Source organism: Mycolicibacter kumamotonensis, from assembly GCF_002086285.1.
Taxonomy (GTDB): domain Bacteria; phylum Actinomycetota; class Actinomycetes; order Mycobacteriales; family Mycobacteriaceae; genus Mycobacterium; species Mycobacterium kumamotonense.
The window spans coordinates 1-43,576 of the sequence record NZ_MVHU01000037.1; the positions used below are offsets into that span (position 1 = coordinate 1).

Consider the following 43,576-nt stretch of genomic DNA (forward strand, 5'->3'; position numbering starts at 1 on the left):
AAACACCACCTAATCAAGACGTTCCACGGCTGGCGCGACCGGCAACACGCCGACGGGACCATCGACTGGCTCAGTCCGACCGGCCAGACCTACACCACCCACCCCGGCAGTCGGCTGTTGTTCCCCGCCCTCTGCGAGCCGACCGGCCGCCTACCCGTACCGACTGGCCGACAATCGGATTCGGCTGGCCGAACCCTGATGATGCCCACCCGACGACGAACCCGGGCCCAGAACCGCGCCCGGGCCATCGCCGCCGAACGGGCTCTCAACACCAGGCCCCCGCCATCCTGAGCCGCCGAGCAATGTTGCCCTCAACCCAGGAACCGTGCGCGCACTTCCGGCGCCGGCACCGGACAAGTGTCATGCTTGCCGCCGATTCGATAGCGGACGGCGGCGAAGCGGTCGTAGAGACGGTCACGGATTCCAGCGGGAATAATGCAGGCCGCCAGCAGTAGCCGGAACGGCCCGCCCAGATAGCGCACCACCTTCAGGGCCCCCGCCGATCGAACGCTGACCTGCTCGCCGGGTTGACCGGGGTCGTCGACGAAGACCATGGAGTCGATGCCTTGCAGGTCCGGATGGCGCTCGATGACCGCGCGGGCGAAGTCGCTGTCCAGGGCGGCGAATCGCAGGGTGCCGCGCCGGTCGTGGCGAAGGATGGTCTGGACCGAGCGGTTGCAGACTCCGCAGACGCCGTCGTAGAGCAGCACCGGCGCAGCGTGGGAGTTCGTCATCGATGCACCGCCACGTCGCTCACACCACGCCGCTGACGTAGCGCCGTTCGCGTACCGCCTCAAGCACCTCGCGCAGGCCGTCGGCGCTTTGCCGCCAAGAGAATTCGGCGCTGCGGTCCTGTGCCTTGCCGCCGAGCTGTTCGCGCAGCACCGCGTCCGCCAGCAACCGATGGAGCTGTTCGACCAGCTCGTCACGATCGTCGACCAGCAGCCCGGTCACGCCGTCTACGATCGAATCGGACAGGCCTCCGGAAGCTCGATAGCCGATGGTGGGCACCCCGTGCTGGCCGGCCTCGACGACGGCCAGCCCCCAGCCCTCCTTGCGGGACGGCAGCACGTGCACCCAAGCCTGTTGCACCAGCCGGTGTTTGGTGTGCTCGTCGACGTGGCCGTGGAAGGTGACCGCGTCGGTGATCCCCAGGGCCGTGGCGTGCTGCACCAGTCGATCGCCCCACCAGCCGCCGCCGATGACGTCCAGACGCAGGCCGGGCACCCGGCTGCGCAGTGCGGCGACCGCCTCCAGGGCGTCCTCGATCTGCTTGTGCGGCACCAGCCGGGACAGCACCACCACCCGGGGTGTCTCGGCTCGCGGGCCGGACAGCGTCGCCGGCGGCGCCTCGTCGAGGCCGTTGCGCACCACCGCGATGCGTTCGGCGCCCACGCCCAGTTCGATCAGGTCGCGCGCCGAGGGCAGCGACACCGTCAGGTACTGGTTGCGCCGGTTCAGCCACGGCGACAGTCTCGACTCCACCAGCCAGCCGATCCGGCTCAACACCGGTCCGGCCACCGGCCATTGCTCACGGTGGCAGTGGTGCACCAGCATCGCGACCCGGCGTCCGTAGATCAGCCGCGCCAAAAACGGCAGCCCGTTCTGGGTGTCGATCACCGCGTCCGGCCGCACCCGCCGCAGCGGGCCGAGCCCGACGCGCGCCGCCGCCATCACCGCCAGTGCCCAGAGGTACACCGTGTAGCGGCCACCGCGGCGACTTATCCGCACCCCGTCGATGACTTCGTGTTTGGGCGCACCCGGGTAGCGGGCGGTGCGCAGCGTGACCGCGACTCCGGCGGAAGCCAACTCCGCCCCGATGCGCTGCAGGTAGGTCTCACTGCCGCCGCCCTGCGGATGCCCGGTATCGCGCCAGCACAGCAGCAGGACGGAGCGCACACCAGACACAGGACAACAGGGTAGTCCCGCGGGCTGGGCCTAGGCTTGGCCCGGTGGCCGCCACCGACCTGTTCGCCCGACGCGCGACGCTGGCCCGCTCGGTGTACCTGCTGCGCCAGTTCCGCTACGAACAGACCGATCCGGCGCGGTTCTACGGCGCCCTGGCCCTCGACACCGCGGCCCTGGTCACCGACCTGTGGAAGGGCGTGCACGGGGACGATCCGACCGGCGGCACCGTGCTCGACGTCGGCGGGGGGCCGGGTTACTTCGCGACCGCATTCGCCGAGGCAGGCCTGCGCTACATCGGTGTGGAACCCGACCCCGGGGAAGTGCACGCAATGCATGCGGCCGGCTCCGCATCGTCGCCGGGCAACTTCGTGCGGGCGTCGGGGATGGCGTTGCCGTTCGCCGACGACAGCGTGGACATCTGCTTGTCGTCCAACGTGGCCGAACACGTGCGGCGGCCCTGGCGGCTCGGCAACGAGATGCTGCGGGTCACCAGGCCGGGCGGGCTGGTGGTGCTGTCCTACACGGTGTGGCTGGGCCCGTTCGGTGGCCATGAGATGGGCCTTACCCACTATCTGGGCGGGCGCCGGGCCGCGGCGCGCTACACGCGCAGGCACGGCCACCCGCCCAAGAACAACTACGGTTCGTCACTGTTCGCGGTATCGGCGGCCGAGGGGCTGGACTGGGCCCGTCACACCGGTGCGCTCGTCGCGGCTTTCCCCCGCTATCACCCGCGATGGGCGTGGCGGATGACCTCGGCACCGGGCCTTCGCGAGTTCCTGGTGAGCAATCTGGTGCTGGTTCTGCAACCCGACTGAGTCCATTGACTGCAACGTGTTCTAATCCGCGCGTCGGCTAGGTAGGGTTGCGCCATGACCGTGAGCACCGCGACCGAATACGACACCCTTTTCATCGGCGGCAAGTGGACCGCCCCGTCCACCGACCAGGTGATCGAAGTCCGCTCACCGGCCACCGGCGAGTATGTCGGCAAGGTCCCGCTGGCGACCAAGGCAGATGTGGATGCGGCGGTGGCGGCCGCGCGCGCCGCTTTCGACTCCGGGCCGTGGCCGTCGACCCCGCCGGCCGAGCGGGCCGCCGTCATCGCCGCCGCGATCACGCTGATGGAGGAGCGCAAGGAGCTGTTCACCTCGCTGCTGGCCGCCGAGACTGGCCAGCCGCCGATGGGCGTCGAGACCATGCACTGGCTGAGCTCGATCGGCGCCCTGAACTTCTTCGCCGGCCCCGCCGTCGACGAGGTCAGTTGGGAAGAGGTCCGCTCCGGCGCCTACGGGCAGACGCTCGTGCGGCGCGAACCGCTGGGTGTGGTCGGCGCGATCGTGGCGTGGAACGTGCCGCTGTTCCTGGCGGTCAATAAGCTGGGCCCGGCGCTGCTGGCCGGCTGCACGGTGGTGCTCAAGCCGGCCGCCGAGACCCCGTTGACCGCCAACGCCCTGGCGCAGGTGTTCGCCGACGCCGGTCTGCCCGAGGGCGTGCTGTCAGTGGTGCCCGGAGGTGCGGAGACCGGTCAGGCGCTGACCTCCAACGCCGACGTGGACGTCTTCTCCTTCACCGGCAGCTCGGCCGTGGGCAAGGAGATCGGCAAGCGCGCCGCGGAGTTGCTCAAGCCGTGCACCCTGGAGCTCGGCGGCAAGTCGGCGGCCATCGTGCTCGAGGACGTCGACCTGGCGTCGGCCGTTCCGATGCTGGTGTTCACCGGGATCATGAACACCGGGCAGGCCTGTGTGGCCCAGACCCGCATCCTGGCGCCGCGCTCGCGTTACGAGGAGATCGTGGAAGCGATCAAGAACTTCGTCACCGCGATGCCGGTCGGCGTGCCCAGTGACCCGGCCGCCCAAGTCGGCTCGCTGATCAGCGAGAAGCAGCGCGAGCGGGTCGAGGGCTACATCAAAAAGGGCATCGAGGAGGGCGCCCGCCTGGTGTGCGGCGGCGGCCGTCCCGAGGGTCTGGACGGCGGCTTCTTCGTGGAGCCGACGGTCTTCGCCGACGTGGACAACTCCATGACCATCGCCCAGGAGGAGATCTTCGGGCCGGTGGTGTCCATCATCGCCTACGACACCGAGGACGACGCGATCAAGATCGCCAACGACTCGGTGTACGGACTGGCCGGCAGCGTCTGGACCAGCGACGTCCCGCGCGGCATCGAGATCTCCAAGAAGATCCGGACCGGCACCTACGCGATCAACTGGTATGCCTTCGACCCGTGCTGCCCGTTCGGCGGCTACAAGAACTCCGGCATCGGCCGGGAGAACGGCAAGGAAGGCGTCGAGCACTTCACCCAGCAGAAGAGCGTGCTGATGCCGATGGGCTACACGCTGGACGCCTGAGCGCGTTGCCGTTGCCGCAACGGTAAGCCCATATACTTCCGTCCGTGGGCGTGCTGCTGTGGTTTGCACCGTGGGCGGTGTACTGGGTGCTGGTGGGACATGCGCCGCTGCTGATCGCGGCGACGGTGGCGCTGGCCGTCGCGGTCGCCGTCCTGCTCAGCAGCCGTGAACCCGCGGCCCGGATCCCGGCGATCGGTGCGGTCGCGACGTTCGCGGTGCTGGCGCTGGCACCGACGATCGGTGGCGCGCAGCGGTGGGTGCTGCCGCTGAGTTTCGCCGGACTGTTCGCGGTGGTGCTGATCAGCCGGCTGCTCGGCAATCCCGTGGCGGCGGCCGTCGCCCGGGCGGATCTGCCCGCGGCAGTGGAGCAAAGCGCGCTGTTCGCGCCCGTCGTCGACCGGCTGACATGGCTGTGGCTGGGTGCGCTGGCGGCGATGTCCGCGTCGGCGCTGATCCCGCCGATCGCCTTGCCCGACGCCACCCTGCACGACACCGGCTCGGCGCTGACCTACCTGTGCAACTGGGTGATTCCGTTCGCCATCCTGACCGCGGTGGCGATCGGGGCGCGTCTTGTGACCTCCCGGATGACCGCCGGCTTCGGCGATGCGGTGCGCAAGACCAGCTTCGTCGCGTTCGTCGACATGGAGATCGATCAGCTTTATTACCTGGCGCAAGAACACGCCAACCGCGAAGTCGGCCCGGGCCAGGAGGCCTACAACGTCACCGTCGGCGCCAAAGGGACAGCCTTGGTGGGCGACGACACCCGGGTCTCGTGGCCGTCCACCTACAAGGTTCGGCAACGGCGCGGCTGAGGCCGGCGGGCTTCAGCCCTTGAGGTGACGCCGGCGGCGGTGTTCGATGCAGCGGCCCACCTCGGCGCGGTAGTAGTCCTCGTCGAACCCGCCGGCGTTGTACAGCCGCGCCCCCAGCCGGTCCCGCAGCTCGCCGATATTCACCTCGGCGGTGGCGTTCGCGAGCACCCAGTCGACGGCGGCTTCGCTGCCCTGCTCCCGGCAGATCCGGTCGACCCGCCGGGCCGCGGCCAATCGGTGGAAACGGGCGAAGCCGGTTTTGCTCCAGGACCGGATCTCTCGGGCCTCCAGATCGAGCAGTTCGCGCAGCACCGCCGCCGGACCATCGGCCACCGTTTTGAACGGTGCGGCGTCGACGAAAGCCAGTGCGCCGTCGGGGCGCCGGATGCCCTCGACGTCGGGCTCCACCGCCACCGCCCCGCGCCCCTTGGCCAGCTCGTGCGCCCACCGGACGATCGTGTAGCCGTGGTCGGGTAGTCGGTATTTCCGGGTGTGGGTGTCCACAACGGTGAGCGTAGCGGCCGACGAACAACGACCCCGGTGGGTGCACCGGGATGATTCTGGCGCCGAGCGCCCGGGTCGCCCAAAGAGTGACGGCGTATCGCGCCGGGTCAGCCTCGGGCGCACGCTCGCGGCTGCCGAAGCCTAGAAGGCGTCCTCGCTCAGCTCCATCACCGCCAGGTCGTCGTTTTCGACGATTCGTCGCTCTGCGCCGAGCCGCGGCAACACGACGCCGGCGAAGAACGTCGCCGCGGTGACCTTTCCAGCGTAGAAATCCCGGTCGGCGTCGGACGGGTCGCGGTCCAGGGAGCCCAGCGCGATCTCGGCCTGCCGCAACAGCAACCAGCCGATCACCAGGTCACCCGCGGCCAGCAGAAACCTCACCGACTCCAGGCCCACCCGGTAGAGCTCGCGGGCATCCTGTTGCGAGCCGAGCAGGTATCCGGTCATCGTGGTGGCCATCGCCCGCACATCGTCGAGAGCGGTGGCCAGCAGTTTGCGGGAGTCCGCCAGCTCGGAACGCGCGTCGCCGCTGTCGAGGAACTCTTCGATTTGGGCGACCAGATGCCCCAATGCCACGCCGCGGTCGCGGGCGATCTTGCGGAAGAAGAAGTCCTGCGCCTGAATGGCGGTGGTGCCCTCGTAGAGGCTGTCGATCTTGGCGTCGCGGATGTACTGCTCGATCGGATAGTCCTGCAGGAACCCGGACCCGCCGAACGTCTGCAGCGATTCGGTCAGGTATTGATACGCACGTTCCGACCCGACCCCTTTGACGATGGGCAGCAGCAAGTCGTTGACCCGCTCGGCGAGCTCGGCGTCGGCACCGGAGACCAGCATGGCCACCTGCGGGTTCTGGTGGGCCGCGGTGTAGAGGTACAGCGCCCGCATCCCCTCGGCGTAGACCTTCTGCATCATCAGGGCACGACGCACGTCCGGATGGTGGATGATCGTCACCCGCGGCGCGGTCTTGTCGGTCATCTGGGTCATGTCGGCGCCCTGAATACGGGTCTTGGCGTATTCCAGCGCATTGAGATATCCGGTCGACAGGGTGGCGATCGCCTTGGTGCCCACCATCATTCGGGCGTACTCGATGACGTGGAACATCTGCGCGATGCCGTTGCGGGAGTCGCCGACAAGCCAGCCCTTCGCCGGGGTGCCGTGCTGGCCGAAGGTCAGCTCGCAGGTGGTCGAAACCTTCAGCCCCATCTTGTGTTCCAGCCCGGTGACGAACACCCCGTTGCGCTCACCGGGCTCGCCGGTCTCGGGATCCGGCAGATACTTGGGCACCAGAAACAGGCTGAGCCCCTTGGTTCCCGGCCCGGCGCCCTCGGGACGAGCCAGGGTCATGTGCATGATGTTCTCGAACAGGTCGTCACTGTCGCCGTTGGTGATGAACCGCTTGACGCCGTCGATGTGCCAGCTGCCGTCGGGCTGCTCGATCGCCTTGGTCCGGCCGGCGCCGACGTCGGAACCCGCATCGGGTTCGGTGAGGACCATGGTGGCGCCCCAGTTCCGTTCGATCGCCATGGCCGCCCAGTGCTTCTGTTGTTCGTTGCCCAGGTCGTAGAGGATGTTGGCGAAAACCGGCCCGGCCATGAACATGAACACCGCGGGATTGGCGCCCAGCACGAGTTCGTTGATCGCCCAGGAGACCATCGCCGGCGCGGGTACGCCACCGACGTCCTCGGTCAGGCCGATGCGGAACCACTCTCCCTCCTGCCACGCCCGCAGCGACGCCTTGAACGGCTCGGGCAGGGACACGGTATGGGTGGCCGGGTCGAACACCGGCGGATGGCGGTCGCTCTCGGCGAACGACTCGGCCACCGGCCCCTCGGCGAGCCGGGCTGCTTCGGCCAGCATCTGGCGCACGGTGTCGCCGTCGAGATCGCCGAAGGCGCCGTCAGCCAGGCACTGTTCCAACCCCAGCAGCTCGAACAGATTGAATTCCAGGTCGCGGACATTGCTCTTGTAATGACCCATGGGTCAAGCATGCGCCGGACCCGCGGCGGCTACCCGGGGTTTCGGCACATCCCCCAGCCGTGAGAGCCGGGCGCGCTCCGCTGCTCAGGCCCGGATCGTGGAAGCTCATCTCGCCGATGCTGTCGGCCACCCCCGTCGTACCGGTAGCATGGACAAAACTAGAACACGTTTCAATTGGAGGGGCCGCGGTGGACACGCCGGACAACGACTGGTCAGACGACGTGGCCAGGCCCATCACCAAGTGGGATCCGGGCCTGACCGAGCGGGTGATGGGCTTGCTGCGTCCGCTGATCAAGGGCTATCACCGGGCCGAGGTGCGCGGTTTGGATTCGTTCCCCAACGGCGGCGCCCTGGTGGTGTCCAACCATTCCGGCGGCCTGTTCGCGATGGACGTCCCGGTGTTCGCCACCGGCTTCTACGACACGTTCGGCTACCAGCGTCCGGTTTACACGCTCAGCCACGACCTGATCTTCACCGGCTTCACCGCCGACTTCTTCCGCAAGACCGGGTTCATCCCGGCCAACCACGCCAACGCCGACGAGGCGCTGCGCTCCGGCGGCGTGGTGGTGGTTTTTCCCGGCGGAGACTACGACGTTTACCGACCGACCCTGCAGGAGAACAAGATCGACTTCGGCGGTCGCAAGGGCTACATCCGCGCCGCGATCAACGCTGGTGTGCCGTTGGTCCCGACGGTCGCCATCGGCGGTCAGGAAAGCCAGCTCTACCTGTCGCGTGGCACCGGGCTGGCCAAGGCGCTGCGGTTGGACAAGCTGCTGCGCGCCAAGATCTTGCCGATCTCCTTCGGCTTCCCTTTCGGCCTGTCCGCGGTGCTGCCGGTCAACCTGCCGCTGCCCACCAAGATCGTCATGCAGGTGTGCGAGCCGATCGACATCGCCGCCGAATTCGGTGAGGATCCCGATATCGACCTCGTCGACGCACACGTGCGGGCCGTGATGCAGGAAGCGCTGGACAAGCTGGCGCGCGAGCGCCGTCTGCCGATCCTGGGCTGAGCGGAATGGACCCCGGACCGTTCGACCGGCTGACCCGGATCGGATCGATGCTGCAAACCTTCACCCGTGCCGGACTGCTGGCGCCGATGCGGCCCGACAGATACCTGCGGATCGCTGCCGCCGCGGCCCGGGAGGGCGGCACCACCACCACCGGTATCGCCATGGCGGCGCAGCGTTGCGGGGAGCGGACGGCGATCATCGATGAACGCGGCACATGCAGCTACGCGCAGCTCGACCGGCGCTGCGATGCGCTGGCCGCCGCCCTGCAATGGCTGCCGGGCCGGACGCCACGCGCCGTGGCACTGATGTGCCGCAATCACCGCGGCTTCATCGAGGCGCTGGCCGCCGCGAACCGGATCGGCGCCGACGTACTGTTGCTCAACACCAGCTTCGCCGGGCCGGCGCTGGCCGAGGTCGTGGCCCGCGAAGGTGTCGACCTGATCTTCTACGACGAGGAGTTCACCGCGGCGGTGGATCTGGCCGTACCGGCCGAGTCCCGGTGCATCCGGGTGGTGAGCTGGGCCGACTCCGAGTGCCCCGGGCTGACGGTGGACGACCTGATCGACGCCAACACCGGGCGGCGCCCGGCCAAACCGACCCGCACCGGCAGCCTGGTCATGCTCACCTCCGGAACCACCGGCACCCCGAAGGGCGCACGCCGGTCGGGCCGCGGCGGCGGCGGCGTCGCCGATCTTGCGGCTATCTTCGACCGAATCCCTTGGCACACCGAGGAAACCGTCGTCATCGCCGCACCGATGTTTCACGCCTGGGGGTTCTCCCAGCTGGCACTGGCCTTGACGATGGCCTGCACCATCGCCACCCGGCGCAAGTTCGACCCGGAGGCCACCCTGGCGCTGGTGGAGGACAACGACGCGACCGGATTGTGCGTGGTACCGGTCATGTTCGACCGGATCATGGGTTTGCCCGATGAAATCCGGGCCCACTACCCGTGCCGCTCACTGCGGTTCGCAACTGCATCCGGCTCGAGGATGCGCCCGGACGTGGTGACGGCGTTCATGGACGCCTACGGTGATGTGGTCTACAACAACTACAACGCGACCGAGGCCGGCATGATCGCGCTGGCCACACCGGAGGACCTGCGCTACTCCCCCGATACGGCCGGGCGTCCGGCCCCGGGAACCGAGATCCGGATCCTCGACGCCGATTGCGCCGAGGTGCCGCCCGGGCAGACCGGGCAGATCTTCGTGCGGAACTCGTCCCAGTTCGACGGCTACACCGGCGGCGACTCCAAGCGGTTCCACGACGGCTTCATGGCGTCCGGTGATCTGGGCTACTTCGATGGCACCGGAAGGCTTTTCGTGGTCGGCCGCGACGACGAGATGATCGTTTCCGGCGGCGAGAACGTCTACCCGATCGAGACGGAGAAGGCGCTGACCAAACATGCCGCCGTCGCCGAGGCCGCCGTGATCGGCGTCGACGACGCCGACTACGGGCAGCGCCTGGTGGCCTTCGTCGTATTGGAGCCGGGAACCACAGCGACCCCCGAGGAACTCAAGCAGCACGTCCGGGACAACCTGGCCGGCTACAAGGTACCCCGTCAGATCACCATCCTGGACTCCTTGCCGCGCAACAACACCGGCAAGGTGCTGCGCCGTGAACTTCAGGCGCTGGCAGCGGCCGACTGAAACCTAGGCGGGCGCCATCGCGGTCTCGACCGGCGTCAGCTTCTCGGAAAGCCCCGCGGCACGGCGGATCTCGACGAACTCGTTCACCAATGCGGTGGTCACCTCGTGCGGATCGTCAACGGTGGCGCCGTCGGTCAGCACCGAGATGTTGAGCTGGTCGACGTAACTCCACACGGTGATGTTCAATCCGCTGCCGGCGGTCAACGGTCCCACCGAGTAGATCTCGGTGACCAACGCGCCCCCGACCCGGCCCCGCTCCCGCGGGCCGGGCACGTTGGAGATGTTGAGGTTGAGCACCTTGTTCTGCCCGTCCCGGCTGGACAGCCACCGGAACAGTGACTCCGCCGGCGCCTGCGGGAGGTACGCCGACCATCTGCTGACCAGCTCCGGCCCCACCAGGTGATGGGCCTCCTTAGCCAGAGTGGCTGCCTCCCTAGCTTTTTCGACCCGTTCTGGCACATCTTCGACGTCGACGGGCAACGCCACCAACACCCCGGAGAACCGGTTGCCGGAGATCCGGTCCGGGGAGAAGTCGAAGCTCATCGGCACCGACGCCAAAAGCGGATGGTCCGCCGTTCCGTCGTAGCGCAGCAGCAGCGTGCGTAAAGCACCTGCCGAGATGGCCAGAACCAGATCGTTGATGGTGGCACCCAAACACTTGCTGGTCGCCTTGATGTCGGCCAGCGCGAGGGTGGCGGTGGCGAACCGGCGCTCGGGGGTGAGCATATGGTTGATGAAGCTCGGTGGCGGAGTGAACGGCCGGGTCAGTTCGGCGGACAGTTTCCGGGTGCTGCGCCGGACCCGCCCGACGCCGGCCGCGGTATAGCGGATCGTCGCCGGGATTCTGCCCATCTGCCGGAAGTGGTCGCGGAACGCCGAGCGCACCAACTGCCCGCTGGTGGGGGCGGGATCGGTTTCGTAGGAATCCCGTTCGAACTGCGGCCCGGTCAGCAGATCCATGCCGCGGGCCATCAGATTCGCCGAGGCTATCCCGTCGGCGAGGGCGTGGTGGATCTTGCCGACCACCGCGATCCGGTTGTTCGCCAGGCCGTCGATGAAGTACATCTCCCACAGCGGGCGGCTACGGTCCAGTGGTGTGCTGGCGATCTGACCGATGGCCTCGTCGAGCTCGCGCCGGCCGCCCGGAGCGGGTAGCGACCACGGCCGGATGTGATAGGCCAGGTCGACTTCGCAATTCTCCCGCCACATCGGATGGTGGAACTTGCCGGGGATGTCCACCAGTTGGTAGCGGAACGGGTCCAGCTTGTAGAGCCGGCTGTGGATCACCCGGCGGAAGGCCTCTACGTCGAAGCCGCGCCGGTCGGGGTCCAGCTCGATCACCGCGACCTTGAGGGTGTGCATGTGCACGTTCGGCGTCTCGCTGTAAAGCAGCACCGCGTCCCAGCCGCTGAGCCGCTTCACCGTCGAACCATCCCCATGCAGGGACCTTACCGCGGCCGGCGGTGTTCAGATGACCTGTTTACTGCCGATCGTGGTGTGGTCCCGGTGAATCTGATTGAGGAACAACCCGATTGCCGTGCTCACCGCACCGGTGCGGGCTCCGTCGGTCATGTCGAAGCCATGTCCTGCCCCCGGTAGCTCCAGGTACCCGACCTTGGAGTGCGACACGGCCCGTAACCGGTCGGCGAAGTCCCTGGCCTGCGCGACCGGGATGACGGTGTCGGCACTGCCGTGCACCACCAGGAACGGGGGCGCCCCGGAATGCACCCGCGCGATCGGCGAGGCCTTGCGGTAGAGGTCCCGGTGCCGCCGGATCGACCTGCCCACCACCACCCGTTCCAGGAAGTCGACGAACGCGACCCGCTCCGGAGTGGACCGGTCCTGCCAGTCGTAGCGTCCGTAGATGCCGACGACGGCGTCCACCGAGGTGTCGGCGCCGTCGGGGAGTTGGTCGGCGTAGTCCCGATCGCCCCGGTCGCTTCCGGTCAGTCCGGCCAGTGCCGCCAGATGCCCGCCGGCCGAGGCGCCCGCCACGGCGACGAAGTTGCGGTCGCCGCCGAACTTGTCGACGTTGGCGTGCGCCCAGGCGATCGCGGTCTTGACGTCGACGATGTGGCGCGGCCAGCGGTTGTGCGGCGCGACCCGGTAGTCGATGGACAGGCAGACCCAGCCCCGCTCGGCCAGGTGCGACAGCAGCGCATAGCCCTGCAGCGTCCGGCTGCCGTGCACCCAGGCGCCGCCGGGGACATAGATCAGCACCGGAGCCGGCGTCGTCGGCAGCTCACGGGGGGCCCACACGTCGAGCACCTGGGCGGGGTCGTGGCCGTACCGCACGCCGGAACGGTGGATGTGGCGCCGGTGCTGCCATGCCTTCCACACCGGCGGTGCCTGCTCCGGTTGGGGCCAGTCGATGTCCAGGTCGGCGGCGGCGACGACGCCACGCAAGGCGGCCTCGGAGACCGCCCGGGTCTGCTCGCGCTCCCGCTTGCGGACGGTCGCGGCCCCGGGCGTCAGCCAGGACTTGGCCGCGCTGGACACGAACTCCGGCATGTGGCGGGTGCCCCACACCCCCATCGCGGTCATTCCGCCCAGGGGTTCCAGCCGCTTGCCGACCACCGGCAGGGAAGCTGAAGCGACGCTGAACGCCAGCAGGTAGTCCGCAGGTCGGGCGCGCCTCAGCCAGCGCAGGCGGCCGGTCAGGTTCCAGCCGGTCTCCCGGGTCTGCGGTGCTGCGGTCATGGGGGGAGAGTACCGCGCTGACGCGAGAGTAAACGGCAATCGGGTGGGTAGTCGGCAGTGGCCATCCGCGCACCGGCAATACTGAGCCGATGGTAAGCAGCGCGTTCCATCCAGATCTGCGCCGAGCCGCCCGATTCCTGCCGCGCGGCGGCATCGGGCCCCGGACATTGCCGGTGCTGCGGGCGCTCGCGGGCCTGCAGGGCCGTCGCAAACCCAGCGGCATCGACGTGCTGCCGCTGCCGTCGGGCGGCAACGTCCGGGTTTTTCGGCCGCGCCACGGTTCCACCGAGCCCGCTCCGGCCCTGCTGTGGATCCACGGTGGCGGCTATGTGCTCGGCCAGGCCGCCCAGGATGACCGGCTGTGCCGGCGCTTCAGCGACGAACTCGGTATCACCGTTGCGTCGGTGGATTACCGGCTGGCGCCCCAGCACCCCCACCCCGCCGGGCTGGAGGACTGCTGGGAAGGGCTGACGCTGCTGGCCGGGCTGCCCGGAGTAGATCCGGCGCGGGTGGCGATCGGCGGGGCCAGCGCGGGTGGCGGGCTGGCTGCCGCGCTGGCGCAACTGGCCGTCGACCGTGGTGGAATTCAGCCGGTGCTGCAGCTACTGGTCTACCCGATGCTCGACGACCGCAGCGCGCAGTTGCCGGCCGATCCGGGCTACCGGCTGTGGAGCCCGCGGAGCAATCGTTTCGGCTGGACGTCGTATCTGGGCGATGCGGATCCGCAGGTCGCGGTCCCGGCCCGGCGTGCCGATCTGAGCGGGCTGGCACCGGCCTGGATCGGGGTGGGCACCCTGGACCTGTTCCACGACGAGGATCTGGCCTATGCGGACCGGCTTCGGCAGGCCGGCGTGCCGTGCGAGGTCGAAACCATCCCGGGTGCCTTCCATGGTTTCGATCTGCTGCTGGCCAAGGCGCCGGTTTCGCGGGCGTTCTTCGCCAGCCAGTGCGCAAGCCTGCGAAACGCCTTCACACGGGAGAACTGAGCAGATGGCGGGTTTCGAGGAGCTGCGTGCGCTGCGCGGCGCCGTCGCCGAGTTGATGGCCAAAACCGACGGCCTCGACGACGGCGGCTGGACGGAGTTGGCCGCGATGGGCCTGCTCGGGCTGCTGGTGCCCGAGCAGTACGGCGGTGCCGGCGCCGGACCCGTCGAAGTGGGCGTGGTGGCCGAGGAGCTGGGGCGGGTCCTGTTCACCGGTCCGTACCTGTCGACCGCCGTCCTGGCAGTGAATCTTCTTGTCGCCCTGGATGATCCGGGGCAAAACGAGACCGTGCTGCCGGCGATCGCCGCCGGGCGGACCCGGGTCGCGGTCGCCTTCGCCGAGGGCGCCTCGACCCGCCCGCCCGCCGAACCGGCGACGTCGGTGCGCGGCGACGGGACGGCGCTGGTGACCGGTGAGAAGCGGTTCGTGCTCGACGCCGGCTCCGCCGACCTGCTCTATGTCCTGGCCGCCGCCGAGGCCGGACCGGGTGTTTTCGCCGTCGACCCCGCCGGACCGGGTGTCACCGTGGAACCGTTGACGACGGTCGATGCGTCCCGCCGGCTCGGTGTCGTCCGCTTCGCCGACGCCCCGGCCACCGCGGTCGGCGCGCCGGGATGCGGCCTCGAGGCGTTGACGTCGGCACTGGACCGCTCCGCGGTGGCGCTGCTCGGCGAGCAGGCCGGTGCGGCCCGGTGCGCGATGGAGATGGCCCGCGACTACGCCAAGACCCGCTACCAGTTCGGCCGGGCGATCGGCAGTTTTCAGGCCGTCAAGCACATGTGCGCCGACATGCTGTTGGAGGCCGAGTCGGCGGTGTCGGCCGCGCGCCACGTCGCCGCGGCCGCCGCCGACGGTTCCTCGGGCTGGCTCGCCGATCTCGCACTGGCCCAGGCCTACTGTTCGGACGCCTTCGTCTTCGTGGGCGCCACCAACATTCAGGTGCACGGTGGTATCGGATTCACCTGGGAGCACCCGGCCCACCGCTATCTGCGGCGGGCGCGCGGCGACGCCCAACTGTTCGGCAGCCCGTCCTGGCACCGCGAACGCTACCTGCGTGAGATCGGAGCGTGAGATGACCTACACCGACGACGACGCACTGCGCGCCGAAGTCCGGGACTGGCTGGCGGCCAACTGGTCACCGGGTACCGACCGGGCGACCTTCGCGGCGGCTGTCCTGGAGGCGGGATGGACCGCACCCAGCTGGGAACCGACCTGCTACGGCCGCGGCCTCACCGATCGCCAATCCCGTTTGGTGGCAGCCGAGTTCGCCGCGGCGGGGGCGCCGGGAGCCGGACACGACCGGGCCGACCTGTTCGCCTGCACGGTGCACGACTGCGGCACCGAAGAACAGAAACGCAGGCTGCTGCCGCCGGCGTTGCGCGGAGAGAGTAAGTGGTGCCTGCTCTACAGCGAGCCCGGCGCGGGATCGGATCTGGCCGGCCTGCGCACCCGCGCCGAACGAGACGGATCCGAGTGGATCGTCAACGGGCAGAAGGTGTGGACGTCGTTCGCGACCACGGCCGACTACGGCCTGCTGGTGGCACGGACCGACCCCGATGTTCCCAAGCACGAAGGCATCACGTTCTTCATGCTGCCGATGCGCCAGCCCGGCGTGGAGATCCGCCCGATCCACCAGATCACCGGCGAATCGGAGTTCAACGAGGTGTTCCTGACCGACGCCCGGGTGCCTGACGCGAACCGGATCGGCGAGCCGGGGGCCGGCTGGTCGGTGCTGCAGGTCGCGTTGGGCTACGAGCGCCGGCTGATGGGCGATATGGCGCGCACCACCCGCGGACGTCGGGAGAAGTCCGGCGACCTGGTCGAATTGGCGCGTGAGGCCGGTTGTCTCGAGGACTCCCACATCCGCCAGCAGATCGCCCGCGCGCACGCGCTGTCGACGGTGAACCGGTGGAACACCCAGCGTGCGAAGACCAGCGCCGATCGCGCCGAGGCGGCGACCCTGCTGGCACTGGGCAAGATCGCGATGTCCCGAATCCTGCACGACACCGCCCGGGTGGCCACCGAGATCGTCGGCGCCGAATCGATGTTGAGCGGACCGGAGAATCCCGTCGGTGACGCGGTGACGTTCCGGGCGCTAAACGCCTACTTCACCTCCATCGGAGGTGGCACCGATCAGATTCAGCGCAACATCATCGGTGAGCGGGTGCTCGGTTTGCCCAAGGAGCCGGACCCTTACCGTGATGCCCCGTTCCGCGAACTGCCGCACTAGAACTGCAGGGCGGTGAATCGCCAGTCCAGCACCTGGCGATCCGCTTCACCGGCGGAACCGGCCGCATAGACCAGCGAGCGCAGGCCCAGGACGTTGTCGGCAGCCGATTCGACGTGCAGCTCGCTATAGAGGGTGTCGCCTTCGTGGACCGGCCCGGTGTGGTCGCAGGACTTCCAGCCCAGCACCGTGACGAGGTTCGGCAGTAGCCGGCTGGCCTGCGCCAGCGCCAGCCCGATGGTGTGCCCGCCGTAGACCAGACGCTGACCGGATACCCGCGAATCATGATGGGTGGCAGCGATATTGAGGGTCAGACGGGCCAATTCGGGAGCGGAGCTGACCACGTCACCGCTGCTGGTCAGCACGGCACCCGCTAAGCCCGGGTCGAAGTGCGGGCCGGGCACCCGCCGCCGGAATTCGTCGGCGTCCCAATGTGCGGTGACATCCGGCGGCGCCGCGAGCCCGGTGCCGACGGTTGACAGGTCGTCGCGGTGACCGGTCTCAGGAGCATCCGGTGACAGCGGCAGCATCGCGCAGCGGTAGAAGTCGAGCACCAGCCGGTCGACCTGGTCGATGGTGGTCACCCGCAGCGCCACCAGCCCCGTGGGCTCCCGGCCGGGCTTGGCCGAATTCTGTTTCAGGCCCACGATTTCGGTGCGGGTGAACAGCGTGTCACCGATCACCGGGAATCGGAAGAAGGCCAGGCCCCGGTAGAACAGGTTGGCCTTGACCCGCCGGGTGACCAACGTGGACTGCCCGATCGCGACGTCGCACACCAGGCCCGGGTGGGCCAGCGGCGTCGTCGCCCCGGTGACCACCCGGGACAGCTCGGCGTCCAGCGGCAGCCGCAACCGGTCGCCGAGAATCGCCTGATGCAGCGCCGCGGTTCCAGCCGTCAGCGTCATCGCCGGAGCCGCATCGAACACCTGACCGACCTGGAGTTCGTCGAAGTAGGGGCCGCTCGTCATCAGGAAATCCTGACATACGGTGAACCCATGACGTCCCCACTGACCGACGAAGAGTCGATCCTGGTCGAGACCGTCCGTTTGTTCATCGACCGGGAGGTGAAGCCGACCGTTCGCGACGTCGAACACGCCAACAGCTATCCGGAAGCCTGGATCGAGCAGATGAAGCACCTCGGCATCTACGGGCTTGCCGTCCCCGAGGAATACGGCGGCACACCGGTGTCGATGCCGTGCTACGTGCTGGTCACCCAGGAACTGGCGCGGGGCTGGATGAGCCTGGCCGGCGCGATGGGCGGGCACACCGTCGTGGCCAAGCTGCTCACACTGTTCGGCACCGAGGAGCAGAAGCAGCGGTACCTGCCTGCCATGGCCAGCGGTGCGCTGCGGGCCACCATGGCCCTGACCGAACCGGGAGGCGGCAGCGACCTACAGAACATGACCACCACCGCGGTGCCAGCTGCGGCGCCGGACACCCTGGTGATCAACGGTGCCAAGACCTGGATCTCCAATGCCCGCTACTCGGGTTTGATTGCGCTGCTGGCCAAAACCGACCCGAAGGCCACCCCGCGGCACAGCGGGATCTCGGTGTTGCTGGTGGACAACCCGATTGACGGGCTGACGATCTCTCGAGACCTGCCCAAGTTGGGCTACAAGGGCGTGGAGAGCTGTGAGCTGAGTTTCGACGGTTGCCAGGTGCCGGCCGCGGCGGTGCTGGGCGCAGTGCCCGGCCACGGCTTCGCCCAGATGATGAAGGGCCTGGAGACCGGGCGCATCCAGGTGGCCGCACGAGCTTTGGGGGTGGCGACCGCCGCGCTGGAGGACGCGCTGGCCTACGCCCAGCAACGAGAGAGTTTCGGCCAGCCGATCTGGAAGCACCAAAGCGTCGGCAACTATCTGGCCGACATGGCCACCAAACTGACCGCCGCCCGCCAGCTCACCCGCTACGCCGCCGAACGCTACGACAGCGGGCAGCGCTGCGACATGGAAGCCGGCATGGCCAAACTGTTCGCCTCCGAGACGGCGATGGAGATCGCGCTGAACGCGGTGCGCATCCACGGCGGCTACGGCTACTCCACCGAGTACGACGTGGAACGCTACTTCCGGGACGCACCGCTGATGATCGTCGGCGAGGGCACCAACGAGATCCAGCGCAACGTGATCGCCGCGCAGTTGGTGGCCCGCGGCGGGATCTAGCTGCTCGGCCCGCCGGGCATCGGTGCAACGAGAAACACCCCGCACGATGGTGCGGGGTGTTCCTCGTGTAGTGCTGCTACGGGAGGACGGTACCGGTGCTCCCGGCCCCTCCGTCGTTCCCGGCGGACGGACCGGTGCCGCCGGCACCACCGTCACCGCCGGTACCACCCGTGCTGCCGGTACCCGGGGTGTCACCGGCGCCGCCGTTGAGGCCGTCGGTGCCGAGGTGCGGGGTGATGACGTTGCCGCCGTTGCCGCCGGCCCCACCGTTGCCGCCGACGTTGGCGCCGGCGCCACCGACACCACCGTCGCCGCCGGCTCCACCGTGGACGTCGTCGATCGGGCCCGAGGAGGAGTCCCCGGAGGTGGTGGCCCAGTTCGGGTCGCCCCAACGGATGTTGCTGCCGTCGCCACCGTTGCCGCCGGCGCCACCGTCGCCACCGACACCGCCGGTGCCGTCGGCGTTAGCCAGACCCTGACCGCCGGCGCCTCCGTTGCCGCCGACGCCACCGTGCGCACCGCCCGCGAACGGGTCGCTGCCACCGTTCCCACCGGCGCCACCGGTACCGCCGGTGGCACCGCTGCCGCCGGCACCCCCGGCACCACCGGAACCGGCGGAGCCCTGCGGGCCCATGGTGCCGGCTCCACCCGGGCCTTCAACGGACGCGTGGCCGGTCACATCCACCAGGTCGCCGCCGTTACCGCCGTTACCGCCGGCACCACCGTCGCCGATCAGGCCGTCGTTGCCGTTGGCCGCACCGGCACCGGCCGCACCCCCGGCACCGCCGGCACCACCGGCGCCACCGTTGCCCGGCGTGAAGTACAGGCCGTGGACGGAATCGGTCTCCGGGTGGATTCGGGCGCCGCCCACACCGCCGTTGCCGCCGTCGGCACCGGCACCGCCGGCACCACCGTTCCCGCCGTTACCGGCATCGCCGCCGCCGTTGCCGCCGTTGCCGCCGGCGCCACCGACACCGCCGACACCGCCGTTCTGACCCGGGGAACCGCCGTTGGCGGCAATCGTTCCATCGGCGCCGTTGGTGGCAGCCGAGGCATTGCCACCGTTGCCGCCGTTGCCGCCGTTGCCGTCGACACCGTGGGCGCCCGCGTTGGCGTTGGCGCCGCCGGCAGCACCGCCGGCCGCCGCCGCACCGCCGTCGCCGCCCGCGCCGCCGCTGCCGCCATTGGCACCGTTAGCACCGAGACCGTTCACCGCGAGGCCGTCGGCGCCGACACCGCCATCGCCGCCACGCCCGCCGTTGCCGCCCACGCCCCCGTCGCCGTCGGCGCCGACCGAACCGTTGGCAGAGCCGCCGACACCGGCCGCGCCGCCTGCGCCGCCCTTACCGCCGACAGCGCCGTTGCCGCCATGTCCACCGGCGGTGCCGTTACCCGAGCCGTTGTCGGCGAACGAGCCGGCGGCGCCGGCGGCGCCGTCGCCACCGTTGCCGCCGCTGCCGCCGACACCGCCCGCACCGCCGTTGCCGCCGATCCCGACGAACGACGAACCGTCGCCGCCGATGCCGCCGTTACCGGCGTTGCCGCCGGCGACCCCGTCGCCGCCGTTGCCCCCGGAACCGCTGCCCGCGGCGCCGTTGGTGCCGGTCCAGCCGGCGCCGCCGGCCCCACCATTACCGCCGTTACCCCACGCGCCCATTCCGAAGAAGTCCTGGGCCTGGCCCGAGGAACCGCCGTTGCCGCCGTTGCCCGCGTCGAGGGTGGCGGTTCCGTTGCCGCCGGCCCCGCCGTCGCCGCCGTTGCCCCACATCTCCCCACCGTGGCCGCCGTTACCGCCGTCGGCGCCGAGCCCGCCCGCGCCACCGTCACCACCGTTGCCGATACCGCCCGCGTGACCGCCGTTGCCACCGGCCACGCCCTCGAGGTTCGACGACCAGCCGTCGCCGCCGTCACCGAACCACAGACCACCGGCCTGGCCGTCGACGCTGTCCGCGGTGCCGTCGGCGCCGTTGCAGATCATCCCGCAGAAGCCCTCGGTCAACGGCGCGAACAGCTGGTTTATCACACCGTTGACACTCGAACCGAAGTCAGAGTTGATCCAGTCCTGCATGACGTCGTGCAGCGGCAGGTAGAGGCTGTCCTGCCACAGCTGAGCGAAGTCGCCGTCGAACAGCCCGCCTTCGGCTGAGCCCGCGCCCCAGGCGGAGACGTCGAACAGATCGACTCCCGAGCCGGTGCCGGCGCCGTCGAGCCCGAAGAGCTCCCAGATCGCGTCCAGGCCGAAGTCGTCGGCCTGCGCGGCCGGCGCGGCCGCCAGGGGAGCCATCCCGAAGGCTAGGAACGCCCCGACCGAGGCTGCGGCACCGATCGCGCGGTCCCGTCGCCGCGAACGCTTCCCCCAAGTCTCAGTAGTACCGCTATTGCCCCGATTGTGCGCCATCGCTAACATCCCCCTCCGTAACCTTTCCCGAACCTGGCGTACGCCTTAGTGGTTCCTGAGCCCTCCCGTCGCGTGACGTTAGCGTTAATTTTTCCCGAATGTCCATCTAGGCGAACATACGTTTTCCAAAAGCGTCGATTTGGGCCTATTAGCGGTCGTTGGCCCAGGAAAAGTATCCGGGGAAGGCCGCCGTTCAGGCGCGCGCCGGCAGGGTGGCCGGCTTCAGCGCCGCGTCCTACCGGTGGGAGTCGGCTCGGTGGAACCATCGCGGTATGGGCAGCTATTCCTGGGCTGTGGTCGGAGCGGGCCCGGCCGGTATCGCCGCGGTGGGCCGGCTACTCGACCATGGCGTCGCCGGCAAGGAGATCGCGTGGATCGACCCGGAATTCGGCGCCGGTGACCTCGGAGCCAAGTGGCGGGCCGTTTCCAGCAACACCCGAGCCGGTCTGTTTGTCGACTACCTGAACGCCTCGGCGTCGTTTCGTTTCCGGCAGGCGCCCCCGTTCGAACTGACGACCCTCGATCCGGAGCAGACGTGCCCGCTGCGGATGGTGGCCGATCCCCTGGTCTGGGTCGCGAGCCGGCTCCGCGACCAGGTCACCGCGCTGCCGACGACGGCCACCGAACTCTGGCTGCGGGACCGGCGGTGGACGGTGCGCACCGGGCTGGCGGACATCACGTCGAAGAACGTGGTGCTGGCCGTCGGCTCGGTTCCCAGGAAACTCAGTTACTCCGGCCTCAATGAGATCCCGATCGAAGCCGCGCTCGATCCCGGCAGACTCGCGCTGCTCTCCCTCGATGGGGCGACCGTCGCCGTGTTCGGCTCGTCGCACTCGTCGATGATCGCCCTTCCGAATCTTCTGGAGACCCCGGTGCGGAAGGTGATCAATTTCTATCGGAGCCCACTCAAATACGCTGTATACCTGAAGGATTGGATACTGTTCGACGACACCGGGCTCAAGGGACAGGCCGCCTTGTGGGCTCGCGAGAACATCGACGGGACCTACCCGAGCCGCCTGGACAGGTGCTTGGTGAACAGCCCCGAGTTCAGTGAACGCCTCCAGGAGTGCAGCCACGTCGTCTATACCGTCGGTTTCGAGCGCCGGCGCCTTCCGGCGACACCTCAGTGGGGCCCACTGAATTACGACGCCAGCAACGGGATTCTGGCGCCCGGGCTGTTCGGAATCGGCATCGCCTTCCCGGAATACCGGATCAACCCATTGGGATCCGGCGAGTACCGGGTCGGCTTGTACAAGTTCATCGAGATGCTCGACGGTGCCCTGCCGCTGTGGCTGCGCTACCGCACGTGATCACACGGAGTATTTCGTCATCAGTTCGTTCTTGTAGAGCTTGCCGGTGTCGGTGCGCGGCAGTTGCGCCTCGAAGGAGATCGACCGCGGACACTTGTAGTGCGCCAACCGTTCCCGCAGCCACGCCAACAACTCGTCCGCGAAGGCGTCGGTGGCGTCGGCCGGATCGACGGTCTGCACCACAGCTTTGACGCTCTGTCCCATCTCATCGTCCGGGATGCCGAACACCGCCGCGTCCATCACCTTCGGGTGGGTGATCAACATGTTCTCGGCTTCCTGCGGGTAGATGTTCACGCCGCCCGAGATGATCATGTGGTGCCGACGGTCGGTGAGGTAGAGATATCCCTCCTCATCGAGGTAGCCGACGTCGCCGACGGTGGCCCATCCGCGGCTGTCGCGTGAATTCGCCGTCTTGTCCGGGTCATTGAGGTATTCGAAGGTGTTGCCGCCCTCGAAGTAGATCTCCCCGGCTTCGCCGGCGGGCAGCTCGTTGCCGTTCTCGTCGACGATGTGCACCGCACCCACGATCGGTTTGCCGACCGAGCCGGGGTGGGTCAGCCAATCCTCGGCGCTGATCAACGTCGAGCCGTGCGCCTCGGAGGAGGCGTAGTATTCGTCGACGATCGGCCCCCACCAGTCGATCATCTGCTTCTTGATCTCCACCGGACACGGCGCCGCCGCGTGCATCACCCGCTGCAGGCTGGAGACATCGTACGAATCCCGCGCCGCCGCAGGAAGTTTCAACATTCTGGTGAAGTGAGCGGGCACGAACTGGGCGTGGGTGACCCGGTAGCGCTGGATAGCGTCGAGGCAGCCTTCCGCGTCGAACTTCTCCAGCACCACGGTGGTGATGCCGGCCGCCTGCGCGGTCATCGACCACACCGACGGGGCGGTGTGATACAGCGGCGCCGGGCTCAGATAGACCGAGTCGGGGGTCATCCACACCGACACCAGCATCGTCATCAGGCCGGGTGCCTCGGCCGGCGGCAGATGCGGCAACGCCCGCTTGATCCCCTTGGGGCGTCCGGTGGTTCCCGACGAGTACTGCAGCAGGTCACCCTCGATCTCATCGTCGATGGGTGTAGCCGGTTGATCGGCGACGCATTCCGGGTAACGCTGCCAGCCGGGCAGATCGTCATCTGCCATCAGCAGCAGGTCGGGAAGGCCTTGTGGCAGATGCTCGGCCAGGTTCTCACACGTCTTGCGCAGTGCCGCTGAAGCGATGATCCCCTTGGCGGAGCTGTTGTCGATGATGTAGGCGGCCTCAGCGGCGGTCAGGTGGGTGTTGATCGGGACGTAGTACAGGCCGCTGCGCCGCGCCGCCCACATGACCGCATGAATGTGCTCGTTGTTCTCCATGAGGATCGCGACGGTGTCACCCTCCACCAGCCCGGCGCGGCGGAAATAATGCGCCAGCCGGTTGGCGCGCGCCTCGAGGTCATCGAAGGTGACGACGGTGCCGGACGGGTGCAAAATGATGGCCGGCTTGTCGGCGCCGACATGCTCGCGGATCTGCATGCGCAGACTGTACCGCCGTCAAACTTGACGGGTGTCAAGTGGTCGGCTTCGGCCCTGTGGTCGAGCCGCGCGGGCACCACCTGGACCAGGCATGCACCGGACCCGTGGGCCGCTGCGGGTGACAGCGCATGCCGGCCGGCGTGCGCAGTTGTACAGCAAAACCCGGTGTGTTGTGTGCAAACACGCACGCTCGCCGGTGGTGGTGGTGGTGGGAAAGGCTAGCCCAGACGCTGCTTGAGGGCGTCGAACTCGTCGCGCAGGCCGGTGGGCAGCTGGTCGCCGATGAACTCGAACCACTCCTCGATCAGCGGCAACTCGGCACGCCACTCGTCGGCGTCGACGGCCAGCGCCTGCTCCACATCGGCGGGGTCGACGTCCAGCCCGGCCAGCTCCAGATCCGAGGCGTGCGGCACGGTGCCGATCGGCGTGGACTCACCGAAGCCCTTGCCCTCGACCCGGTCGATGATCCACTTGAGCACCCGGCTGTTCTCGCCGAAGCCCGGCCACAGGAAGCGGCCGTCCTCACCGCGGCGGAACCAGTTGACGAAGAACACCTTCGGCAGCTTGGACTCGTCGGAGTTCTTGCCGATGTCGATCCAGTGCTGCATGTAGTGGCCGGCGCTGTAGCCGATGAACGGCAGCATCGCCATCGGGTCCCGACGGACCTTGCCCACTGTGCCCTCGGCGGCGGCGGTCTGCTCGGAACCCATTGTGGCGCCGATGAACACACCGTGCTGCCAGTCGCGGGCCTCGCTCACCAGCGGAACGGTGGTCTTGCGACGCGCACCGAACAGGATCGCCGAGATCGGCACACCGGCCGGGTCGTCCCACTCGGGGGCCAGGATCGGGCACTGCGACATCGGGGTGCAGTACCGCGAGTTCGGGTGCGCGGCAGGGGTACCCGACTCCGGCGTCCAGTCGTTGCCCTTCCAGTCGGTGAGGTGCTCCGGGGTCTCGCCGTCGATGCCCTCCCACCAGATGTCGTTGTCGTCGGTGCGGGCGACGTTGGTGTAGATGGTGTTGCCGGCCTCGACGGTCTTCATCGCGTTCGGATTGGAGCTGGAGGAGGTGCCCGGCGCCACCCCGAAGAAGCCGGCCTCCGGGTTGACCGCGTAGAGCCGGCCGTCCTTGCCGAACCGCATCCAGGCGATGTCGTCGCCGAGCGTCTCCGCGCGCCAGCCCGGGATCGTCGGCTGGATCATCGCCAGGTTGGTCTTGCCGCAGGCCGACGGGAAGGCGGCCGCGATGTAGTAGGCCTTGTTCTCCGGCGAGATCAACTTGAGGATCAGCATGTGCTCGGCCAGCCAGCCCTCGTCGTGGGCCATCGCCGAGGCGATCCGCAGCGCGTAGCACTTCTTGCCCAGCAGCGCGTTGCCGCCGTAGCCGGAGCCGTAGCTCCAGATCTCCCGGGTCTCCGGGAAGTGGGTGATGTACTTCTCCTCATTGCACGGCCACGGCACGTCCTGCTGGCCCGCGGCCAGCGGTGCGCCCACCGAGTGCAGGCCCTTGACGAAGGCGCCCTCGGTGCCGAGCTTCTCCAGCGCCGCGGTGCCCATCCGGGTCATGATCTTCATCGAGGCCACCACGTAGGCCGAGTCGGTGATCTCCACGCCGAGCTTCGGGTCCTCAGCACCCAGCGGTCCCATGCAGAACGGCACCACATACATCGTGCGACCACGCATGCAACCCCGGTACAGCTCGGTCATGGTGGCCCGCATCTCGTCGGGGTCCATCCAGTTGTTGGTGGGGCCGGCGCCCTCTTTGGTGCGGGTGCAGATGAAGGTCCTGGACTCGACCCGGGCCACATCGGCGGGGTCGGAGAGCGCCAGGTAGGAGTTGGGCTTCTTCGCGTCGTCGAGTTTGACCGCGGTTCCGGCCTCCACCAGTTCGGCCATCAGCCGGTCCCACTCGGCGTCGGTGCCTTCGGACCACTCCACGCGGTCCGGCTGGGTGAGCTCGGCGACCTCTTGAACCCAGGCCAGCAACCCGCGGTGTTTAGTCGGTGCGGTGTCCAGACCGGGGATGGTCGCTGAGGTCATTGAACTCTCCTGTTGTAACCCGTGTCACTTTGTGGCGTTGCCGCTGATGTGCGACGCAGTCCACCTCTTATACCTTCATTAGATAAGAGATTACCGCGGGTAGCAGCGCGCAGCGAAGCGGGCGTAGAACCGGCTAGTCAGCGGCCGTCTGAGCGGTCTGCGTCGAGCCTCGCTGAACCGCCCGGGTCATCCGGCGCGCCCAGTTCGGACCGCACCGCCGCCAGCGCCCGCTGCAGCGTCGGCAACTGCCGGTCCCGCACCGCCGCGGCCCGGGCGCTCGCGGCGGCGTGCTCGCGCAGTTCCCGGTCGAGCGCGGCGATCCGGTCCGCGGCCCGCGTCGCCTCGGTTTCGTTGCGCTCGGCGAGTTCGGCGGTCAGTGCCGACTCGGCGGCCACCACCCGCAGGGCCACCATCTCCTGCAGCGCCGAACGCAACCCGGCGGTGGCCTCTCCCACCCAGCGGTCGAGCACCGCCCGGTCGCGCAACAGCCCGCGGATGCGGACCACCCACACCGTGACGGCCACCCCGACGACGACGCACAGCGCCGCACCGGCCGCGGTCAGGCCCGGGGCCAGGTGGGCGAACACCCGACTCAGCGTCAACGCCACCCCAAGGCCGAACCCGACGCCGAGCAGCGTCATCAGCTGGGTCTCCAGCCGCCGGGAGGTCAACACCGGAGCCGCGGATTCGACCTGCGGGGCCGGTGGGGTCGTCGCCGCCACATCCCCGGACAGACCCAGCTCCTGGGCCACGTCGGCCAGGTGCTCGGAGACGCCCTCGTCGACCTCCGCCACCACCTCTTCCAGCCGACTCCGCACGTAGGCCTCGAACTCGGGCAACCTACGCCGGGTCATGCCCGTGGCGTCCTCGGCGAGTTCGCCGCGCACCGAGGAGCAGCGCTTGCGGGTGAAGTGGGAAAGCTGCACCCTGGCCTGCGCGATGCGGCTGCGCAACGCGATCACCCGCTCTGATTTCGACATCCGCCGCTGCCGCACCACCTCGTCGCGTTGCTCCTGCAGCAGCGCCACCCGGGCGCGCCGCCCCTCCGCGCGGGCGTCGCGGTCGATCCGGTCGGCGTCGGTGCGCAGCTGAAACTCCCAGGACCGCAGCCTGTTTCGCCTTGCTACGTCAGCATCGCCGAGCTGTTTGGTCAGTTCGGCGACCAGGTCGTCCACCCGCGGGTCGCCCCACTCGGGTGCCGCGGCCGTCCCCACCCACGCCACGTCGCGGTAGCGCGGCGCGTAGTCGGCGAGGGTCTCGCGGGCGGCTTGCTGCATCTCCCGCCACTGGCGGTGCACGTCGATCTTGGACACCACGCCGATCACCACATCGGTGTGGGCGGCCGCGGCATCGAGCAGCACGCAGTCCGAGTCGGTCAGCGCCGCAGCCGCCGACACCACGAACACCACCGCCGAGGGCACCTCGCCCGGCGTCAGGTCGGTGGCTTCCACCACGCGCCACTGCGGCAGCCGGTCGGCCAGTGCCGACGCCACCGCGCTGACCCCGGCCAGCCAGGGGCCGGTCACCATGATGGCGTCGCAGCGCCGCACCGCAGGCGGGCGCACCCCGGGAGCGATCTCGGCCACCAGCGCGTCCACCGCGGTGGTCGGATCGGGGTCGGTGATCTCGTCGGTGCCGCGGGCGCCGCGGGTCTCTTCGGTGCCGTCCGGGGCGGTCATGAGCGGCTCCGCGTCGCCGCCCACGCCCGCAACGATCCGCGGGTGATGTCGCCGGCGCAGGCACGCTCGGCGATGCCCACCGGTCCACGGCGGTAGGTCTGCCACCGGCACGCGCGCCGCAGCACCGGTTCGCCCGGCGGCCGTAGCTCACCGACCGCGGCCTCCGCCGCGGCCATTCGGGCCGCCACCGTCGCCTCGCAGGTCAAGAACTCATCGACGCGGCCCGCGAAATCCCGGCCGACCGCCAGCGCCTCCAACCGGGCCACCGCCTCCGAGATCCGCCGGTGACGCACCCCCGCGCCCAGCCCGGCCAGGCGCGCGACGAGGCCGTCGACGCCGCTGAGCCGGCGCAGCGTCGTCCGGGCCTGCGTCACGGTGCCGCCCCGCCGCGCCAGCTCGAGCAGCCGCTCGATCCCGGACAGGTCGACGGTGTCGCACAGCCGCCGGCGCACCGACCGCGGCACACCGTGCGGGCACTCGGCGAACCGTTCGGCGCAGCTGACGTCGGCGGGCCGCGCAGCGACTCCGCGCAGCGCCGCCCACAACCCCCCGTCGAGCCGACCCAGTGCCGCCAGCGCGAACAGCGCCGACATCGATTCGGCCGGCGCCCCGGTGGCGGCCGCGACGGCGGTGACGCCGCAGTGCCCGGCCAGATCCGCCTTGTTCAGCACCACCAGCACCGGCCGGGGTCGTGCCGCCCGCACCGCGGCGGTGTCCTCCGGCTTGACCGCTTCGGCGACCACGTACACCACGGCGTCGGCCGGTGCGCCGGGCCGATCGGCGACGCACACCCCGGCGGCGGCCAGCGCTGCCGCAACGGTGCGCCGGCCCACTCCGCGCCGGCCGTGTACCGCAACCTGCAGCGGCGCACCGACGTCCGCGGCGATCGACGACAGCCCCGGGTCGGAGATCTCGCCGGCCAGCCGGGTCAGCTCGTCGGCGAAGAGCTGGTGCCCCTGTATCACGACCATGCCTCCCGCATCGCCCAATCGGCCCGCACCTTCGAGGCCATGGTGTCAGCTGCGCTCTCGGGATGCGAGTCACCACTGCGCTTCGACACCGAGGTAGGCAACTGTTGGGTATCAATGTGGACCGCGCCGTGGGTACTCAGCAGTCCATGGGCCACCATGGACTGCATGCATGCGCAGCGCGACGTCGAGACGCGATCAGACGTCGCCGGTATCGAAGCGCCGGTTCCACGGCGCGCCCGAAACTCCCATGTCCGCTATCGGCACTCCGCGCTCTCGGCCGGCCAGCGCCGGACCTGGGAGCGGCTCTGGCCGCAGCTCGGCGCCGACGTGGTGGTGCCGGAGGGGCCCGAGGCCCCCGAGCCGCTGGACCCGGGCCGCTGGTTCGGCCGCGCCGCCCCGGTGGTGCTGGAGATCGGTTGCGGAGCCGGTACCTCGACGGTGGCGATGGCCCGCGCCGAGCCGGATCTGGACGTCATCGCCGTCGAGGTCTACGAGCGCGGGCTGGCGCAGCTGCTCTGCGCGATCGAACGCGAACAGCTGAGCAACATCCGGCTGTTGCGCGGCGACGGCCTCGACGTGCTGACCTACCTGATCGCGCCGCAGTCGCTGACCGGAGTCCGGGTGTTCTTCCCTGACCCGTGGCCCAAGGCCCGCCACCACAAGCGGCGGCTGCTGCAGCCGTCCACCATGGCCCTGATCGCGGATCGGCTGCGGCCCGGCGGGGTGTTGCACGCGGCGACCGACCACGCCGGATACGCCGAACAGATCGCCGAGTCCGGCGACGGCGAGCCCGCCCTGCGCCGGGTGACGGACCCTGCCACCGGCGCTGGATTACCCATCTCGGTCGACCGGCCCACCACCAAGTACGAAGCCAAGGGCCGCAACGCGGGCAGTGCGATCTCCGAGCTGATCTGGGAGAAACCGCTGTGAGCGACACCGTGGCCGAGGTCCCCGGCCCGTCGATGGGCGTCGTCGACGATGCGCTCGTGCAGGGGCCCCCGGTCCGCCGGGTGCTGCTGGTGTGGGATGCCCCGAATCTGGACATGGGCCTGGGTGCCATCCTGGGGCGGCGTCCGACCGGGGTGGAGCGGCCCCGGTTCGACGCCCTCGGCCGCTGGCTGCTGAACCGCACCGCCGAGATCTCGGCGAGCCACCCGCAGTGGCCGGTCGAACCCGAGGCCACGGTATTCACCAATATCGCGCCGGGCAGCGCAGACGTCGTCCGGCCGTGGGTGGAAGCGTTGCGTAACGTGGGTTTCGCGGTCTTTGCCAAACCGAAGATCGACGAGGACAGTGATGTCGACTCCGACATGCTGGAACACATCGCGTTGCGGAAGGAGCAGGGACTCGCTGCGCTGGCGGTGGCTTCCGCCGACGGCCAGGCGTTCCGAGAACCACTGGAAGAGCTCGCCGGGCTCGGCATCGCCGTCTCAGTGCTCGGATTTCGCGAACATGCCAGCTGGGCGCTAGCCTCGGATACCTTGGAGTTTGTCGACCTGGAAGACATTCCTGGTGTGTTCCGGGAGCGGCTGCCGCGGATCAGCCTGGATTCGCTGCCGGAGCAAGGGGCGTGGTTGCAGCCGTTCCGGCCGCTGAGCTCACTGCTGGCCTCGCGCGAGTGACAACTGGAGAACCTGACAAGGGGCGCGCGGGTCGAATGATGTCTCAACAGACTTTGGTGATTTTAGTGAGGAGCGTATAGGTGTTCGCCTGGTGGGGTCGAACTGTATACCGCTACCGGTTCATCGTAATCGGCGTGATGGTGGCGCTCTGCTTGGGCGGTGGGGTCTACGGCATGAGCCTGGGCGACCACGTCACCCAGAGCGGTTTCTACGACGACGGCAGCCAGTCGGTGCAGGCGTCGGTCCTCGGCGACGAGGTCTACGGCCGGGACCGCACCAGCCATGTGGTGGCGGTCTTCACCGCCCCCAAGGGCGAGACCGTCGATGACAAGCGGTGGTTCGACGGAATCAAAGAGGGTCTGAACAAGGTCAAAGCGGACCACCCCGACGAGATCCTGAGCTGGGTCGGCTACTTCACCAATCCCGAAGCGCTGGCCAACATGGCCGACCCGGACAAGAAGCATGCGTTCGCCTCGATCCAGCTCAAGGGCGACGACGACGACACCATTCTCAAGAACTACCAGGCCGCCGAACCGGATCTGCAGAAACTCGACGGCGGCAAGGTCGAACTGGGCGGCCTACAACCGATCGCCAACGCGCTGACCGGCACCATCGCCAGCGACCAGCAGCGGATGGAGGTACTGGCGCTGCCGCTGGTGGCGATCGTGCTGTTCTTCGTGTTCGGCGGGGTGATCGCCGCCAGTCTGCCGGTCATCGTCGGTGGTCTGAGCATCGCCGGGGCGACGGGGATCCTGCAGCTCACCACCCACTTCGGACCGGTGCATTTCTTCGCCCAACCGGTGGTCTCGCTGATCGGCCTCGGTATCGCGATCGACTACGGGCTGTTCGTGGTGAGCCGGTTCCGGGAGGAGATCGCCGAGGGCTACGACACCGAGGCGGCGGTCCGGCGTTCGGTGATGACGGCCGGACGCACGGTGGTGTTCTCGGCGGTACTGATCATCGTCTCGTGCGCCAGTCTGCTGGCCCTGCCCCAGGGTTTCGTGCACTCGCTGACCTACGCGTTCTTCGCCTCGGTGGGTCTGGCCGCGCTGCTGTCCATCACCCTGCTGCCGGCCATTCTCGGCGTGCTGGGCAACAACGTGGACGCGCTCGGGGTGCGCACCCTGTACCGCATCCCGTTCCTGCGGGACTGGGAGTTGTCCAACCGGGTCATCGGCTGGTTCGCCGAGAAGACGCAGAAGACCAAGACCCGCGAAGAGGTCGAGGCCGGCTTCTGGGGCAAGCTGGTCAACTTCGTGATGAAGCGGCCGCTGGCGTTCGCGATCCCGATCGTGATCGCGATGATCCTGTTGATCATCCCGCTGGGGAAGCTGTCATTCGGCGGGATGAGCGAGAAGTATCTGCCGCCGGACAACACCGCCCGGGTGGCCCAGGAGCACTTCGACCAGATCTTCCCCGGCTTCCGTACCGAGAAGCTGACGCTGGTGATCAAGAGCACCGCCGACAAGCCGGTCACCGATCAGCAGGTCGCCGACATTCGCAACCGGGCGATGTCGGTCAGCGGGTTCGTAGTCCCCGACGACGATCCGGCCGAGATGTGGAAGGAGCGTCCCTACCTGCCTGGGGCGTCCAAGGATCCCTCGGTGCGAGTGATCGAGAACGGCCTGATCGAACGCAACGACGCCGCGCAGAAAATCAAGGCGCTGCGCTCCATCAGCACGCCCAAAGGCTTGGACGTGTTGGTCGGCGGCACCCCGGCGCTCGAGCAGGACAGCATCCACGCGATGGTCGACAAGGGTCCACTGATGCTGGTGATTCTGCTGACCACCACCACCTTGCTGATGTTCTTGGCGTTCGGGTCACTGGTGCTGCCGTTGAAGGCGGCGGTGATGAGCGCACTGACCATCGGCTCGACGATGGGCATCTTGACCTGGATGTTCGTCGACGGGCACGGCGCCGGGCTGTTGAACTTCACGCCCACCCCGCTGATGGTGGTGGTGATCGCGCTGGTGGTCGCCGTGGGCTGGGGTCTGGCCACCGACTACGAGGTGTTCCTGGTCTCCCGGATGGTGGAGGCACGCGAATCCGGGATGTCGACCACCGAGGCGATCCGGATCGGCACGGCCACCACCGGCCGGCTTATCACCGCGGCCGCCTTGATCCTGGCGGTGGTCGCGGCATCGTTCGTGTTCTCCGACCTGGTGATGATGAAGTACCTGGCGTTCGGCCTGATGGCTGCCCTGCTGCTGGATGCCACCGTGGTCCGGATGTTCCTGGTGCCGTCGGTGATGAAACTGCTCGGCGACGACTGCTGGTGGGCTCCGCGCTGGATGAAGCGATTGCAGAACCGGATCGGGCTGGGCGAGATCCGGCTGCCCGACGAACGGCGGAAGGTGACCCGCCGCTTCGCGGCCGCGACGGCCACGCCGGCACCGGTCGGCGCCGCCGCCCCGCGCCCCGCGCTCGACCCCACGCACCCCGCCCCGGGCGGATCCGTCCAGGCCCGCCCGCGGCCGGTCGAACAGTTGCCGACCCGTCCGGTGACCGGCAACCCGTCGGGCGCCCGGACCAACCGGATCAACACCGGGCCCGACGAGCCGCCCACCACCCGGTTCTCGGCGGCCGAGGCGGTGACCGAGCGGGTGGAGGCACCCGGCAACGAGGCGGCCGTCCCGGAACGCGAGATCGAGTCCTGGCTCGGCGAACTGCGCAGTGGGCGTGACGCATCGTCGTCGCGCCCGCGGGGCTGGCGCGACGCCCCGGACGCCCCCGCGTCACCGCCGGCCGACGAGCGGACGCGATCGCTGCCCAAGCCCGCGACAAACGCCGAGGGCGTCGAGAACGCCCCCACCACGGCCATCCCGGTTCCGGGTTCCCAAGGAAACGCCACCGACCCGGACAACCCGCCGACCGAGAAGCTCACCGCTCCCGGCGACGACAAAGGCGGCAAGATCGACGACAACCCCCAGCGCCGCGGCGCCACCGGCGGAGTCAGCGCGGCGGAGTTGCTGCGTCGGGAGGGCCGGTACTGACCTCGTCGACCTTGTCAGGTTCGGCTTCAATCAGGCCGGAGTCCGACAAGCCGGGATCGGCCGAATCGACCAGGACCCGCACCGCCCGGTCGATGAAGGCGATCGTCGGGACCGCCAGCAGCGCGCCCACGATTCCCGCCAGGATTCCTCCGGTGGAGATGCCCAGCACCACCGCCAGTGGGTGGATCGACACCGCGCGACCCATCACCAAGGGCTGCAGCACATGGGCTTCGAGTTGGTTGACCGCGACGATCAAACCCAGGGTCACCAGCGCATAGATCCAGCCCTTGGCGATCAGCGCGACCAGCACCGCCAACAACCCGGTGAGCACCGCACCGACCAGGGGGACGAAGGCTCCCAGAAACACCAGGGAGGCCAGCGGCAGCGCCAGCGGCACCTCCATGATCGCCAGCCCGACACCGATTCCGACGGCGTCGACCAGCGCCACCAGGAACGTGGCCCGGATGTAGCCGATCAGCGACTCGAACCCCGCGATCCCGGCTGCGTGCACCCGCTGGCGCACCTCGCTCGGGAAGAACTTGACGACGAACTGCCAGATGCCGCGTCCGCCGTACAGGAAGAAGATCAGCGTGAACAGTACGACGAAGGCGCCGGTGAAGATCTTGGTGATGGTTTCGGCCGTCGACAGCGCTCCGCTGGTCAGCTTGGCCTGATTGTTGCGCAACCCGTTGATCACGGTGTCGCCGGCGCTGTCGATCTGCTCGGCGCTCAGGTGCAGGGGCCCTTCGGTCAGCCACCGCTGGGTCGAGTTGACCACTTGGGTGACCTGCTCGACCAGCCCGGGCACCCCGTCGATGAACTGGTCGACCACGAAGCTCAGCAACCCGGCGAGCGCCGCCAGCCCGCCCAGCAGCAGCAGGAACACCGCCAGGCCGCGCGGCACACCACGCCCGTCGAGCCAATCCACACCGGGCAGCAGCAACGCCGACATCATCATCGCCAGCGCCACCGGTACGACGATCACCTCGAGCCGCCGGGCGATCAGCAGCACCACCAGCACCGCGGCGAACAACACCAGTAGGCGCCAGGCCCACGCCGCGGCTTTGCGCACCGTCGGATGTACGGATTCGTCTGCGCTGGCTGACATTCCGGTAGCGTAACGATGCCGCAGCGGGAACACATCGGGTAGCCGAATATCGATGCCACGCCGCTAACCTCTAGTTTCGTGTCCCACGACGTAATCGGTGTCCCGGCCCGGGCCCCGCAACGTCTCGCCGGCGCCCGCAGATGGGTGCGCCCGGTGATCCTGGGTGTCCTCGCGGTGGTGCTGACCGTCGAGGTCGTCCTGGTGTGGGATCAGCTCGCCACCGCCTGGCGCAGCCTGTGGCGCGCCGATGGTCGCTGGCTGTTCGGCGCGGTCCTGGCGGCCGCGGCGTCCATGCACAGCTTCGCGCAGATCCAGCGCACCCTGCTGCGCTCGGCCGGGGTGACCGTCACCCAGTGGCGATCCGAGGCCGCCTTCTACGCCGCCAACTCGCTGAGCACCACGCTGCCCGGCGGCCCGGTGCTCTCGACGACCTTCCTGTACCGGCAGCAACGGCGTTGGGGCGCTTCGCCGGTGGTGGCGTCGTGGCAGCTGGTGATGTCGGGGGTGCTGCAGGCGGCCGGGCTGGCGCTGTTGGGGCTCGGCGGGGCTTTGCTGCTCGGGGCGCGCGACAATCCCTTCTCCCTGCTGTTCAGCCTCGGCGGCCTCATCGCGCTGCTGCTGTTGGGCCAGGCGGTCGCGGCACGGCCGGAGTTGATCGACGGTATCGGCCGGCGGGTGCTGTGCCGGGTCAACTCGGTGCGCGACAGGCCGGCCGAGACCGGCCTGGCGACCTGGCACCGGCTGCTGGAGCAACTGGAATCGGTCAGCCTGAGCCGTCGAGCGGCGTCGACGGCATTGGGCTGGTCGGTGTTCAACTGGGTCGCCGACGTCGCCTGCCTGGCCTGCGCGGCCTATGCCGCCGGCGGACGGGCGTCGGTGGCCGGGCTGACGGTGGCCTACGCCGCGGCCCGTGTCGCGGGGACGATTCCGCTGATGCCGGGCGGACTGCTGGTCGTGGAGGCGGTGCTGGTGCCAGGCCTGGTGTCGAGCGGGATGACCCTGCCGGACGCCATCTCCGCGGTCCTGGTCTACCGGATGATCAGCTGGCTGCTCGTCAGCGCCGTCGGGTGGGTGGTGTTCTTCTTCGTCTTCCGCACCGATGACGCGGCCGACGGTGACGCCGTCGCCGCTAGCGGACCGCTACCGGCTGGGTCACGGCGCCGGCCGGCGGTCCACTCACCGGCAGGCCACCGCCGGGCAGGCCCCCCGGCAGGCCGCCGGGCACACCACCCGGCAGACCGCCCTGGGCCTGTGCGGCCTGCAGCAGCCCGAGCAGCTGCGGCAGGTTGACCGCCAGCTTGCACTGGTCGCTCACCTCTTTCACCGGCGCGGTGATCTTGGCCAGGTCATCCCCGACCTTGGGGTTGGCGTCGAAGTAGCCCTTGAGGTTCGCCAGGGTCTGCGGGCCGGGTTGCTGCTGCAGCGCCCCGGTCAGCACCTGGTTGGTATCGGGGTGCGAGTCGAGGTAGTCGCCGGCCGAGGTGACGGCCTTGCCCACCGTCCGGGCGATCTCGCTGGCCACGCAGGGGTCTTTGGACGCGGTCGCCGACGGCGTGGACGGGACCGCCAGCAAGGTGGCGGTCAGCGCGCCACCCAGTGCGGTGGCGGCGATGACACCCGACAGGCTGCGCCGCACGGCGGCACGGGTGATGTTCACGAATTCTCCTAACAACTGGCGAGATCCGGCCGGTCCCGCCACGTTGCGGAGGAGCTCGGGTGTTTCGGTAGGGAGGGGCATACTCCCGGCAGCACCGGCACGTTCCGAGAGGTCCGTGCGCCATCCTGTCAGCATCCCTCCGACGTCGCCACCCGGGCACACGTCGGCCTGATCACAGTGCGGTTCCCGGACGGCATCAGACCAGCTCAGAGGCGAGGAGAAACGGCCAGCGCAACAGTTCGCTGCGGTAGGCTCACAGCACGCCACGCACCAGTGCGGGCGAGAGCGGGGAGAACCGAAATCCAGCAGTTCATGATGCGCTTCAGCAGCAACCTGCGCAGATTCCGCTGGGTGGTCTTCACAGGTTGGCTACTGGCTGTCATCCCCGCGCTCTACCTGGCCGCCACCCAGTCCGGTCATCTCACCGGCGGGGGCTTCGAGGTCGAGGGATCACAGTCGCTGCACGTGCAGTATCAACTCGAGGACCACTTCCCCGACCAAGGCGCATCCCCGCTGGCACTGGTGGCCGCCCCGCGCGCCGACGCCACCTTCCAGGACATGCAGCACGCCGTGACGTTGCTGAAGCACGTCGCCGGGGAGACGGCGAGCGTGACGGTGATCCCCGACCACACCCAGCCGCCGCCGCGTCCCGACCGGCCCTATGTGGTGTCGCTGCGGGTGGACTTCAACAACACCGGCGCGGTCGACGTCGCCAAGAAGCTGCGGGCCAAGCTGGGGGTCGACGGCGAGCTGCCCGGCCGGATCGAGAACGGTTCGGTGAACCTGTATGTGATCGGGCAGGGTGCGCTGGGAGCGGCGGCATCGGCGAAGACCAAGCAGGACATCGCGGCGGCCGAGCAGTGGAACATGCCGATCGTGCTGATCGTGTTGCTGGCGGTGTTCGGCTCCCTGGCCGCCGCCGCCATCCCGCTGGCACTCGGTATCGGCACGGTGATCGTCACCATGGGGCTGGTCTACCTGCTGTCGATGTTCACCGCCATGTCGGTGTTCGTCACCTCGACGGTGTCGATGTTCGGGATCGCGCTGGCGATCGACTACTCGCTGTTCATCTTGATGCGCTACCGCGAAGAACTGCGGGCCGGCCGCCAACCGCAGGAGGCCGTCGACGCGGCGATGGCGACGTCCGGGCTGGCGGTGGTGCTGTCCGGCCTGACCGTGGTGGCCTCCTTGACCGGCATCTATCTGATCAACACCCCGGTGCTGGTGTCCATGGCCACCGGGGCGATCCTGGCGGTCTCGGTCGCGGTGCTGGCGGCGGTCAGCCTCACCCCGGTGGTGCTGGCGGTGTTCGGCCGCCCGGTCGCCAAACGTTCGGCGCTGCTGCACTGGGCCCGCAGCCCGCAGACCGCGCAGTCACGGTTCTGGACCCGCTGGACGGCGTCGGTGATGCGCCGCCCGTGGGTGTCGGCGCTGCTGGCCGCGGGGTTCCTGCTGACGCTTGCGGCGCCGGCACTCTCGCTGGAGCAGGGCAACAGCATGCTGCATCAGTTCGACTCATCCCATGAGATCCGGGGCGGGGTGGCCGCGGCGGCACAAGCGCTCGGTCCCGGTGCGCTGGGGCCGATCCGGGTGCTGGTCACCATCCCCGGCGCCCACGCCTCGGCACCCGAACACGCCCAGGCGTTCGCGGCGGTCCGGCAGGCGATGACCGAGGCGCCCAACATCGCCTCGGTATCCCCGCCGGTCTTCGGCAACGACGACAGCAGCGGCCTGCTGTCGGCGGTGTTGTCGGTCGATCCTGAGGACATGGCCGCGCGCGAGACGATCGACTGGATGCGCGAACACCTGCCCGCGGCGGCCGGTTCACCGTCGGTGCGCGTCGACGTCGGCGGGCCGACGGCGTTGATCAAGGACTTCGACGACCGGGTCGCGGCGGCCGAGCCGCTGGTGCTGGTGTTCGTGGCGCTGATCGCGTTCTTGATGCTGTTGATCTCGATCCAGTCGGTGTTCCTGGCGTTCAAGGGCGTCGTGATGACGGTGCTGTCGGTAGCGGCCGCCTACGGAAGCCTGGTCGTGGTGTTCCAGTGGGGGTGGCTCGAGCGACTCGGGTTCGCGGCCACCGGTTCCATCGACAGCTTCATTCCCCCGATCGTGCTGGCGATGACGTTCGGCCTGTCGATGGACTACGAGATCTTCTTGCTGACCCGGATCCGGGAACGTTTTCTGCAGTCCGGCAACACCCATGACGCGGTCGCGCACGGCGTCAGCACCAGTGCGCGCACCATCACCAGCGCCGCGCTGATCATGATCGCGGTGTTCATCGGGTTCGCGTTCGCCGGCATGCCGCTGGTCGCCGAACTCGGGGTGGCCTGCGCGGTGGCGATCGCGGTGGATGCCACGGTGGTGCGCTTGGTGCTGGTGCCGGCGCTGATGGCGATGTTCCACGAGTGGAACTGGTGGCTGCCGCGTTGGCTGGCCCGGATACTGCCCTCGGTGGACTTCGAGAAGCCGCTTCCTACGGTGGATTTGGGCGATGTCGTGGTGATCCCCGACGACATCTCCGAGCTGATCACCCCCAGCGCCGACCTCCGGGTGGTGGTGAAGTCGGCGGCCCGGCTCAAGAACCTGGTTCCGGACGCCGTGTGCGTCGGCGACCCGCTGGCGTTGCGCGGCTGCGGCCACGCCGAGATGGCCACCAGCAAGATCGAAGCGGTGCCGGTGGGCGTGGCGGCGGTGTCCGGCGGCGGCAACGTGATGGGCCACGCGCTGGCGCGGCTGGCCGGCGGATGGCAGTCCCGTGCCGGCACCGGCCGGGCGATGCCCAAGGCGGTGCGGCCGGTGCACCCGGTCACGGTGTGGCGGCATCGGCTCGCGATTGCGCTCGACGCGCTGGAAACCGAGGCGTGGGTGGCGAACGAGATCGGGCTCGAGGGTCCGACATTGACGCGGCGTCGCCCGATGGAGACCGCTGCCGTCCAACTGCCCACCGGCGACCGGCTGCAGATTCCCACCTGCGCCGAGACACTGCGGCTCAAGGGCTACCTGCTGATGTCGCGCAACAGCCGACGGGACTACACCGAGCTCGCCGAACTCGCCGAGGTACTCGACCCGGAAACCGTTGCTGAGGCACTCGGCGGGATCGATAGGTACTACTCTGGTCAACCAGCCGAACGACAATGGATGGCCACGCAGCTGGTCTGTCGGCTCGCCGACCCGGAACCCGCCGAACGCGCGGACGACGGCTCCGGTGACGGTGCGCCCCGACCCGGCACGGACTGGGAACAGGTCCGGGGACGCTGCCTGGCAGTTGCGGTGGCGATGTTGGAGGAGGCGAGGTGACGTTGGCCGCGGACCGACGCCGTGGGTCGCTGCCGCCCCGCTCCGGTGCACGATCCGATTCCGGGTCCGGCGCGACCGACCGGCCGGTGGAGTTCTGGCCGACTTCCGCCATCCGCTCAGCGCTGCAGACCGGCGACATCGCCACCTGGCAGCTGATCGTGGTGGCGCTCAAGCGCGATCCGTACGGGCGCACCGCCCGCCAGGTCGAGGAGGTGCTGGAGGGCACCGAACCCTACGGCATCTCCAAGGCGCTGTCGGAGGTGCTGACCCGCGCTCGTGCCCACCTGGAGGCCAACGAACGCGCCGAGGTGGCCCGCCACGTGCGGGTGTTGATCGAGCGGTCCGGCCTGAGCCGGCAGGAGTTCTGCTCGCGGGTGGGGGTGCCCGCCGGCACCCTGAATGAGTACCTCGAGGGCAAGGTCAGTCCGCCGGCCTCGCTGATGATCCGGATGCGCCGACTCTCCGACCGGTTCGTCAAGATGCACACCCGAGGTACGCCCGACGTCATCTGACGCCGCGGGTCAGCGCGCGTGGATCGGTGACATCTCCAGCACCATCCACTGGCCGCCGCGCTTGGTCAGTGTCACCCGTACCGGCACTACCGCCTGCTTCACCTGCTGGTTCGCCACCGACTGGACACTGCGCAGCACGACCGCGACCCGCGCCGCGGACGGACCGAGCGCCTCGACGCCGGCGCTGAGTGTCTGCGCGTCCACGGCGATGTTGCGGTTGGCCATCTCGGTGGCCGTCCGCCCGATGCTCTCCTTGAACGCGTTGACCCGGTCCGGGACCATGAAGGTCGCGGCCTTCTCGATCGACGCTTCCGGGTTGGCCGGCGACACCGTCGCCGCGGCCTCGGCCATGGCGACGGCGGTCTTGACGACCTCACCGGAGTCGGCCTCCAGTTCCTGGTCGGGCTCCGTCCAGCGCAGGTATCCCAGCACCGCCGCGGCGGCCAGCGCCGCGGCCGCCAGGCTGACCACGCCCAGTCGCAGGCCCGGCCGGTCGTCGTCGGTGCCGACCGTGACGGCGTCGCGGCGCAGCAGCAGGAAGTTCACCACCATGCCCTCGACGATGAGCAGAATCAGCACCGAACAGACCGACACCCACCACAGCTGCCAGTCCAGCATCAGACCGACCAGCAGCAGACCGCCGATCGCCGCTAGCGGCGCGACGATATCGAAAGCCAGTACCCGCCACAGCGTCCGCGACGTCAGGTTTCCCAGCTTGCTCATCGGATCGACCTCAATCGGGAAATCATCAAATGGCCGTCGACGTCCGTGACGTCGAGGTGCAGCGCCCAGTGCACGGTCTGCGGGCGACCGCCGACGTTCTCGGCGATCGAGGTGGCGATCACCATCACCGGGTCGGTGCGGCCGGGGCTCGGCGCCTGTTCGGTGGTGGCGGCCGGGTCGTCGAGGTTGTGGCGCTCCGTCTCGATGGCGACCGCCTCGATGCGACCGCTGCTGCGTGACTGGATCTTCTGCACCACGTCCCGGTAGGGCGTTAAGGCGGCGTCGAATTCGGTGTTGAGTTCGCCGACGGTCTTGTCGCGCAGCCGCGCCATCCCCTTTTCGACGTTCTCGGCGTTCAAGTTGATCAGCACGCTGGTCCAGCTTGCCGCGGTCTGCAGGACGTGGCTGCGGTAGGCGCGCTCGGCGACGTCGTCGCGGTGCGTCTTCCAGGTGATCAAACTGAACACCAGCGCGGCGACCGCGACCAGCCCGAGGAACGCCGATACCACTCCATAGCCGGAGAAGATCCCGCCCTTGGACGACTTGGCCGCCGGCTTGTCGGGGGCCTTCTTTTTGACCGCAGGTTTCTGGTCGTCCTGCCGCTCTTCGACGGTGGCCTCGCCGGGATCGGCGACCCCGTCATCCGCTTCGGTGGAGATGTCTGGCTGCTCCTCGTCAGGCATGGCGGTGACGCTACAGGACGGCTGTACCGTTCGCCGTGAAAGGATGGGCACCGATGACCTCACCAGCGACGCGTTCCGGCCTCGACCTCAGCTATCTCGACAGGGCCATCCGCCCGCAGGACGACTTGTTCGGTCATGTCAACGGCCGCTGGCTCGATGACTACGAGATGCCGCCGGACCGCGCCACCGACGGGGCGTTCCGCGCCCTGTTCGACCGGGCCGAGATCCAGGTCCGCGAACTGCTCACCGAAGCCGCCGAATCGGGCGCACCGGCCGGGACCGATGAACGCCGGATCGGTGACCTGTACGCCAGCTTCCTCGACGAGCAGACCGTGCAGGCCCGCGGCGTGGCGCCGCTGCTGGCGGAGCTGGCCGCGATCGAGCACGCCGGTGACCGCGACGCCCTGGCGCGGGTGCTGGGTGCGTGCCAGCGCACCGGGGTCGGCGGCGGCGTCGGCCTGTATGTGGACACCGACTCGAAAGACTCCACCCGTTACCTGCTGCACCTGACCCAGTCGGGTCTCGGGCTGCCGGACGAGTCCTACTACCGCGACGAGCAGCACGCCGAGATCCTGGCCGCCTACCCCGACCACATCGCCAGGATGTTCGCCCTCGTCTATGGCGGGGACCCCAGCGGGTACGCCGCGGTCGCGGCCCGCATCGTCGCGCTGGAGACCGCGCTGGCAGGTGCGCACTGGGACGTGGTGAAGCGCCGCGACGCCGAGCTGAGCTACAACCTGCGCACCTTCGCCGGCCTTGGGGAGGAGGCGCCCGGCTTCGACTGGCCGGGCTGGGTCGGCGCCCTCGGTGTCCCCGCCGACGTCGCCACCGAACTGGTTGTGCGCCAACCCGACTACCTGACGGCGTTCGCTGCGTTGTGGGAATCCGCGGAGCTCTCCGATTGGCAGGACTGGGCGCGGTGGCGGCTCATTCACGGCCGCGCCGGGATCCTGACCGATGCGCTGGTCGCCGAGGACTTCGAGTTCTACGGGCGCCGGCTGTCGGGCACCGAGGAGATCCGGGACCGGTGGAAGCGCGGCGTCTCCCTGGTGGAGTCGATGATGGGCGATGCCGTCGGAAGGCTGTACGTCGCACGGCATTTCCCGCCGGACGCCAAGGCTCGCATCGACGCGTTGGTGAAGAACCTGCGGGAGGCCTACCGGGTGAGCATCACCGGCCTGGACTGGATGACCCCGGAGACCCGGCAGCGGGCGCTGGCCAAGCTGGACAAGTTCACCGCCAAGGTCGGCTACCCGGCTACCTGGCGTGACTACTCGGCGCTGGTCACCGACCGGACCGACCTGTACGGCAACTTCTTGCGGGGCTACGCGGTCAACTACGACCGGGAACTGGCCAAGCTGGGCCAGGAGGTGGACCGCGACGAATGGTTCATGACGCCGCAGACCGTCAACGCCTACTACAACCCGGGAATGAACGAGATCGTCTTCCCTGCCGCGATCCTGCAACCGCCGTTCTTCGACCCCGACGCCGACGACGCCGCCAACTACGGCGGGATCGGTGCGGTGATCGGCCATGAGATCGGCCACGGCTTCGACGACCAGGGCGCCAAGTACGACGGCGACGGCAACCTGATCGACTGGTGGACCGACGCCGACCGCCGCGAATTCGGTACCCGTACCGCCGCGTTGATCGCTCAGTACGAGGCCTACGTGCCCCGCGCGCTGGACGCCGGCCGGCACATCAACGGGGCGTTCACCGTCGGGGAGAACATCGGTGACCTCGGCGGGCTGTCGATCGCCCTGCTCGCCTACCAGTTGTCGCTGGACGGCGCCGAGGCGCCGGTGATCGACGGCCTGACCGGCGTGCAGCGCGTCTTCTACGGCTGGGCGCAGGTATGGCGCACCAAATCCCGTGACGCCGAGGCGATCCGGCGCCTGGCGGTGGATCCGCATTCGCCGCCGGAGTTCCGCTGCAACGGCGTGATCCGCAACATCGACGCGTTCTACGAGGCGTTCGGTGTCACTCCGGACGACGCGCTATACCTGGAGCCCGCGCAGCGGGTCCGCATCTGGAACTAGGCGGCGCGAGCGTCAGGCGCGGCCCGCTACATCTGCCAGTCTTGGGCGCCGTCGTTCTTGGTGTAGCTGCCGACGGAGTTCTTCACTACGACCGGGTCGCCGCTGCCGAAGTTCTCGTAGAACCACTTGGCGTTGGCCGGGCTCAGGTTGATGCAGCCGTGGCTGACGTTGCGCTTGCCCTGGTCATTGACCGACCAGGGGGCGCTGTGCACGAAACCGCCGCTGTTGTCGATGCGGACCGCGTCCTGCACGGTCACCTTGTAGCCGTAGGTGGAGTTGATCGGGACCCCGTAGGTGGAGGAGTCCATCACCACCGTGGGGAACTTCTCCAGCACGTAATAGGTGCCATTGGGGGTCTCGTGCCCCCCGGTCGACATGCCCATCGACATCGGGAAGACCTTCTCCACCTTGCCATCACGGGTGATCGTCATCTGGTGCGTCTTGTCGTCGGCGGTGGCCACCAGGGAGTCGCCGGTGCGGAAGCTCGACTTGGTGCCGGCCGCGTCGATGGTGACGGTGGTGTGGGCCGGCCAGAAGTTGAACGGACGCCACCGCAGCTGGCTCGGGGTCATCCAGTAGAACTTGCCGGGCACCGGCGGGTTCGACGAGATGTGCACCGCCTGCTCGGCCATCGCCTTGTCGGCGATCGGCCGCTGGAAGTTGATGATGATCGGCTTGGCGACGCCGTCGAACATCGATGCCACCGCGTGGGGATCTTTGTCCAGGCTCGCGCGGCTCACGGTGTCGAGGCTACC

At 69.0% G+C, this 43,576-nt stretch carries 33 protein-coding genes and 2 pseudogenes; 18 read left to right on the forward strand and 17 right to left on the reverse strand.

Features of this window, described 5'->3' with window-relative positions; all coding sequences use genetic code 11:
* A pseudogene (locus BST28_RS24435) lies at positions 1 to 291 on the forward strand (hypothetical protein); the annotation flags it as partial.
* A gap of 20 nt (positions 292 to 311) precedes the next feature.
* Here BST28_RS24435 and BST28_RS19220 read toward each other — a convergent pair.
* Both BST28_RS19220 and BST28_RS19225 read right to left on the reverse strand, forming a co-directional pair.
* Positions 312 to 734, reverse strand: a complete 423-nt coding sequence (locus tag BST28_RS19220) for a thiol-disulfide oxidoreductase DCC family protein (protein WP_029248775.1) — start codon at positions 732 to 734, stop codon at positions 312 to 314.
* A gap of 19 nt (positions 735 to 753) precedes the next feature.
* Positions 754 to 1,908, reverse strand: a complete 1,155-nt coding sequence (locus BST28_RS19225) for a glycosyltransferase family 4 protein (protein ID WP_083082409.1) — start codon at positions 1,906 to 1,908, stop codon at positions 754 to 756.
* A gap of 44 nt (positions 1,909 to 1,952) precedes the next feature.
* Here BST28_RS19225 and BST28_RS19230 point away from each other — a divergent pair, with 44 nt between their 5' ends.
* Genes BST28_RS19230 through BST28_RS19240 form a run of 3 tightly spaced genes read left to right on the forward strand, consistent with a single transcriptional unit; the run spans position 1,953 to position 5,062 of the window.
* Complete coding sequence (locus tag BST28_RS19230; protein WP_019735778.1) at positions 1,953 to 2,723, forward strand: class I SAM-dependent methyltransferase; 771 nt, start codon at positions 1,953 to 1,955, stop codon at positions 2,721 to 2,723.
* 54 nt (positions 2,724 to 2,777) lie between these two features.
* The gene (locus tag BST28_RS19235; protein ID WP_083082411.1) at positions 2,778 to 4,250 is read left to right on the forward strand and encodes an aldehyde dehydrogenase; all 1,473 of its coding nucleotides are present in this window, start codon (positions 2,778 to 2,780) and stop codon (positions 4,248 to 4,250) included.
* Positions 4,251 to 4,294: 44 nt separating this feature from the next.
* Positions 4,295 to 5,062, forward strand: coding sequence for a hypothetical protein (locus BST28_RS19240; protein ID WP_019735776.1), 768 nt, complete (start codon positions 4,295 to 4,297; stop codon positions 5,060 to 5,062).
* 12 nt (positions 5,063 to 5,074) lie between these two features.
* On the opposite strand, the gene BST28_RS19245 is transcribed toward BST28_RS19240, so the two are convergent.
* Complete coding sequence (locus tag BST28_RS19245; RefSeq protein ID WP_019735775.1) at positions 5,075 to 5,566, reverse strand: hypothetical protein; 492 nt, start codon at positions 5,564 to 5,566, stop codon at positions 5,075 to 5,077.
* Between the two features lie 141 nt (positions 5,567 to 5,707).
* On the reverse strand, positions 5,708 to 7,543 hold the full coding sequence (locus BST28_RS19250) for an acyl-CoA dehydrogenase (protein WP_083082413.1): 1,836 nt from the start codon (positions 7,541 to 7,543) through the stop codon (positions 5,708 to 5,710).
* Positions 7,544 to 7,812: 269 nt separating this feature from the next.
* Here BST28_RS19250 and BST28_RS19255 point away from each other — a divergent pair, with 269 nt between their 5' ends.
* Together BST28_RS19255 and fadD12 are read left to right on the forward strand one after the other, a co-directional pair.
* A complete protein-coding gene (locus BST28_RS19255; RefSeq protein WP_234808336.1) occupies positions 7,813 to 8,553 on the forward strand; it encodes a 1-acyl-sn-glycerol-3-phosphate acyltransferase in 741 nt (246 codons plus the stop codon).
* Positions 8,554 to 8,558: 5 nt separating this feature from the next.
* A complete protein-coding gene (gene fadD12, locus BST28_RS19260; RefSeq protein WP_083082415.1) occupies positions 8,559 to 10,199 on the forward strand; it encodes an acyl-CoA ligase FadD12 in 1,641 nt (546 codons plus the stop codon).
* A 3-nt stretch (positions 10,200 to 10,202) separates the two neighbouring features.
* On the opposite strand, the gene BST28_RS19265 is transcribed toward fadD12, so the two are convergent.
* Both BST28_RS19265 and BST28_RS19270 read right to left on the reverse strand, forming a co-directional pair.
* Positions 10,203 to 11,621: a WS/DGAT/MGAT family O-acyltransferase gene (locus BST28_RS19265; protein ID WP_083082417.1), complete on the reverse strand. Its 1,419-nt coding sequence runs from the start codon at positions 11,619 to 11,621 to the stop codon at positions 10,203 to 10,205.
* Positions 11,622 to 11,666: 45 nt separating this feature from the next.
* A complete protein-coding gene (locus BST28_RS19270; protein WP_065289139.1) occupies positions 11,667 to 12,899 on the reverse strand; it encodes an alpha/beta hydrolase in 1,233 nt (410 codons plus the stop codon).
* A gap of 89 nt (positions 12,900 to 12,988) precedes the next feature.
* Between BST28_RS19270 and BST28_RS19275 the strand changes: the two genes are divergently transcribed.
* Genes BST28_RS19275 through BST28_RS19285 form a run of 3 tightly spaced genes read left to right on the forward strand, consistent with a single transcriptional unit; the run spans position 12,989 to position 16,113 of the window.
* The gene (locus tag BST28_RS19275; RefSeq protein WP_019736452.1) at positions 12,989 to 13,885 is read left to right on the forward strand and encodes an alpha/beta hydrolase; all 897 of its coding nucleotides are present in this window, start codon (positions 12,989 to 12,991) and stop codon (positions 13,883 to 13,885) included.
* 4 nt (positions 13,886 to 13,889) lie between these two features.
* On the forward strand, positions 13,890 to 14,954 hold the full coding sequence (locus tag BST28_RS19280) for an acyl-CoA dehydrogenase family protein (protein WP_083082419.1): 1,065 nt from the start codon (positions 13,890 to 13,892) through the stop codon (positions 14,952 to 14,954).
* Position 14,955: 1 nt separating this feature from the next.
* Positions 14,956 to 16,113 (forward strand): acyl-CoA dehydrogenase family protein, encoded by a 1,158-nt coding sequence (locus BST28_RS19285; protein ID WP_083082421.1) that lies wholly within the window; start codon positions 14,956 to 14,958, stop codon positions 16,111 to 16,113.
* Here the strand turns inward: BST28_RS19285 and BST28_RS19290 are convergent.
* Complete coding sequence (locus BST28_RS19290) at positions 16,110 to 17,078, reverse strand: MaoC family dehydratase (protein WP_083082423.1); 969 nt, start codon at positions 17,076 to 17,078, stop codon at positions 16,110 to 16,112. The genes BST28_RS19285 and BST28_RS19290 overlap by 4 nt on opposite strands.
* Before the next feature lie 27 nt (positions 17,079 to 17,105).
* On the opposite strand from BST28_RS19290, the gene BST28_RS19295 reads away from it, so the two are divergent.
* A complete protein-coding gene (locus BST28_RS19295; RefSeq protein WP_083082425.1) occupies positions 17,106 to 18,269 on the forward strand; it encodes an acyl-CoA dehydrogenase family protein in 1,164 nt (387 codons plus the stop codon).
* Between the two features lie 76 nt (positions 18,270 to 18,345).
* On the opposite strand, the gene BST28_RS24210 is transcribed toward BST28_RS19295, so the two are convergent.
* Entirely contained in the window at positions 18,346 to 20,553 is a 2,208-nt protein-coding gene (locus tag BST28_RS24210; RefSeq protein ID WP_065289140.1) for a PGRS repeat-containing protein, read from the reverse strand.
* Positions 20,554 to 20,939: 386 nt separating this feature from the next.
* Here BST28_RS24210 and BST28_RS19310 point away from each other — a divergent pair, with 386 nt between their 5' ends.
* Entirely contained in the window at positions 20,940 to 21,977 is a 1,038-nt protein-coding gene (locus BST28_RS19310) for an FAD-dependent oxidoreductase (protein WP_083082433.1), read from the forward strand.
* Here the strand turns inward: BST28_RS19310 and fadD4 are convergent, their stop codons facing one another.
* The 4 genes from fadD4 to BST28_RS19330 form a co-directional block, all read right to left on the reverse strand.
* Complete coding sequence (fadD4, locus tag BST28_RS19315; RefSeq protein ID WP_083082427.1) at positions 21,978 to 23,495, reverse strand: fatty-acid--CoA ligase FadD4; 1,518 nt, start codon at positions 23,493 to 23,495, stop codon at positions 21,978 to 21,980.
* Between the two features lie 218 nt (positions 23,496 to 23,713).
* The gene (locus BST28_RS19320; RefSeq protein ID WP_083082428.1) at positions 23,714 to 25,534 is read right to left on the reverse strand and encodes a phosphoenolpyruvate carboxykinase (GTP); all 1,821 of its coding nucleotides are present in this window, start codon (positions 25,532 to 25,534) and stop codon (positions 23,714 to 23,716) included.
* 137 nt (positions 25,535 to 25,671) lie between these two features.
* Positions 25,672 to 27,213: a coiled-coil domain-containing protein gene (locus BST28_RS19325; RefSeq protein WP_234808334.1), complete on the reverse strand. Its 1,542-nt coding sequence runs from the start codon at positions 27,211 to 27,213 to the stop codon at positions 25,672 to 25,674.
* Positions 27,210 to 28,178 (reverse strand): hypothetical protein, encoded by a 969-nt coding sequence (locus tag BST28_RS19330; RefSeq protein WP_420093448.1) that lies wholly within the window; start codon positions 28,176 to 28,178, stop codon positions 27,210 to 27,212. The genes BST28_RS19325 and BST28_RS19330 overlap by 4 nt, the downstream gene beginning before the upstream one ends.
* Positions 28,179 to 28,349: 171 nt before the next feature.
* Between BST28_RS19330 and trmB the strand changes: the two genes are divergently transcribed.
* The 3 genes from trmB to mmpL3 all read left to right on the forward strand — a co-directional run bounded on the left by trmB (position 28,350) and on the right by mmpL3 (position 32,799).
* Positions 28,350 to 29,114 carry a tRNA (guanosine(46)-N7)-methyltransferase TrmB gene (gene trmB / locus BST28_RS19335; RefSeq protein WP_083082435.1) on the forward strand — a complete coding sequence of 255 codons (765 nt, stop codon included), beginning with the start codon at positions 28,350 to 28,352 and terminating at the stop codon, positions 29,112 to 29,114.
* 32 nt (positions 29,115 to 29,146) lie between these two features.
* Complete coding sequence (locus tag BST28_RS19340; protein WP_043337930.1) at positions 29,147 to 29,806, forward strand: NYN domain-containing protein; 660 nt, start codon at positions 29,147 to 29,149, stop codon at positions 29,804 to 29,806.
* A gap of 80 nt (positions 29,807 to 29,886) precedes the next feature.
* On the forward strand, positions 29,887 to 32,799 hold the full coding sequence (gene mmpL3, locus BST28_RS19345; protein ID WP_083082430.1) for a trehalose monomycolate exporter MmpL3: 2,913 nt from the start codon (positions 29,887 to 29,889) through the stop codon (positions 32,797 to 32,799).
* Here mmpL3 and BST28_RS19350 read toward each other — a convergent pair.
* Complete coding sequence (locus BST28_RS19350; RefSeq protein ID WP_043337165.1) at positions 32,759 to 33,907, reverse strand: AI-2E family transporter; 1,149 nt, start codon at positions 33,905 to 33,907, stop codon at positions 32,759 to 32,761. The two genes, mmpL3 and BST28_RS19350, sit on opposite strands and share 41 nt — an antisense overlap.
* 78 nt (positions 33,908 to 33,985) lie before the next feature.
* On the opposite strand from BST28_RS19350, the gene BST28_RS19355 reads away from it, so the two are divergent.
* The gene (locus BST28_RS19355) at positions 33,986 to 35,197 is read left to right on the forward strand and encodes a lysylphosphatidylglycerol synthase transmembrane domain-containing protein (protein ID WP_065289144.1); all 1,212 of its coding nucleotides are present in this window, start codon (positions 33,986 to 33,988) and stop codon (positions 35,195 to 35,197) included.
* A 19-nt stretch (positions 35,198 to 35,216) separates the two neighbouring features.
* Here BST28_RS19355 and BST28_RS19360 read toward each other — a convergent pair.
* Positions 35,217 to 35,699: pseudogene (locus tag BST28_RS19360) on the reverse strand (hemophore-related protein); the annotation flags it as partial.
* Between the two features lie 177 nt (positions 35,700 to 35,876).
* Here BST28_RS19360 and BST28_RS19365 point away from each other — a divergent pair.
* Both BST28_RS19365 and BST28_RS19370 read left to right on the forward strand, forming a co-directional pair.
* Positions 35,877 to 38,864 (forward strand): MMPL family transporter, encoded by a 2,988-nt coding sequence (locus BST28_RS19365; protein WP_065289145.1) that lies wholly within the window; start codon positions 35,877 to 35,879, stop codon positions 38,862 to 38,864.
* A complete protein-coding gene (locus BST28_RS19370) occupies positions 38,861 to 39,376 on the forward strand; it encodes a helix-turn-helix domain-containing protein (protein WP_019738946.1) in 516 nt (171 codons plus the stop codon). The genes BST28_RS19365 and BST28_RS19370 overlap by 4 nt, the downstream gene beginning before the upstream one ends.
* Positions 39,377 to 39,385: 9 nt before the next feature.
* On the opposite strand, the gene BST28_RS19375 is transcribed toward BST28_RS19370, so the two are convergent.
* Together BST28_RS19375 and BST28_RS19380 are read right to left on the reverse strand one after the other, a co-directional pair.
* The gene (locus BST28_RS19375; protein WP_065289146.1) at positions 39,386 to 40,099 is read right to left on the reverse strand and encodes a hypothetical protein; all 714 of its coding nucleotides are present in this window, start codon (positions 40,097 to 40,099) and stop codon (positions 39,386 to 39,388) included.
* A complete protein-coding gene (locus BST28_RS19380; RefSeq protein WP_065289147.1) occupies positions 40,096 to 40,782 on the reverse strand; it encodes a hypothetical protein in 687 nt (228 codons plus the stop codon). The genes BST28_RS19375 and BST28_RS19380 overlap by 4 nt, the downstream gene beginning before the upstream one ends.
* 53 nt (positions 40,783 to 40,835) lie before the next feature.
* On the opposite strand from BST28_RS19380, the gene BST28_RS19385 reads away from it, so the two are divergent.
* Entirely contained in the window at positions 40,836 to 42,821 is a 1,986-nt protein-coding gene (locus BST28_RS19385) for a M13 family metallopeptidase (RefSeq protein WP_065289148.1), read from the forward strand.
* A 26-nt stretch (positions 42,822 to 42,847) separates the two neighbouring features.
* On the opposite strand, the gene BST28_RS19390 is transcribed toward BST28_RS19385, so the two are convergent.
* Positions 42,848 to 43,576, reverse strand: a 729-nt coding sequence (locus tag BST28_RS19390) for a L,D-transpeptidase (RefSeq protein ID WP_234808335.1), incomplete at its 5' end; no start/stop codon positions are given.

Coding starts and splice junctions, on each gene's coding strand:
- BST28_RS19220 (WP_029248775.1), bottom strand. CDS start 734: ATGACGAACTCCCACGCTGCGCCGGTGCTGCTCTACGACGGCGTCTGC.
- BST28_RS19235 (WP_083082411.1), top strand. CDS start 2,778: ATGACCGTGAGCACCGCGACCGAATACGACACCCTTTTCATCGGCGGC.
- BST28_RS19250 (WP_083082413.1), bottom strand. CDS start 7,543: ATGGGTCATTACAAGAGCAATGTCCGCGACCTGGAATTCAATCTGTTC.
- BST28_RS19255 (WP_234808336.1), top strand. CDS start 7,813: ATGGGCTTGCTGCGTCCGCTGATCAAGGGCTATCACCGGGCCGAGGTG.
- fadD12 (WP_083082415.1), top strand. CDS start 8,559: ATGGACCCCGGACCGTTCGACCGGCTGACCCGGATCGGATCGATGCTG.
- BST28_RS19270 (WP_065289139.1), bottom strand. CDS start 12,899: ATGACCGCAGCACCGCAGACCCGGGAGACCGGCTGGAACCTGACCGGC.
- BST28_RS19275 (WP_019736452.1), top strand. CDS start 12,989: ATGGTAAGCAGCGCGTTCCATCCAGATCTGCGCCGAGCCGCCCGATTC.
- BST28_RS19280 (WP_083082419.1), top strand. CDS start 13,890: ATGGCGGGTTTCGAGGAGCTGCGTGCGCTGCGCGGCGCCGTCGCCGAG.
- BST28_RS19285 (WP_083082421.1), top strand. CDS start 14,956: ATGACCTACACCGACGACGACGCACTGCGCGCCGAAGTCCGGGACTGG.
- BST28_RS19290 (WP_083082423.1), bottom strand. CDS start 17,078: ATGACGAGCGGCCCCTACTTCGACGAACTCCAGGTCGGTCAGGTGTTC.
- BST28_RS19295 (WP_083082425.1), top strand. CDS start 17,106: ATGACGTCCCCACTGACCGACGAAGAGTCGATCCTGGTCGAGACCGTC.
- BST28_RS24210 (WP_065289140.1), bottom strand. CDS start 20,553: ATGGCTCCCCTGGCGGCCGCGCCGGCCGCGCAGGCCGACGACTTCGGC.
- BST28_RS19310 (WP_083082433.1), top strand. CDS start 20,940: ATGGGCAGCTATTCCTGGGCTGTGGTCGGAGCGGGCCCGGCCGGTATC.
- fadD4 (WP_083082427.1), bottom strand. CDS start 23,495: ATGCAGATCCGCGAGCATGTCGGCGCCGACAAGCCGGCCATCATTTTG.
- BST28_RS19320 (WP_083082428.1), bottom strand. CDS start 25,534: ATGACCTCAGCGACCATCCCCGGTCTGGACACCGCACCGACTAAACAC.
- BST28_RS19325 (WP_234808334.1), bottom strand. CDS start 27,213: ATGACCGCCCCGGACGGCACCGAAGAGACCCGCGGCGCCCGCGGCACC.
- trmB (WP_083082435.1), top strand. CDS start 28,350: ATGCATGCGCAGCGCGACGTCGAGACGCGATCAGACGTCGCCGGTATC.
- BST28_RS19340 (WP_043337930.1), top strand. CDS start 29,147: ATGGGCGTCGTCGACGATGCGCTCGTGCAGGGGCCCCCGGTCCGCCGG.
- BST28_RS19350 (WP_043337165.1), bottom strand. CDS start 33,907: ATGTCAGCCAGCGCAGACGAATCCGTACATCCGACGGTGCGCAAAGCC.
- BST28_RS19365 (WP_065289145.1), top strand. CDS start 35,877: ATGATGCGCTTCAGCAGCAACCTGCGCAGATTCCGCTGGGTGGTCTTC.
- BST28_RS19375 (WP_065289146.1), bottom strand. CDS start 40,099: ATGAGCAAGCTGGGAAACCTGACGTCGCGGACGCTGTGGCGGGTACTG.
- BST28_RS19380 (WP_065289147.1), bottom strand. CDS start 40,782: ATGCCTGACGAGGAGCAGCCAGACATCTCCACCGAAGCGGATGACGGG.
- BST28_RS19385 (WP_065289148.1), top strand. CDS start 40,836: ATGACCTCACCAGCGACGCGTTCCGGCCTCGACCTCAGCTATCTCGAC.